This window comes from Nostoc sp., assembly GCF_036917975.1.
Taxonomy (GTDB): Bacteria; Cyanobacteriota; Cyanobacteriia; order Cyanobacteriales; family Nostocaceae; genus Nostoc.
Genome location: NZ_JBALEJ010000024.1, coordinates 634,388 through 692,058, shown reverse-complemented (window position 1 = coordinate 692,058; position 57,671 = coordinate 634,388). Strand labels below are relative to the sequence as shown.

The window sequence follows — 57,671 nt, the reverse complement described above, 5'->3', positions numbered from 1 at the left end:
AAATTGCTAATACTGAATCTAATAGTGCCTATTTACGACGCTGCAAAACAGCAGAAATTAGACCCCATCCAGCACGTTTTCCTCAAGGGTTCGCCGAGTTTTTCATCAAATTCTTAACTGATGAAGGTGATATAGTATTAGATCCATTTGCAGGTTCTAATACAACTGGCTTTGTTTGTGAGAATCTACAACGCCGCTGGATATCTTTTGAAATTAATGAAAATTACGTAATGGGAAGTCGTTATAGATTTGGCCAATGACTAAATTAAGTGAAGAGTCAAGAGTCAGAAGTTAAAATTTATAATTTATAATTCATAACTCCTAACTCATAACTACTTGTATTACTTAAATTTCTCCATTTACCTGCATTTGATGAACTTGATCTGCTAACTCTTGACGACCTTGATCATCTAGTTTGTCAATAGCTAACATTCCCATGAGAATAACTTCTTTCAGGGTCAAACGTGTAGAATGTGCCTGTTTTTGCACAATCTCTTTAATAATGGGACTAACACCAATCGCTGTACTAGCTCTAGCCACGGAAAAAAAGGGAAACACTAATGATTCAGCCTAAATCTTAGCACTTCCAATGAGGTTATTCCCTAGAGTTAAAACTTAATTTAAATGTGTTTCAACTCATACTTCAATGAGTAAACATAAATTTCAAATGAAGTATATAGGAATCCGATTTGATTACGAAATTTATTTGTGTGGTGCGCGTTCGCGTTAGCGTCTCTGAAAGAGAAGCCTCTCGTAGAGAAGCGCAGCGCAAGCGCGATAGGGAGGGAATAGACGTGTACTGAGTTTTTTCAAAAATAAAATATGAATCTTATAGTAAGTTCTCAAATTCTCAGTATGGCAAACTTAATACTTGCTTATTGACGACACACCATCGTATGATATCAATATTATCGATGGTTACACTTACACCTATTACTCTTTAGATAACTGATGCATTTGCACTGCTAAATTTCACATAACAAAGTGAAAAGTATGGTAATTTAATCAAAAGCAAAAACCTCTCTCCTGAGATGCTCACAAATCACTCACTAATCGCCGAGTTTGCCAACACTTAATTTGTGACAACTGAGTGTAAAAAGTGTAGCAGAATAAATCAGTGCTTTCACTAGAGAAATCTCCAAAATAATACTTTTATACTACTGATAAAACCCTACTTTTAAAGAGATCGTAAATTGTCAAATATAATCTCGTGAACACGCTTTACAGAACTATACAGTGTAAATAAGAATAGTAGATTAACCGAAGTAAAATTTTCCTGAATACAGACAACGAATGCTGTGATATGGAAAAGCAGTGAGTAGAGGAGAGAGAAAGCGATGAGGGACCCTTATCTGTTGGCAGCAGGCTTGTTAACAGGATTAGCAATACCAGCATCGGCTCTTCCACATCTGTCCATTGTCCTGCCAGAAAATTCTAGATTCCTGTGGGATTTAAAACAGGGTTCGCAGGCAATAGTCAGTACAAAAATTATCAAGAATGTTGATCTCTCCTTACCAGAACTGAGCGGCCAAGCGTTCCAACCCTTAAAAAGTTCGCAGCTATCAGAAGGAGAGAAAAACATCCCTAGCGTACCAGAATTCGACAGTCCGGGATTACCAACCCCAACAGAGTCATCACTTAACCCCAGCACCCAAGCAACTACCCTCTTATTGACATCTGGCAATCAACTTTACTACCAAAGATTGGCGGCTCTGAAAACAGGTCAGATTTATACACGCGTAGATAGTGATAATTTGCAATCATTGTGGGAGTCGATCAAGAAACGTCAATTAACTTATGACGACTGGAAAAGTTTACTAGCTTTAGAAGCCAGAGCGATCGCTCAAGGTCAAGGTCCAAATCATCTAAGTATCTTAGTTGGTGATTCTTTGACTATGTGGTTTCCTAAACAAAAACTACCTGCTGGTAAATTGTGGCTAAATCAAGGCATATCTGGCGATACTTCTAGTGGCGTTTTAAAAAGATTGGGGGCATTTTCAGCAACGCGACCAGATGTGATTTACATCATGACTGGAATTAACGACTTACTAAAAGGCACTAGTGATGAAGCTATTTTGCGTAATTATCGCCGGATTCTCCACCGATTACGGCAGGAACACCCACATACTGAAATCATTGTCCAATCAATTTTGCCGACTCGCCGAGCAAAACTTTCTAATAACCGCATTCGTCACATCAACATCCAACTAACCGTGATTGCCAAACAAGAAGGTGCTAATTATCTAAATATTTATAGCTTGTTTACAGATATGGAAGGCAATTTGCGCCCAGAGTTGACCACAGATGGGTTGCACTTGTCTCAAGAGGGATATGACGTGTGGCGAACGGCACTACAGCAGATAGAATACAAACTCACTCAGCGTGAGAATTGAGCGATGTCTACGACAGGCTGCGCCTACGCAATTTTTAGTCTTCATACAACCAAAATTTTATACTTTAACGCCCAAGGCTTCCCGATTTAAAACCTGATTCAACTTACCGCTACGATAACCTTCTAAATCTAAGGTTACATAGATAAACCCAAAATCTTGAAATGCTGAAACTAATGTTTGTAAATCGTTAGTTAATACAAACTCTTTAATTTGTTCTGGTGGTAATTCAATACGTGCTGTATCTCCTTCCGATCGCACGCGCAAATTTTGCCAACCTAGTTTTCGGAGATAAATTTCTCCTCTACCAACTCGTTGCAACTTAGCCACAGTAATCTCTTCACCGTAAGGAAAGCGGGAACTGAGACAAGGTTGAGCAGGTTTATCCCACCAAGGTAAACCGAGTTGTTGCGAAAGTTGGCGAACTTCTACTTTCGTGACGCCCACTTCTGCTAAAGGCGATCGCGCCCCTCTTTCCTTAGCCGCCTGAATTCCTGGGCGGTAATCATGCAAATCATCGGCATTTACTCCATCCACGACATAAGGATAACCCAACTCTAAAGCTAAAGGTTTGAGAGTGTCGTGCAACTCACTTTTGCAAAAATAACAGCGATTAACAGGGTTAGAAGTGTAATTGGGATTTTCCATCTCGTGAGTCTGGACAATTTTGTGAGGAATCCCAATTGTTGCAGCTTGAATTTTCGCGTCTTCTAACTCTTCTGGTAATAGTGAAGGAGAAACAGCCGTGACAGCCAAAGCGCGATCGCCCAAGACATCATAGGCAATTTTGGCAACCAAAGTGCTATCAACGCCCCCAGAGTAGGCAATCAACGCCTGCTCCATTTCTGTAAATAAGGCTCTTAATTGCTCAAATTTTTCTGTCAGCATCATTTCCCAATCCTGCCAAAATCCTATAGCACCCAACAATTTCTATTGTAGTCATTAGTTATGGGGCATTGGGCATGGGGCATTGGGCAGAAGGTAGAAGTTCTTTAATTTTGAATTTTGTTAGCGCAGCGTTAGCGAGTCCGCGTTCGCGCAGCGTCTCGTAGAGAGCGTCATTTTGAATTTTGAATTCTTAATCCCTACTCCCCATCAACTGAGTTTGGTGCTTTACTGTACTTGGCTACCAGACTGGCTAAAAGTGGTAAATCAATCGGTTTAGAAATATAGTCATTTACTCCAGCAGCTAGACAGGTTTCGCGATCGCCTTTCATCGCCATTGCTGTTTGAACAATTACCGGAATCGTCCGATATTGCGGATGTTCTCGCAGTTGTTGTACCAAGTTAAGACCATTTCCATCTGCTAGATAAACATCCATTAAAATCACTGCTGGCTCTAACACAGTTAGAGTTTCCCACATCTCGCCAGCATTCTGAACCCAAGTCACCTGATATCCCAATTTACGTAGGTAAATTTGCATCAAATCAGCATTTGGTAAATCATTTTCTACCAACAAAATCTCTACAGAGGAACTAGGTGTGAAATGCAGAGGAAATGAAGAAAATTTTGCTTCCTCATCCGCCTCATCTCCCTCCACTCCTATTTCTTGCTTAAAGGGAAGTACCAGGGTAAAACGGGAGCCGCGATTTACTTCAGATTCCACTTTCACAGAACCACCGTGAATTTGAGCAAGTTTCTGAGTCACTGCTAAACCCAAACCAGTACCTTCAACACCACCTGCGACAGCCTTGGCAATTTGGAAATAGGGTTCAAACAGTTGAACTTGGTCTTCTTGGGAAATACCACTGCCAGTATCCCAAACTGTAAAATGCACAAATACACCTTTAGGAGCGACCCGTAAGCCAACACTTCCTTTACTGGTAAACTTTAGAGCGTTGAAGAGTAAATTCAACAGCATTTGCTTGAGTCGTAAGGGATCGGCTACTAAGGTTGTAATATCGGGTTCAAGTTCTAAGCACAGTTTCAAACCCTTATTAGCGGCTTTCTCTTTCACTAGTGCCAAAACATTGCTACACAGCAGTGGCACATCTATTATTTCCCACTGTACTTCTAGCTGATTTGCTTCAATTTTAGAGAGATCCAAAATATCATTAATCAGAGCTAGCAAGTGCTTGCCGCTAGACTGAATGATATTTAAATACTCTTGCTGGCGTTCTCTAGTTGGTTCGTACCCTGGTGCTAAAAGCAGGTGGGTAAACCCAATAATAGAACTAAGCGGTGTGCGAATTTCGTGGCTGGTATTTGCCAAAAACTGATTTTTGAGTTGATTAGTACGCTCCAACTCTTGATTAGAGTTACTTAACTGTTGATACCGTTGCGACCAAGACAGGATATGTCTAAGCTGTACTAATGCTGTAGTACAGTATTTGGCAGACCTTGCCATCAATTGCGATCTGAGTTGAGCTTGTGATTTTATCAGCGATTCGCGATCGCAGCTTAGGGATGCTGTGGCGATAATCAGCCAGCCCATGACGTTATCAGAGTCATCAGCTAACCGCCAAGCGCTCTGTGGTTGTTGATGCTCAAGCTGTTGCAAATCTTCAAGTTTTATGACTTCTTGCAATCTCAACAGCAGCTTTTTTTCTGCTGTCAGCACTTCTACAAATAAAGGTTGTGAGTTTGGGGATGGAGAATGAGAAGCATAGCAAACTGTGGCAACGGTTTCTTGTGGTTGAAACAACGCAATGCCTACGGCACAATCTGTAAGTGCCAAATTACTGCTGTGAATAGCACTGTTAATTTCGTTAACCACAGCTTGGAAAATTTCTGCTTGTGCGGCTCCTGCCTGTGGGACAGTGTTAGAAGCAGAAAGTAGGCAATCATTAAGGCGACTTTGCAACTGGTTTAAGCTGCTCTCCAACCACAACTGTGCACGAAGTTGCTCAATTGTTGTCAAAAGTTTTGGCGTTGCATCTATTAGTGAGTTCTGGTCTGGTAAGCTTGAGTACTGCTGCATGGTCAACTAGACCGCTGAACAAATTTAGCTTTGCATAAAAATCCAAATAGGATTTTATGCATATTAGCCGAGAATTCTTTTTTATTTATAAACCATAACTTATGTTGTTATAAACCATAGCTTATGATGCCAAGTTTAGCAGCTAGACAAAAAAATTATTTTATAAGAAGAATTCAGAACTCAGGAGTCAGAATTCAGTATGAATTCTGTACGAGTGGGTGATAGCGCCGACGGCAAGCGAGTCCGCAATAGCGGAGCGTTAACGAGTATTTTCGAGTCGCGTCTGAATATTGGTTAAAACCGTACAACTCTTAGAGACGCTACCGCGTAGCAAGATCCCCGTAGGGGTACGTCCCGCTACGCGCTTTCGCCCGAAGTTAAGCGAAAAAATTAAAATATTCTAGCCTTAAAACTCTATCCCTTTATGGGTAGAGTATTCTAAATTCTGAATTCTGTATTCTGACTCCTGTTTTATGAAGCATTAAACTAAAATTTTTTAAAAGCAACTTGAGACTTATGGATACACAATTCGCCCAACTAATGGTTAATGGGATTGCGGTGGGGAGCATTATTGCGCTAGCCGCAGTCGGACTGACTCTTACTTATGGAATTTTACGACTATCAAATTTTGCTCATGGTGACTTTCTCACTTTAGGAGCCTATCTCACCTGGCTGATAAACACAATTGGAGTTAATATTTGGCTGTCGATGATTTTGGCAGCAGCAGGAACAGTTGCAGTAATGCTGTTATCGGAAAAGTTACTGTGGTCAAGGATGCGCGCTATCCGTGCTACTTCCACGACGCTGATTATTATTTCTATCGGACTTGCCTTATTTCTTCGCAATGGGATTATTTTGATTTGGGGTGGCAAGAACCAAAATTATGATTTACCTGTGACACCAGCTTTAGATATTTTGGGTTTAAAGATACCGCAAAATCAATTATTGGTATTGGGGTTAGCGGTGCTAGCAATCTTGGCGCTACATTTCCTGCTGCAAAATACCAAAATTGGTAAGGCGATGCGAGCAGTTGCCGACGATCTGGACTTAGCCAGGGTTTCAGGTATTAATGTTGACCGAGTAATTTTCTGGACTTGGGTAATTGCTGGCACGCTTACGTCATTGGGTGGCAGTATGTATGGGTTAATTACAGCCGTCCGTCCAAATATGGGATGGTTCCTAATATTACCATTGTTTGCCTCAGTAATACTTGGTGGTATTGGCAACCCTTACGGTGCGATCGCAGCAGCTTTGATCATTGGCATCGTCCAAGAAATCAGCACTCCTTGGCTGGGTTCACAGTACAAACAGGGCGTAGCCCTGTTGATCATGATTTTGGTGCTGCTCATTCGTCCCAAAGGTTTATTCAAAGGAACGATCTGAGCAGCACCATTCCACTTCTAATTACTCAATAATGTGGAAATAGTAGGCTGCTACCAGGAAATTGATAGCTAATAAGAACAGCGCCCAGCCTGTGCGAAAGGCGTAGGGAGGTTTAGCTCCACTGTCGGCAACTGGGGAAATCTTAGTTTTAGCAGTCATAATTCAATTCTCCTAATGTCAGGACTTTTTAAGAAATACCAAACTGGCGTACCAAATACTCAAATTCTTTAAGAATATTTGTGTGAAGTTTGGAATTGGGCATTGGGGATTGGGGATTGGGGATTGGGGATTGGGGATTGGGTATTGAGCATTGGGTATGGGGCATTGGTTATTTCTTCCCCTGCTCCCCCTGCCTCCCCTGCCTCCCCTGCTCCCTCATCCCCCACTCCCTCCTCTCCAGCATGATAGGAACTGCGAACCAGAGGCCCAGAACGAACATGGTTGAATCCCATTTCCCATGCTAATCTGCCAAGCTGATCGAATTCCTCTGGAGTCCAATATTTTTGCACTGGCAGATGTTCTAGGGAAGGACGCATATACTGACCGATAGTCAAGCGATCGCACCCTACAGCCCTTAAATCAGCCATTGCTTCAACGACTTCATCAAGTGTTTCTCCGTGTCCCAACATCAAACCTGATTTGGTGGGAATGGTCGAATCGATTTCTTTGACCATAGCTAGTACTAACAGGGAGCGATCGTACTTGGCTCCCCGGCGCACTGGCCCAGTTAACCGCCGCACTGTCTCAATATTGTGATTGAAACAAGCTGGTTTGGCTTTCACAATCATCTCTATGCGCTGGCTTTGACCTGATTCCCCAACACCAGCACCACCCCAAAAATCGGGGGTCAGCACTTCAATTTGAGTCTCTGGGTTGAATTGGCGGATAGTCGCGATCGTCTTCACAAAATGCCCTGCACCCTGATCGGGCAAGTCATCGCGGGCTACAGAAGTCAGCACCACATAACGCAATCCCAAAAGCTGCACCGCCTGGGCTACCTTTTCGGGTTCCTCTAAATCAAGAGGCATTGGTGCATGACCTTTATCTACTTGACAGAAAGCACAAGAGCGTGTGCAAGTAGGCCCCATTAGCAAAAAAGTTGCAGTTTTTTGGGCGTAGCACTCTCCACGGTTAGGGCAGCGTCCTTCTTCACAAATCGTGTGAATTTGGCGCTGCTTAATAATACGTTGTACGGTAGAGATTTCACTGGCTTTGCCAATCGGACGACGTAACCAGCTAGGTATTGCCGTAATTTCAGACTTTAGTTCGGCTTGTTGTGACGAAATCATAGACATCCAAGCAAGATGCGGATATAGATGTAGTGGTCTATCGGTTAAATATCACCATGACACAAATTGAAAAGAGCGCGAGCAAAAGTTTTGCAAAACACCTCTCACAATGTCATTTATACCGAAATATACTATCCCCCAATTGCTAGAAATTTTGTATATAGTGGGAGGATTCTCAAGGGCAATCGGCAAAACCGCTATTTACACTTATAGTTTCTGTTAGAGCAAACAGTCGTGGCAAGCAACAAGATTTTAGTTATCGATGACACTACAGTTGTCAGGGTGAAAGTACGAGAAATGTTGCCTCCGGGCAATTTTGAGGTACTGGAAGCAAAAGACGGTGTGGAAGGACTAAATTTCATCCTTCAGGAAAAACTCAGCCTGATTATGCTGGATTTCCTGTTGCCTAAAATGAGTGGCTGGGAGGTTTTTCAGAAAGTTCAAGCCGATCCGGAGTTAAGGAAAATTCCTTTAGTGATCATGTCTGGTCGCAAGGAAGAGGTGACTGAAAAAATCACAGAACCCTTTGAATACTTTGAATTTCTGGGTAAGCCTTTTGATCAGAAGCAACTAATTAGCGCAATTAAGTTAGCTATGACCAAGGCGAAACAGCCGCGCCCAGAACTAGTCGCAGTGGGAGCAGTAGCGGCCGTTAAAAATAGCACAGTTGCAACCTCTAATGTTGCAACTGCTACAGTAGCAACCCCTAGCGTCGCCAATGTTGCAGTCGCAACTCCTAGCGTCGCCAATACTGCGATGCCTACGGCGACAAGCAACGCAACCCCTAGTACTGGAGGAGTCTCCGATGCAGAAATTAATGCGTTGAACGATAAAATTGCCAAAATGCAGGCAGAAATTGATGGTTTGAAAAAACAGCTAACTCAGGTTGTGACTTTTATTAAACAAAAAATCAAGTAGTATTTCTACTCGTTATTATTATCGCAGCCAAAAATACACCGTCTCTAATAACAGGTGTCCGATTCAAAGCGGGTAAAAATAGTTAGTTCAAAAATACTTATGTTGATGTTGATAAGTCATAATTATCTAGTGAGATACAGTTTAACCTCACCCTGATAAAGCATAGCTTTATCCCCCCTTTGCTCACAGAGAGGGATTGGGGTGAGATTTTTATATGTATTTAACTCAATACAGTTCAGATCAGCCCAAAACACTTCTAGAGACGGCGATTTATCGCGTCTCAAAAACCCAAGCGTATTGGTATTTAACTAGACAAGGAAACGCTTTTAAGATTCAGATATTTAGTAAAAAATTATATTTCCTAATACAAATTAAACAAAAAAACCTATTTCATGATGAGGATAGTCTTCACACGGGAATAATAAGCCATAGAAACAATAATTATGAGCATAGTCTGCAATGTTAGTACTATTAGATACATTATATTCCTTTCCTGGCTATCGAATTACCGAGCAAATCTACTCAGGCAGTAAAACCCTAGTTTATCGGGGTATCAGAGAAGAAGATAAAAAATCAGTCGTTCTCAAATTGATGCGGAATGAATATCCTACCTTTGCGGAAATCGCCCAATTCCGAAATCAATATATCATCACCAAAAATCTTGATATTCCTGGCATAGTCAAAACCTATAGCTTAGAAAACTACCGTAACAGCTACGTCTTAGTGATGGAAGATTTTGGCGGCATTCCCCTCCAAGACTGGCGACTAGAGGACAAGGGGAAGAAGGAAAACTGGCTTTCTCTCAACGAGTTTTTCCCCATTGCGATTAAAATTACTTCTACCCTTGAAAGACTACATCGCGATCGCATTATTCACAAAGACATCAAGCCTGCCAACATCCTCATCAACCCTACCACGGATGAAATAAAACTCATCGACTTCAGTATTGCCACCCTCCTACCAAGAGAAGTTCAATTTCTCACCAATACCAATATCTTAGAAGGCACTCTGGCTTACATTTCCCCAGAACAAACCGGCAGGATGAACAGAGGTATCGACTACCGTACTGATTTTTATTCTCTCGGTATCACCTTCTTTCAACTCCTCACCGGACAGTTACCCTTCACCAGCAAAGATCCGACGGAGTTAGTTTACTCTCACATTGCCAAACAACCCCTAAAAGTCAGCCGGATTAACTCTAATATTCCGTCAATTTTGTCTGACATCATCAGCAAGCTGATGGCAAAAAATGCCGAAGACCGCTATCAGAGTGCTTTGGGGTTAAAGCATGACTTAGAGGTGTGCCAAAGCCAGTGGCAAGAAACCGGAAATATTGTACCCTTTGAACTAGGTGTGAGAGACATTTCAGACTGTTTCGTAATCCCCGAAAAACTCTACGGTCGCCAAAGTGAAGTTGAAACCCTACTCGCGGCTTTTAAGCGCGTAACAGCTGGGGCCACAGAAATGATATTAGTCGCGGGTTTCTCTGGCATTGGCAAAACTGCTGTGGTCAATGAAGTCCATAAACCTATTGTGCGGCAGCGTAGTTACTTCATCAAAGGAAAATTTGACCAGTTTCAACGCGATATTCCCTTATCAGGATTGGTGCAAGCTTTTCGGGACTTAATCGGGCAACTGCTCTCAGAAAGTGATGCCCAAATTCAACAATGGAAAATCAAAATACTAGGGGAATTGGGTACACAAACTCAGGTGATTATTGATGTAATTCCTGAACTTGAACAGATCATTGGCAAGCAGCCTCCAGTTAGAGAACTCTCTGGCAGTGCTAACCAAAATCGGTTCAATTTATTGTTTCAAAAATTCATCCAAATCTTTACGATGAAAGAACGCCCTCTAGTTATCTTTCTTGATGACTTGCAATGGGCAGATACAGCTTCTCTAAAATTAATCCAGTTATTAATGTGTGAAAGTACGTTGTCTTCTCTATCAGAAGAGACAGAACAATTGGATGAAAATCAGGGTGGTTTACTTTTAATTGGTTCCTATCGAGATAACGAAGTTTCCAAGGCACATCCACTTTATTTAACACTACAGGAGATTGAAAAAGCAGCAGTAAATATTAATACGATCACCCTAGCACCTTTAAATCAGGGTGATTTAAATCATCTCATTGCTGATACCCTTCATTGTCCTGAAGTCGCTGCGGTTCCTCTCACCCAGATGGTGTTTGCCAAAACGAAAGGCAACCCCTTCTTTTCCGTTCAATTTCTCAAAGCTTTACAGGATGATGGGTTAATTTTCTTAAATCTTGATGTTAGTCATTGGCAGTATGATATTTTAAAAGTCAAAGAATTAGCTCTCACAGATGATGTCGTAGAATTTATCGCTCTGCAAATAGAAAAATTGCCAATACATACCCAAAAAGTTCTAAAACTGGCTGCCTGTATTGGGAATCAATTTGACTTAAAAACTTTAGCGATCGTCAATGAAAAATCTGTAGTAGATACAGCATCAGACTTGTGGCAAGCGTTACTTGATGGGCTAGTTTTACCGCAGACTGAAAATTACAACATATTTTCAAAAGATGATGCTAATGAATTTATTACTCATGGAATAGAATCTACGCAATTTTCAACTTCTAATTTACAGCTACCTAAATATAAATTCGTACATGACCGAGTGCAGCAAGCTGCTTATTCTTTAATTCCCGAAGAACAAAAAAAGCCAATTCACTTAAAAATTGGGCTACTGTTATTGAACAATATTCCAGTTGCCGAAAAGGAAGAAAAGATTTTTGAGCTTGTCAATCAGTTTAATATTGCAGTGGAATTCATCTCCCCTCAAGCTAAACGAGATGAACTAGCCCAGATGAATCTGATTGCTGGGCGTAAAGCGTTAGCATCAACAGCTTATCCTGCTGCTGTTAAGTATTTAACTATTGGTATTCAATTGCTAGCAGATAATAGTTGGGAGATGAAATATGAGCTAATTCTAGCTTTGTATGAGACAGCGGCAGAGGCAGCATACTTGGACGGCGACTTTGAAAAAACCGATCAATTAGCAGAGATAGTGTTGCTAAGAGGGAAAACTCTTATAAATAAAGTTAAAGTTTACGAAGTAAAAATTAAAGCCTATGGGGCACAGAACCAAGCACTCAAAGGAATTAATACTGCACTAGCCTTTTTGAAGCTTTTGGGAGTAGAGTTTCCTGAACATCCAAGCCAATCTGATGTTCAGCTAGTAATGGCAGAAATAGCATCAAATCTGGCTGATAGACAAATTGAAGATTTAATTGACCTACCAGAAATGACAGAAGCTAAAACACTAGCAGTTATGAATATTTTATCGAATATTCATGGTTTGACCTATCAAGCTATTCCTGAATTATTCCCACTGATTATTGTTAAACAAATCAATTTATCTCTACAATATGGCAACGCACCATTGTCTGCCTTTGCCTATGTTAATTATGGACTAATATTGTCTGCGCTAGTGGGAGATATTGAGTCCGGCTATAAATTTGGTAAACTAGCTGTAAATCTTTTATCTAGGTTACAAATTAAAGAAATTAGCGCGAAAGTTCTTGGAGCTTTTCTTTCACTTCTTAGACCTTGTAAGGAACACGCCAAGGAAATATTAAAACCTTTGTTGCAAGCTTATTCTATCGGTCTTGAAACAGGGGATTTAGAGTATGCAGCTTATTCTCTACACATTTATTCTTACTGCTCATATTTTATCGGTAGAGAACTTTTAGAGCTAGAACAAGAAATGGCAAATTATAATAATGCCATCAGACAACTCAAGCAAAAAACAGTATTCCAATGGAGTAATATTTATCGGCAGAGCGTATTGAATCTACTAGGGTGTGTAGAAAATTCCTGTTCTTTAATTGGTGAGGTTTATAACGAAGATAAAATGCTGCCGATCCATTTGGAAACTAAAGATGGACTGGGACTTCTATATCTCTATGTCAACAAACTACATCTCTGTTATCTATTTCAAGAATTTCATCAGGCAGTTGAAAATGCCACACTAGCAAAAAAGTATTTAGATACTGCAATAGGACATCTAGTTGTTCCGGTTTTCCATTTTTATGATTCTTTGGCAGGTCTAGCTGTGTATTTTGAGGTATCCGAATCTGAGCAAAAATGTATTCTCGATCGGGTTCGAGCCAATCAAGAAAAAATGGAGCATTGGGCACATCATGCCCCAATGAATTATTTACACAAATATTATCTTGTAGAGGCTGAACAGTATCGAGTTGGTGGTCAATATCTGGAAGCAATGGAATTCTACGATCGCGCCATCTTCCTTGCCAAAGAAAATGAGTATCTTAATGAAGAAGCCCTGGCTCAAGAACTTACCGCCAAGTTCTATTTAGAATGGGGTAAACATAAGATTGCCCAAACTTACTTAATAGATGCTTACTATAGCTATGTTCGCTGGGGAGCGTTAGCCAAAGTTGACGATTTGGCAAAACGCTATCCCCAATTACTGGCTTCTATATTTCAGCAAGAAAAACTGAGTATCCATTCCAGCGAGGAAAGCACTTCTTTACATAACACATCTATATCATCTTTATCTACCCTGAGTAATCAGCAAACTGTTATTGCCTCGAAGACAAGTATTTCTGATTCTTTGGATTTAGCCGCATTCATTAAAGCATCTCAAGCACTCTCTGGCGAAATCGAGCTTGAGCGATTACTTTCTACTTTGATGGAAGTTGTGATGGAGAATGCAGGAGCTTCTAAATGCGCTTTAATTTTGAGCGAAGGTGATAACTTAGCATTAACTGTTACAGCCGTTTGTTCAAGTTCAAATTTTGACCACACCTACACAGAGTTTCCATCAATTTCTTTAGAGTCCAGCTACGATGTTCCGATCAATTTGATTAACTATGTTAAGCGCTCCAGAGAAATTTTGGTTATTGATGATGCAATGACTGTTTCCTTTTTAGCAGGTGATAGCTATATTCTGAGTGAAGAACCTAAGAGTTTGTTGGCTATACCTCTTCTAAATCAAGGTAAATTGATTGGGATTATTTATCTAGAAAATCATTTGACGACAGGAGCATTTACACGCGATCGCGTAGAAATTCTCAAACTCCTCACCACTCAAGCAGCAATATCCCTAGAGAATGCTATTTTGTACAAAAATTTGGCACAAGCTAAAGAAAGTTTGGAAGAATACAACCATACTCTAGAAGAAAAAGTCCAGGAAAGAACGCAGGAACTCAACGACAAAAATTACTCTTTACAACAAACTCTACAAGAATTACAACGTACCCAAATCCAATTGATTCAAAGTGAAAAAATGTCTTCTTTGGGACAAATGGTAGCAGGAGTTGCCCATGAAATCAATAACCCTATTAACTTTATTCATGGCAATATTAATCATGCTAGTGACTATGTCAAAGACTTGCTGGATTTGGTAGTTCTTTATCAGCAAGAATATCCTCATCCTTCGCCTTTAGTTGAGGAAAAATCTGAGGAAATTGACATAGATTTCCTCACAGAAGACTTACCAAAGATTCTAGATTCAATGAAAATTGGGAGTTCGCGTATCCGCAATATTGTTTTGGGCTTACGCAACTTTTCTCGTCTAGATGAATCTGAGATGAAGCCTGTAGATATTCATGAGGGAATAGACAGTACCTTAATGATTTTACAACACCGAATTCAAGAAAAGAACAATTTTCCTGAAATTCAAGTCATCAAAGAATACGGCAAATTACCGGAGGTTATGTGTTTCCCTGGTCAATTAAATCAGGTGTTTATGAATATCCTAAGTAATGCGATTGATGCTTTAGAAGAGTCATTTGCCATTGGCGATCCATCATTGGTAAATAATAAAGAACAAATAACAAAGGACATAGAAGCATCAGCAGTTTTTGATATGGTAGGACAAATTCACATCTTTACTGAACTAACAGATTCTAATACAGCAATAATTCGGATTGCTGATAACGGTTCTGGTATGACCAAAGCAGTGCAGCAAAAAATCTTTGACCCATTTTTTACCACCAAATCGATAGGAAGTGGCACAGGTTTGGGGTTGTCGATTAGCTATCAGATTATTGTGGACAAACACAAGGGTATTTTAACCTGTAATTCCACATTAGGAAAAGGAACTGAGTTCGTGATTGAAATACCGATGCAACAACCAGATGTCTAGACTATGGTAGGGTAATCCTATTTAATTTGCTCTCCAGCGCGAGTCTAAGATCCCCGATTTCTTCAAGAAGTCGGGGATCTTTTTGTTCGTAATTCTACACTTCTGTTAAGATACAAAGCTCAGTTAAGTAAGGTGCGTTCTACCCAATTTACAATTGTAAAAACCCAGTTTGTGTAACAAACTGGGTGATGTTCCAAGATTCATCAAAACAACTCTGACAAGCTACTAGGATATAGATGTAATTGTCATAAGCTAAAATACATCTAATTTGCATATTAAATTCTCAATATCTTGTGGCGTGGACATCTTGTCCGCCCTGATTATGTAACTTAAATGCCGATGAGTTTATTCACTAAAGACTCTTGAGCCTCACGTCGTCGTCCTGTAATTACCATCTTGACTCCACTTGCAGATGCCAGGGTAAAACCTCGACGCTGAGGTCGCTCAGGTTGCTGATTAACTAGCGCTAACTGATAGCGTGATAGGATGGTTGCTAATACTAATTTCATTTGAAACAAACCCAAAGCCTCACCAATACAACGACGGACACCACCACCAAAAGGCAGAAATTCATAAGGAGAAAATTGGCGTTCTAGAAAACGTTCTGGTCGAAACTGCTTAGGTTGGGGATATAAATCTTCACGTTGATGAGTAAGATAAATACTAGGAAGCAATACTGTTCCAGGCTCTAAAGAATGTCCCAAGAGTTTAACCGGTTCTTGTACTACCCTTGGGAAACAGAACGGTAAAACAGGGCTAACTCGCAAGATTTCATTACAGACAGCCGTAAGATATGGCAGTCGATAAATGCTCATAGGGTCTGGGGAATCACCGAGAGTACCTACTTCTTGGAGCAGTTTTTCACGGACTAGAGGCTTTTGGTGAATCCAATACAATCCCGAAGCTATTACAGATGCCGTAGTTTCATAAGCGCCAATTATTAGAGTCATTAACTGATCGCGCAATTCATGATCTGTCATAAATTGACCAGTTTCATCTTGAGCTAAGATCAGCAAGGAAAGGATATCGACACATTCTGAATTAGGTTGTTGCCGGCGTTCAGCAATTTCGGCGTAGAACAATTGATCGGTTGTCTGCCGATCGCGCAGAAATTTTCCCCAAGGACTCCAAGCTCCTAAATCCTGTTGCAAGAATGGGAGCAAGAAAAAACTAGAAGTGATAGGTGAATGAGAGAGATTTAACAGCAATGGCAGTGAATGCTTAAGTTTTTGAAATCTTTCTCCCCCATGCAACCCTAAGACAATCTGTAACATAACTTGTAGAGATATTTCTTGTGTTATGTTACGAGCCAAAAAGGGCTGATTTAGTAGTAACTGACTAAAAGCATTTTCAGTAATATTACGGATTTGTTGGCCATAGCTTTGCATTCGCTCTCCATGAAAAGAAGGCATTATCAATTGTCGTTGTTGTTTATGACGACTGCCATCAAGTATGAGAACTGAATTTTTTCCTAGCCAGGGTTCAGTAATTTTATTGAGTTCACCGGCAGCGACAAATTTCTTTCTATCATTCGTTAAAATTTCTTGGATTGCCTGAGGATGATTCACAAATACTACAGTATCGCCAAAGGCAATTATCCTACCAGTAAAAATGTCGGGATATTGTTGAGCTGCGTTTTCCATGTAGCCCACAGGGTCAGTAATCCACTGAAGCTTTTGTAGCAAAGAAGGGGTTTTGAGAGGATTAGGTAGTTGCATATTAATTTTAAGTCCAAACCAAAATTGAAAAATTGTATTAGGGAGGATAAACCCTTAACAGAATAATATGGGTTCATCTATGATGAGCTTTCAGCAAAATAGGATACCTAACAGGCATCCTATTTTCTTATAAAGATAGAGTGAGAATTTATTGATTTAACTCCAAGCTGTCTATAGTTTGATAGCGACCAGAGTGAAAATACCAATTCAGATTGGCAGATATCCAGCTATGTAGTCCTGATATATATTTGGCAAGTTCTGCATCTAATTGCTCTCCAAAAGATGGAAGAGAGAATTCAAAATCTTTCAAGCGATGTACTTCTTGATCATGCATTTCTCTAACTGTGAGAATTGCTTGTTCTAAAGAAACGTTTTGTTGATAATAAATTAACAATGCCAAATTATGAACATCGCCACTTGACATTTCTCTTTGTACGGAGAAAATATCATTACACCAAGCAAGAATATTAATTGTCATCATTTTTAACTCTTTCATCACCTCATGATTTCGGAGAAAATCAGGAATTATTAAATAATTGCAAAATTCCATCAATGCAAGAAAAACATATCCACCTAAAGTTAACCTACGTATAAGCATATAACTGTCAATATCGGGTGTAATTTCCTGTGCGCGGTTAACTGCTTCTTTAACACAGCCATCGAAATAGCCTTCATAGCGATCAACAAAGTAATGAAACCATTCTTGACTACCTCTTTGAAGTATCCGTTGTCGTAAATCACTTAAGGCATAAGCAAGTGGTATATCCTTACTCGTGAGTTCTGCACCGTTCAATATTTCCAAAAATCTCTTATGAAAATCTTTGAGAACATCAGGTTGTTTTCCTAAATTTGATAAATCACACTGGTCATCCCAAATAAACGCCCAGCTCAACCAATCATTTGCAATTTTTAATTCTTCAAGCTGGCAGTTAGGATAGGCACTCGCTGCTAAAAAGAAAAATTTTGATTTGCAAAAACGCTCATAAGATGATTCATTAGCCAAGAGGTTAAAGCGAGTTACCCATTCAAGGGCGTGGTCTTCTAGAATATCAATGTGCTTATTGATGTGGGATGGGAATGGGCAGTATAAATCAGGGTAAGTTAATTGATTCATAAAACATGAATTAGTTTAAAGTAGCAAAAAAACCATCACAGTAGAACAAAGACAATACTGTTAGGAGTCTTTGAAAAAACTTTTGCAAAAATTCACACCGATCCCATATTTTTTCAAGTGCGTAAATCATGTTTACGCCACTATATTATGTAAATCTATATGAAGTTTTAAAAGTTATCTCAATATTATTATTCAATGTTTTTCATGAAAAAATAACCGTAATTATCTGGAATTATATTTTTTTACTAAAAATAGCTATCTCTGTGTATATTCGTTCATAAGAAATGCTGTTGACTAACTGAAAAAGTTAACTTATGACATCAAAAATATTGTTCCAGTTAGCGCTCCTTTTATAAAAAGACAAGGGTAATAATGACTAATTTCAGAGCGATCGCTTTCATGAAAGAGGATCTTAAACTCTGGCGAAAATGAAGATTAGCGGTCAATATCCATGCTGTAGCGATCGCCCCAGCTATAAGCTATGGGCAATTTAGTGTGAGAATGTTGCTGTTGTAATAATTTTTGGGAACTATAGGGTTGTCAGACTAGAAAATTGTTAGTCAGTCCGCCCATAAAATAGAGGTGACTTAGCTGCGATCGCCAGATGAATAGTGAATAACTAACAAGGAGTTAAATCAATTTAAATATATGAATGAAAAGCCAAATATGAAAATACTTGATGAACCAGAAGATAATCTAATTTTAGTAGTTGATGATACTACTACAAATTTAGAAATTGTCTTTGATATATTAGCTAATTTTGGCTTCAAAGTAATTACAGAAAATGATGGCAAGATGGTAAGTCAAATTGTTGAAGATACACTCCCCGATTTGATTCTATTAGATGTAATGATGCCAGGAATAGATGGATTTGAAACCTGTAAAATCCTGAAAGAAAATCCAGCTACTTGTGATATACCCGTAATTTTCATGACGGCTAATTCTGATACTGATAGTAAGGTAAGGGGTCTAAATATCGGAGCAGTTGACTACATTACTAAACCTTTTCATGAAGAAGAATTATTAGCTAGAATTAAAACCCATCTTCAATTACGAAATCTCACAAAAACTTTAGAAAAACGAGTTATAGAAAGAACAGCAGCCTTATCCAGAGCATTAAAAGACCTACAAGAGTCTCAACTCCAGCTTGTACAGACAGAAAAAATGTCTGCTCTTGGTCAATTAGTAGCAGGAGTTGCTCATGAAATTAATAATCCAGTTGGTTTCATTCATGGCAATCTCGGACATGCTTCAGTATATTTTCAAGACATGGTTAACCTGATTGATCTCTATCAAAAGCACTATCCTAATCCGGTTCTAGAAATTCAAGAGGAAATTACAGCAATAGATTTGAAGTATATGCTTTCCGATCTACCGAATTTAATTTCTTCAATGAAAGAGGGTGTTCAGCGCATTCGCAACATTAGTACTAGTCTGAGAACCTTTTCTCGAGCAGATAGCGATCGCAAAGTTTATTGCAACATTAATGATGGCATAGACAGCACTATCATGATTCTCAAACACCGGTTAAAAGCATCCGAGGATCGTCCTGATATTCAAGTAATTAAAGATTACGATAAATTGCCAGACTTAGAATGCTTTATCGGACAACTAAATCAGGTATTTATGAATTTGTTAGCTAATGCTATTGATGCTTTAGAGGAGTCTAATATAGGACGTACTTATCTTGAAATTGAAGCAGATCCCAATCAAGTTTTGATTCAGACTCTACTCACTGAAGATAAAAATCATATCTTGATTCGGATTAAAGATAATGGCGTGGGAATGTCGGCTGATATTCAGCAAAAAATCTTTGACCATTTATTTACCACCAAGCCTGTGGGTCAAGGTACAGGATTAGGATTGTCAATTGCCCGTCAAATTGTTGTCGAAAAACATGGCGGAACTCTAGAGGTAAATTCAGTACTAGGAAAAGGTTCAGAGTTTATCATCAGGCTTCCCATTTAAAAATCAGAGCAAATCGCGTTCATCCACATAATAAGTAAATTTATGTTCAAGGCAGTAGTAGGTCATAGTAACGATCCAGATTCTCTATCAGCAGTTGAAGAAGTTATTCTGCAATGTACTAGTTCTCTTGCAGGAGATATACCAAAAGCTGGAATTATTTTTGCTGCAATTGACTTTGAACATGCTCTCATTTTGCAGCAAATTCATCAGGCTTTTCCCGGTATTGAGTTGATTGGTGGAACAACAGATGGAGAAATTTCTTCAGTCTTAGAGTTTCAGCAAGACTCAATCACCTTGATGTTGTTTTGCTCAGACGAAGTTGAAATACATGCAGGAATTGGACGCAAAGTTTCAAGCGATCCAATTACTGCAACTAAACAAGCTGTGGAGCAAGCTAAGGCAAAAAGTACCGCACCCCCAAAGCTATGTTTAACTCATCCAGAGAGCCTCACAACTAGTGGTATCTCTATATTAAATGGCTTAAAACTAGCTCTTGGTCAATATGTGCCGATATTTGGTGGTTTGGCTGGCGATCAGTCAAGATACCAAAGTACATATCAATTTTTTCAAACAGAAGTATTAAGTGATTCTGTACCAATTCTACTTTTTTCCGGCACTATATTGTTTTCCCATGCTGTTGCAAGTGGTTGGCATCCTATTGGTCAAACAAGCAAAGTTACTAAGGTAGATAAGAACATAGTCTATGAAATAGATGGCAAGCCAGCTTTAGATTTTTATCATCATTATCTAGGTTCGCTTCCTCCTTCAATGGAATATCCACTAGCAGTGTTTGATCAGAATGGAGACAATTTTTATATAAGAGCGCCTATTGCTTATAATAAAGAATCTGGTAGCATCACTTTCTTTGGAGATATTCCCGATCAAGCAGTTATTCAAATTTCAGAAGCAGACCATGAGGATATTTTGGCAGCATCGAAGGCGTCATTCATGAATCCTTTAGATAATTATCCAGGTGCAAAACCAAGTGCTATTTTGTTTTTTTCATGTGTAGCTCGTCGGCAAATACTTGGTACGAGGGCACAAGAAGAGTATCAAAACACAAAACTTTGTCTGACTGACTATTTACCTGCCTGTGGATTTTATTCTTATGGAGAGATTGCTCCTATAGATCGAATTAGTCAAACGAAATTCCATAATGAAACTTTTGTAACTTTAATTTTGGGAACTAGGTAAAAACTTATGGAAATATTGGATTATCAACAAGAAATTAGGGAACTAAAAAAAGCGAATAGAATTATCCAAAAAAAATTGGAGCGTTCCGAATCAGACCGGATAAAACTCGAAGATACAAATAAAAAAAAAGAATTTCTACTCAAAAAAGTAATTGATGAGTTAAATGAATACCAATGCAAGCTAGAAGAGAGAGGAAATGAACTAGAAAGAATGCTTTTTAATCTTCAAATAATGCAAAATAAGATGTCTACTTTGGGAAGTCTTGTCGCAGATGTAGCTCATGAGATTAATAACCCAGTTGGGTTTATAGCAGGTAATCTGACTCCAGCTAAAGAGTATATTCAGAATTTGTTACATCTCATTAACCTATATCAACAAACCTATCCTAAAGCATCTCAGGAAATTGAAGAAACAATTCAATTAATTGATCTGGAGTATATACGCGACGATCTACCTAAACTCATTTCCTCAATGACAGAAGGCACGGATCGTATTTCCAACATTAGCAATAGTCTGCGAACTTTCTCTAGAGCAGATACAGAACAAAAAGTTCTGTTTAATATTCATGAAGGTATTAATAGCACTCTGATCATTCTCAAGCATCGTTTGAAAGCTAATAAAATTCGCCCTGCTATTGAATTAGTTCAAGATTATGAAGAATTACCCCTAGTTGAATGCTTTCCAGGACAACTAAATCAGGTATTTATGAATCTATTGGCAAATGCTATTGATGCTTTAGAAGAGTCTAACTACGGACTGAGTTTTGATGAGATTAAGCTAAATCCTAATCAAATTACTATTCATACTGCCCTAACTGAAGATAACAATCATGTCTCGATTCAGATTCAAGATAACGGGGTGGGAATATCGGCTGATGTTCAACAAAAAATGTTTGACTATTTATTCACAACTAAACCTGTGGGAAAAGGAACAGGATTAGGATTATCAATTGCTTATCAAATAATTGTCCAAAAACATAAAGGAACTCTAGAAGTAAATTCTGTGTTAGGAGCAGGTTCTGAATTTATAATCACTATTCCGATTTTTTAAAGTAGCAATTAATTATTGAAATTAATTTTAGAAAAAATATATTAAATCTGACAATAGATTATGAGCAACTGAATGATTTGTAATTAATTACAGATGGATATAGCGGTTCCCATTCAGACGATCTACAACATTAGATCGCAAGGTGTAGGGGCACAGCAGTGCCCATTGGTGTCAACTTAAGCTAAAACTCCTTTAAAACCTCGTTTTCAGCCTCCGGCTAGAAATGCAACTCAAAAGCGGCTCTGCCGCCAGCAATGGAGGCGGAGCCTCTAGGACTGCATTCCCAGTCGGAGACTGGGAACGAGGCAATTGTATTGTCTTATGAACAAAAGCAAGCATCAAATTCTCTGAAGAAAGAGATTAAGCAGTTACTTTAGATGTATTTTTGGGAACTCTATAACTGTAGTTCCAAGATTATTTCGTCAAAACTTATGAGTAATGCACTTGACCACTCGATAGCTACACTTAATCTTTCTTTAGAACGCGATATATTTTTACGTACATTAATTAGAGAATTATCTGGCACTTTACAGGATGTAGTTGGCTTAGAAGAAGCTTCTGGATTTATTAGCGTAGTTGGTGAAAGAATGGGTAGGCAGATTGACCAAGATTATAAATCTGCCCTGGAAGTTTCCAGCCTTTCTCGTAAGCAAGTGGCTGATGTCTTGATTGATTTAAAAAAACGCATCCAGGGCGATTTTTATGTCATTGAGCAGAATGATGAAAAAATTGTCTTTGGCAACCGCATCTGCCCATTTGCCGAAAAAGTACTTAATCGCCCTGCTATGTGTATGATGACTTCAAACGTCTTTGGAACGATCGCAGCTAATAACCTGGGATATGCGAAAGTAGAATTGCAAGACACCATAGCCCAGGGTGCTTCTGGATGTAGAGTTATTGTTTACTTAAAACCTACAGAAGAAGCAGAAGATGCAGAAGGTCGAGAATACTTTCGGGGAGCCGAATCTGTCTAAACCCTTAAATACTAAACCAACCCCAAGATATAAACTTGAGTGCAGATATCTAAAGTAGAGCTCAACCCTGAAATTGGAAGCCTCATGACTCCTGAACAATTTCTTGAACTTGCCAGAGTTTTACCAGAACCTTTACTTCTGGTGAGTGGAGAGGGTCAGTTGTTAGCTACCAATCAACCAGTCGCAGATATGTTGGGGTTACGTCGTCAACAACTGCGGGGAAGAATGCTCTTTGAACTTGTAACTGAATCTACCAACGATGTTGTAAAGTATCTACAAGCCTGTTCAAGTAGCAGGGCAATGGTGATTGGCTCCTTGACTTTACGAAAAAATGATGGACAAACCTTAATATGTCGTAGTCAAGGAGCAGTCATTCAACCTTGGTCTGCGGAATCTTCAGCTTTAATTCTCTTACGCTTGGAAAATAGAGTTGTAGCTAGCAGTAATTTTATTCTTTTGAACGAAAAAATTGATGAGTTAGCAAAGGAAGTGCAAAGACGTAAACAAGCGGAAGAAGCACTTAAGAAAGCTAATCAAGAGCTAGAAGTTCGGGTTCAGGAACGTACAACTGATTTACAAGAAACACTAAATGAACTACAAATTACCCAAATTCAGCTTATCCAAGCTGAGAAAATGTCTAGTTTAGGTCAAATGGTTGCTGGTATTGCCCATGAAATTAATAACCCCGTGAGTTTTATTTATGGGAATCTTCACCACGCCCATAAATACACTCAGGATTTACTAATATTGGTGCAAATTTATCAACAACTTTGTCCAAATATTCCTCCAGAACTTCTAAAAAAAATAGAAGAAATAGATTTAGATTTTCTGATCCAAGATATAACTAAACTCTTCCAATCAATGCAAGTAGGAACAGAACGCATTCAAGAAATTGTTAAATCACTACGTAACTTTTCCAGACTTGATGAAGCAGAACTTAAGCGAGTTGATATCCATGAAGGAATTGATAGTACTTTAATGATTTTAGAGCATCGCCTGCAAGCTAGGCATGAGTACCCAGAAATAGAAGTTATTAAAAAATACAGTCAATTGCCCAATGTAACTTGCTACCCTGGTCAACTCAATCAAGTCTTTATAAATATTCTTGCTAATGCAATCGATGCACTGGAGGTGTCGGCTAAGAAAGGTCATTGGTCAGCCGTAAATACACAAACTACTGACAATCAACAACTCGCAGATAATAATCCTAAAATTCAAATAAAAACTGAGTTAATCGATCAAAAGTGGATAGAAGTTACTATTGCTGATAATGGTTTAGGGATAAACGAACAAGTTCGTTCAAAGCTATTTGATCCTTTTTTCACCACTAAATCTGTGGGTAAAGGTACTGGACTAGGGCTATATATAAGCTATCAGATTATAGTTGAAAAACATAACGGACAACTTAACTGTTTTTCTGTTCCAGGAAAAGGTGCAGAATTTGTAATTAAGATACCTGTTAGTTCTGTCTCATAAAAATATAAGAATTCAGCACCCAGAAGTCAGAAATTATCAGTAATTTAGAATGATTTGTATATTTATTCATCAATTCTGAATTCTAACTATTTTAACGTAAGTTCGATGAACCTCTCCCTCCCAGCCTCCCTCTCCGAAACGGAAAGGGAGGAGCAACGAAAAATTAAGCTTTTTGCTCCCCTCTCCGCGTCGGAGAGGCGTTGGGGGAGAGGTCAAATAAGACTTTGTCGAACTCACGTTATTTTAAGTGATATGAAAAACGCCTGTCTGCTAATTAGCAAACAGGCGTGTCTTTGAGTACGAAGTTTCGTTGAGACTCGGTTAAATCTTAGCAGTAGAATCAACTGAGGGTTGAGACTGACTAACCGAATCTAACTTTGGCAAAAGCACTAGATTTTGTGCTTTTACATTACTGTTGATTGTTGCTTGCAAAAATGGGGTATGGGAGATGGAATTGTTAGCCAATGTAAACAGTGGATTTGACAAAATTCCTGCGACAGTAGTGGCAATTAATGTTACCACCAAACCGACCTGCAAAGGTCTTAGCCCAGGTAAATCCCAACGCACTTGTGGATAATTCTTCACTGCCTCGGACATTTCATGGGGTTCTTTGACTACCATCATTTTAACTACGCGAATGTAGTAGTAGATGGAGACGACGCTGGTAACTAAGCCCAACAAGACTAACCAATAAAGTCCGGCTTGCCAACCTGCCCAGAATAAGTAAATCTTGCCGAAAAACCCAGCTAATGGCGGGATACCACCCAAGGAAAGCAGGGAGATACTCAAGGCGAGTGTTAGGAGTGGGTCTTTTTGATATAAGCCAGAGTATTCGGCAATCTGGTCGGTTCCCGTGCGTAGTGAGAACAGAATGATGCAGGTAAAGCCGCACAGGTTCATGAATAAGTAAACCAGTAGGTAAAATACCATACTGGCATAACCCGCCTGTGTACCAGCAATCAAGCCAATCATCACAAACCCAGCTTGGGCAATGGATGAATAAGCTAGCATCCGTTTCATGCTGGTTTGGGCTAAGGCGACTACGTTACCCAAAATCATGCTGAGAACGGCTAGAGCAGTGAAGACAAACCTCCACTCGTCAGCAACGAGAGGGAAGGCTGTTGTTAGCAAGCGGATGGCTAGGGCAAACCCAGCTGCTTTGGAACCGACAGATAAAAAGGCGATGACTGGGGTGGGTGCGCCTTCGTAAACGTCTGGTGTCCACTGGTGGAAGGGTGCAGCGGAGATTTTGAAGCCAATACCTGCGATCGCAAAAACTAAGGCAATCACTAAACCTAAAGATTGTCCCACTTTTGCTGTGGCAATGCCATTAGCGATCGCACTTAGTTCAGTTTGTCCTCCAGATAGTCCATACAGCAGGGATACACCGTACAAAAATATTGCTGTACTGGAAGCTCCAATTAACAAGTATTTCAGCGCCGCTTCATTGGAGCGGGGGTCACGCTTGGTATAACCTGTCAACAAGTAAGAGGAAATACTCAGGGTTTCTAGCGAGATGAAAATCATCACCAACTCACTAGCCCCAGATAAAAACATACCTCCCAAAGTAGCACTGAGCAAAATAGCGATGAATTCGGCTAAAGCAGTGCCACTCTGCTCAACGTAGCGAATTGACATCAGTATAGTGGCGATCGCAGACAAGGCAATAATACCGCGAAAGACGATACTCAGGTCATCACCATTAAAGCCACCGGTGAAAGAGATGGGATTAGGAGAGTCCCATTGAAAGTATAGGGCGATAATCGAAGCAAATAAACCTGCGATCGCTAGATATCCAATCCAGCGCGCGGATGTACGCCCCAAAATCAAATCAACTATCAAAACCCCCAAGAGGGTGAGAATAACAATCCCCTCTGGCAAAATCGTTCCAGCGTTTAGCTGGGATGCAATATTAGCAAAATCCATGAGATGTATAGGTTTTGGCGATTAGACATTAAGGCTAACTCTGTTCACTCTAGCAAGTTTTCTAATCCCCGGACTAGCTCTTTTAACAAGAGCTTAACAGCTTGGGTGCAGATGGCGATTGCACTAACTTCACTGGCTTACCAGCAGGTTTCTCAGTATTTAGGGATTCACCTAAAAACTTTCATCTTGCTTTTTACAGCTATTTTTAGGTAATTAGACCATGCGGTAGGGGCAATTTATGTAGACGCAAAGCGGCTTCCCGCAGGGTATTGCCCCTACTTAATCTTGATTACATAAATCATACGCAGGTGCGATCGCTATGTACAAAAAGCTCATTAAAACAAGTCGCAAGTCGCAAGTCGCAAGTCGCAAGTAAGTTTTGTGAAAGCGACGCGCAAAGCGAGTCTGCGATAGCGCCGGCGGCAAGCGAGTACTCGAGCGTCGCGTCCGGGGATTTATTTAGACCCCGACCCAAAACTTGCCGGTTATTGAACCGGGGGACTTAAACCCACGGAGTTTGTTAATAATTAGTAAGGGCATAGCAATGCTCATAGGTGTCAACTTAACGTGAAACCAAGTCTAGAACTAGCTTTTAGATTGCCTCGTTCCCAGTCTCCGACTGGGAATGCTTGTCTTTGAGGCTCCGCCTCTCTTTACTGGCGGCAGAGCCGCCAAGAGCAGCATTTCCAGCCGGAGGCTGGAAACGAGATTTTAAAAGGGTTTCAGCTTAAGTTGACACCAATAATCAATGCTGTGCCCCTACAATATTCATAACTCCTAACTTTATCAAAAACCGACTGATGGCAGCTTGCCTTGTAGCGACTGAAATTTAGACTGAACACAGTTGGCACAATTGCAACCAAGTTGATCAATAATCGGATGAGATGTTTGAATCAAGTTTGGTATTGCCAGATCGGGAATTTGTTGTGTAGATACTACCGTCATAATTTGGGTAGCGTATAAAGATTTCAGGCTGGATGCGTTTGCTGGATTGACTATCAGCAGCATGGATACCAGAAATGCGGGACAGGCAAGTAAAATCAGTTTGACTATGTTCATAATTTACACAAAGATAGCTTGGCTGATACAGCATAGCTAATAAATTGCCCAGCTTCAATTTTAATTACTAAGTATTGCTTAACTACGCCCGAATCCTTGACCCCGCAAAATCTTTGACCAAATAACTAATTCGCCCTGTTCACCGCCTGCGGCCAATAACTTACCTTGGGGATGCCAAGCGAGGCTAGAAAATCCTGCTGAGACACCTGTGATAATTTGGGATACTTCCTTGGCTTTGTTCCACAAACATAACCAGCCGTCAGCCGCCGCAGAAGCGAGAAGGAAGCTTTTCGGTGCAAAGGCGATCGCATTAATCACACCTACATGATTTGTTAATACTCGTGCTTCCCAACCTAAAGTATCATCCTCTAGCTTTTCCCACACTATAATACCTTCAACGCTAGAAGATGCCAGTATTGGCGCACCCACTTTCGTAATAGCTTCTGACCATGCCAATTGACGAATTTTACCAGGGAAACCACGCATTACCCAAGGGTCGGGGTTGTTCCATTCTAAAACGGTAACACTGCGATCCATGTTCCCAGAAGCGAGAAATTTGCCATCGGGCGACCAAGCCATTGCTAAACTGACGGTAGTCATATCTAGGTTGTATGGTTCTTCATCCCAGTTTTGACTATGCCAAATCTTGACTCCCTTATAACCACTAATGGCTAAGTATTGTCCGTCAATGCGCCAATCTATACCCAATACTGAAGAGTTATCGAAATTCAGCGTCACGACAATTTCACGAGTATCTGCATCCCAAACTTGGACGTAACGCCCCAAACTAAAAGCTAGTTGGTTACTGGTGTAATTCCAAGCTAGTTTGTCAACCCATGCAGGGGCATTTTCCAGCGTGGCGATTAATTCAGTGTCGCGCCAAATTTTCACCTGTCCATCTTGTCCGCCAACGGCTAAAAATTTGCCATCGGTCGAAAAAGCCAGACAGTCTACCGATTTACCATTACCAGTTTGTAAGGTTGTGAGTTCGCCATCATTCCACAAAACGACTTCCCCGGCGGCAGAAGTTGCTGCTAAAGTTTGACCTTGTGGCGACCAAGCGATCGCAGTTACATAATCTGAAAGTGTCCCCGAATAGTGTTGTTCAAATTCCTTAGATTTGCTGGTTGTGGTGTTCATAGTTATTGGGTACTGGGTACTGGGGACTGGGGACTAGGGATTAGGGACTGGGGACTAAGGACTAAATTCTTCCCAATACCCAATCCCCAGTCCCCAATCCCTTTTTAAGCAAGACAGGCGAGAAAATCTTGCTTGAGTTGGGCTGCATCAAGGTTGCGACCAATGAAGACTAGTTCGTTTTTGGGAGTTTCGCTGGGTTTCCAGGGGCGATCGGGTTTGCCATCAAATATCATGTGTACTCCTTGGAATACAAATCGATTGTCTTCTCCAGCAATATTTAAAATGCCTTTCATCCGAAAAATATCTGGCCCTTGGGTACGCAGTAACTCCGAAAGCCAAGTGTTTAACTTTTCTCCATCGACTGCACCCGCTTCTACTAAAGCCACTGAAAAGACAGTTTCATCGTGTACGTGGGCATCTTCACCTAAGAAATCTGGATCAATTTCTAATGCGCGATCTAAATCAAAGGCTTTGACACCTAATAAAGCATCCATTCCTAGTTCAGAATTTTGGGTGCGGTAGATTTTTGCGATCGCATTCATCGCCCGAATCCGTTTTTCTAATTCATCCAACTCTTCTGGCGCTACCAAATCTGTTTTATTAAGTAAAATTACATCGGCAAAGGCAATCTGTTCCTGTGCTTCATCGGCATCCCAGTGCTGCCAAATATGCTTGGCATCTACGACTGTCACCACCGCATCTAAAGACAGTTGGCTTTGTAAATCTTCATCTACAAAAAATGTCTGAATCACTGGTGCTGGATCGGCTAATCCAGTTGTTTCAATTACTAAATGGTCAAATTTATCGCGCCGCTTCATCAAATTGCCAATGATGCGAATTAAATCGCCGCGCACTGTACAACAGATACAGCCATTATTCATTTCAAAAATTTCTTCATCTGCATCGATAATCAATTGATTATCAATACCCACTTCCCCAAATTCATTAACAATCACAGCAACTTTTTTGCCGTGTTCGTAGGTGAGGATGTGATTGAGTAAAGTCGTTTTACCTGCTCCCAAATATCCTGTAAGAACAGTAACGGGAACTGAATTGTTGATTACGTCAGCCACCATACTCTAAATTCCCCTTATCTCACCTTATGGATAATCATTATCGCCTATGATAATTGTTTTTATTTTTTTGTGCGAACTTGCTGTTATTTTGGGTTTCAGTAAAATAATCACATAATTTAATCAGGAAACATTTTATTTTTAGGCATCTGTAATAAGTAATAAATATTCATAAGTTGGGGTAGCTGGTAGGAATATGGCATACAAGCCGACCCACACTGCGGGCAATACGGTTGGGTTAAAGTTAGCACTCTTTGTCAAAGTGATTTTTTTTACGAACCGCAGAGAGCGCAGAGAGAAAAAGTGCGAGAACTGCATTTGCTTCTCTCTGTGTCCTCTGCGCCTCTGCGGTTTAAAAGAATTTATTGACCAATATTTTTACCCATCTTGAAAGGGCTAGTTCTATAATCTTAGTCTCGCACCAAGGTGCAATGTGAAAATTTAATTTTCTGGGAAGAACAAAAAATCTTGAATTGCTTCTAAAACAACTGCTGGATATTCTTCATGTAGTCCCAGAGAACCAGGGATAACAACACTTCTCACTCCTGGTAAGGCTACCAAAGCGTTCATTTCTTCTCGTGATTTGGGGGGGCTAGATTCCCCAATTACTACCATGAGTGGTACGGTTAAAGACTGTACAAGTTCTAAAAAATCAGATTGTGCGTGTACAGCATCAAGATTACCAGTTACAAAGGCAGCAGATGCAAATCGCGCTCCTGGTTGTTGAGTTGTTTGCCACTTCTTCTCAATGAAACTGGGTGTAATTTTAGCTGCGTCAGTAAAGACATGACGACGGTACATAAAACTTAATAAAGATGGGGCAGTATTGAGTTTGTAGAGAGCTTGACCAAGTATAGGCGATCGCACCAATTCTCTCACAATTCCAGCTATTTGCTGACTTGCCCCCATTGTCGGCAAAGGCCCACGCCAAGTAGGAGCTAACAATACAATCTTTGAGAAAACAGCCGATTTCACAGCTAATTGTAAAACGTAACTAGCAGCATGGCCAGCCGCCACCACGGTAATGGGAGTATTAAAAACAGCTTTGACAAAATCTTCCAGAAAGTGCTGATATATTTCCGGTCGATAATTCAAACTAGGGCGAGAAGATTCACCAAATCCAGGCCAATCTATGGCTATAACTTGAAAATGGGGAGCTAGTAACTTGGCAAGTTCGCCCATTTCCAAGCGCGTCGAAACACTGCTGAAAGATGGTAGTAGCAATAGCGGTGAACCTTTACCAAGGGTTTCATACACAACGCGTAATTGCTGATTTTCCCAGTTCCAGAGATATTCTTGAACTACTCCACCAAAGGCAGTAGCAGCAAAGGTAGATAATACATTGGTTGACATAAGACTAAATTTTGGTAGTTGTACGTTATTTGTCAGTTGTCCTTTATCCTTTGCAAATGACCAATGACCAATGACTAATAACCAAGTTTAGTTAGGCAAATCTAACTTACATTCCAATGCTTTTTTTTGCATGGTTTTAAAAATGTTGTAAAATCCATTAGCACGGGAAGGTGTCAGACTAACGTTTAAACCTGTTTCTTGAATAAAATCTGGGGTAAGTTGGACAATCTCAGTTGGCGTTAGTCCCTGCAATCCTTCAACCAGAAGCCCTACTAATCCTTTAGTTAACTGGGAATCGGAATCGCCCTGAAATATAACCTTACCGTCATCCAAGGCTGCGGTGATATAAACTTGAGACACGCAACCAGGAACTTTATTTTCGGGTAATTTATCGGCTTCTGGGAACTCATTGAGCTTCTGAGCATACCAGATTAGCTGTTCGTAGCGCCGCTTCGGTTCAGAAGCGCGTTGAAAGCGCTGGACAATTTTAGCTAGCGCAGGTGGCAAAGAATCTAGAGTTGAGGACATAACAGAAGCAGCAAACGATCGGTACCACTTTGAGTTTAAATTATCTTTAGAGCGATGCCTACGGCGGGCTGCGCTTACGCGCTCCGGTTCACGTCGCCATATCAGCTAGCTATAACAAATATTATTGATTATAACTTGTCAAATTCAGACAATTACTGCGATCCGCATTCACATCGTTCAAATTTTTTAATGCTTCTAATGACAAAAACTTAATTTTTTTATAAGCAAGCTTACAAAAACTATAGTTGCATCAATATATACTTTTTCTATTACGTAAGTATGATAATTGAGTGAAATTTATATATCGTTTGATTTGATTGAGATTTTTAACGCTATTAACTCCTAACGGTACGCATCAGGTGACTAGCGTCAAGGCGATGTCTAGGTTGGGCTGCATCTACGCGATTATAAACCAGGAGTCAGAATACAGAATTCAGAATACTCTACCCATAAAGGAATAGAGTTTTAAGACCAAAGTATTTAATCCTAAGTTTCGCCCACTATTCAACTCGCTTTTAGCCAGTATTCAGACGCGACTCAAAAATAGTTGCTACCGCTTCGCTATTACCCACTCGTACAGAATTCATACTGAATTCTGACTCCTGAGTTCTGAATTCTTCTTACAAAATTAGCTGCAAGTAGATTTCACTAAGCAGCTAGATAACAATCGACAATTAAAAATTAAAAATCAAAAAAAATTCTGATTTTTAATTTTTAACTTCTCTCCCTGACAGATTAATTCGTAGTTTGTGCAGCTAGCATCTGCTTCAGCTTTTCTAATTCCGAAGCCCAACGAGGATCTGGACGAATAGCGTCTGAATCGGTAGTTGTGGTACTGCTTTCGCGAGAACCGCCGCCACCGCCGCCACGACGAGGCTTCTTAGAACTTTTCTCACGGCGGCTACCTTCTCTGCTGGGGCTAGGAGTCGGGGTACTACTACTAGCAAGAGTAACTGGTTTAGGAGCTTGCTCCTCGCCCTCTTCACCCTTTGTCCGAGGTAATGCCTTCTCTAGCTTAATGGGAGTGTCTTTGAACAGCTGACCATTATATTTTTCAATGATTTCGTCAGCTTGTTCGTCGTTGTTGACTGTCAGAAAACCGAAACCACGGCATTTGCCAGTTTTACGGTCTTTAATTAATTTAGTAGTTACAGCATCACCTTCTGCTGCAAAAACTGCTTGCAGATCTTGACGATCTATTTCATCTTTAGGCAGATTACCTATATATAGGCGAACGGACATGAACTATACCTCCAGAGTTAAATGAACATGGCAAGGCGAGAAAACAATCACTTGGCTTAGGCTTTTAACTTTTAAATAGATGCTATTGACCAAGGCTGCCATCAACCAATTTTTTTGCTCGAAACTGTCAACCTATACAACAATACAGTTTTTCGTCGGGATCAAGCTTGTTTAATCAAAAGGCTCACACTATGGTGAGCTAATAACACCTTAATTCTAAGAATTGTAAATTTAATAGCCTAGTGCCTGCTAAAGTACACGCTTTCTTCCATGCTCTTTTTCGCAGAATCAAATACCATTCCCTACATTACCACGGTATTTTCTACGTAGCTAGTTTAGCGCATATATTTCCGGCCTTAGTATTACTGCATCGTAACATGAAACACATTTTTTTATTCAAGAGAGCATATTTTGAGACAAAAACCAGCCAATGGCTGGTTAATTTTCTGCTGTGTTGGGAGGATAAAAGGTATGAAGCAGGGGAAAAAGCATCCGAATTAACAACTAAGCAGTAGTGCTGAGTTATATCGGCTGCTATTGTTTGTGTGAATAAATGTAACACTTGTAAAGAAAACCTGCAACTTTTGTTTACATTCCGATTTGTCATTTGTCATTCATTTGGAGTTAAATAACTCTTAACTCCTCACTCCTCACTCAGCACTCAGCACTCAGCACTATCTTTAACCAGTAAGAAAAACGTATGCGCCCCAAGCCTGTGCTGCAACTGCTAAAAAAGTAGACCAAATGGGATGAGGGCTATGAATGGTTTTGCCACTTTGAGTTTGTAGGGTTTGGATATCAATCCAAGGTGTTGCTCCTCGCCGGAACCAACCTGTGACGATAATTTGCCTACCAATTAGATCCTGGTGATTGATTGACTGTCCTAGCCAAGAAATGTGGTGTAATTTCACCAAACCCGCGCTGGATTGGAAAATTAAATCTTGCGCTAGGGAGTTGCTAGTGCCTTGACGACCTAATAATTTGCCCACCAGACGCACGCTGATGCTGTCAATGGGTAAGGCAGAAGGGTCAGATAACAGGTTGGGTAAGCTGTCATCAGTTTGGACAGTGGCAGGTTTAATATCCGGGAAGAAAGAATTAATCCGCACTAATGTACCGATGCTAAAGCCAATCAAAAGGCAGCCTGTAATGAAAGACCAATCTTCATAAATCCACTTTAGATTTAAAAACTTAAGTGCGAATGCTAATTGCCAAGTTAGCCAGACTAAAGCTGCAAACAAAACCCCTAGAGGAATTCCCAACCAAGGAGCGATTTGTAATAAGAAAGACTGACGCTTCACCTTTGATGGCTCGCTTGCAAAATGTAGTTCGGTGTCTAGATGCCAGTGACGGGCTATTTGGCAGAGGCGTTCGATGCGATCGCCCATTAAAGGGTGGCTATTATTAATCGTAAACCATCGGCGATAGGGATTGGCAGTATCCCACTTCAAAAATGATTCAAAAGATAAATTGCTGGCAATAGTGCCCAAAGATAAACTCTGCTGGTGGCTAACTGGTGTCAGGAGATTTAAGCTTTCTAGTTGCCAACTTGTCTCTTCTTCTTTTTGGATGTCAGCGGCAACGCCAATGGCAATTTTAAGTAAAGCGCGAATTAGGGCATTGGGATTACCAGTAATTTCAGCAGCAACGCGATCGCTATAATAAAGCCGCAACTGCGACAACCACAATGCAGTTCCAGTCAGCAAACACCAAACTCCATAAATTAAAGTTGCCAGAATTGTCACCGGCCAGCGCCAAATTTTTGCTGATATTCTGTCGCCCAACTCCGACACTTGCTGATATAGCTTATGAATTGGTAGTGTCACCAGCAGCAACAAAGACATTACAGCAAAATCCCAGTGAGCAATATGCCCTAGCTGCGTGGCGTAAATAATGGCGATTTCATCATCTGCTAGTTGTTCTAATAGCCCTTGACTCACAACAATCCTGGCATTACGTGGTAAACTACCATAAGTCAGAATAATTGGTGCAGCCGTTGGTAAAATCCGCAGTTTGGGTAACGGCCAGTGGCGATGTTGGCAACAGCGTTGTAGCACCCGAACGGCTTCACGGCTATGAGCATTCAATACATCTTTAGAGAATTCTCGCTGACCATACAAGTTCGCCAATAGCAGATCCAGTAACCAAGGTGATACTGCAAGTAAAATCACCAATACTATTAGCAACAACTTAGTAGGATCGCGATATAAAAGCTGCAACGGCTCCAGATAAGGAAGTTTGACTAAAGTCTGGTTGATGCATCCCATTGCTAACTTGAGCATTTCCCGCATCACCCAAAATAGGGCAATGAATGTTCCTGCTGAAAGTAACCGCAAGGGAATTAATTTTGGTTTACGTAGTGGTTGCCATGCTCTAGCGCGTTGTGCTTGTCGCCAATAAATAACGCCGAATAGTTTAGCTTGAGTGCGGGTTACAGAACCCATGAAGCCGTTTAGGGGTGTAGCCGGTGGCGGTGGGGGTGGTGGTGTCGCTACTGTCGCTTTGAGTTTAGGTAGTGGCACCATCGGTGGGGTTTCGTTGCTCTTGGTTTCGATTACTTGATCGTTTGGCTTTTCCTCTAATGTAGGAGTTTCTGGGGGAGTAACAGGGGTTGAATCTGGGATTGAATCTGGGGTTGAATCTGGATTTGAATTCTCAAAGGCAACAAATCCAGTTTCGACATTTTTTGATTCTTGCTCAGGTTTTTTACGTTTTGTCAGGTGTTCGAGAGCGCGTGTTGCCCACTCTTGAACTTGTGGGTTGTTACTCTCAATGAGGTTTTGGGAAATCGCGATCGCTTTGGGAACTTCGCCAGTGCGGGCAAAAGCCATCACTAAACCAACCTGGGCTTGTAGACTAGCAGTACCATTACTCTGGCTGCTAGCAATAGGTTCTAGTTGAGCGATCGCTGTTTGGTAATTTCCCTGCTTGAGGGCAACTAAACCAGCCTCCAAAGACGGTTTGGCATGTGAAGGCATACAAATTCTGGCACTCCAATCTCTTCTAAGTGATCCACGTTTGGGCAAAAGCGCGAACCTCGGATGCCGTGGAAATCAACCGCGCTCAAGTTTTGCTTGTCAACCAATTTTGGATTTTGGATTTTGGATTTTGGATTGACCCAATACAAGGTTACTTTCGGATTTTAAATTGAGGATTTTGGATTTGTTCTGCCCACTAGGGGTAGGGGCGAGGTATGAACCAAAAAATAATCTAAAATCTAAAATCTAAAATCTAAAATTCCTACTGAATTATTCTTCCACTGGTTGTTGACTAGAAAATACTGGAGCGATGCCTACGGCAGGCTCTGCCAACGCGCTTAATTTTAACTCTGGATGGTCGCCTAATAACTGTTGGCAATTCCATTCATTGCGGAATAGCAACACTGGGCGTCCCATACTATCTTTAACTGTAGTGGTATTGAAAATCCGTCCCACTTTTTCTAATGCTTCCCAACCACCCTCAACCCAACGGGCGACACTATAGGGTAATACCTCTAATATGGTTTCTACACCATACTCATTTTGTAAGCGAAACTGTACTACCTCGAATTGCAACTGACCCACCGCCGCCAAAATTGGATCGCGCTTGGCTTCATCAGTTGAATACATAATTTGCACAGCACCTTCTTCGCGTAATTCCGCAACGCCTTTTTGGAATTGTTTAGACTTCGAGGGGTTGGGATTCCTCAGAGAAGCGAACAGTTCTGGCGAAAAATACGGAATCCCCTCATATTCGAGTTTTTGTCCCGTGTAAATTGTATCCCCGATCGCAAAAACACCGGGATTGTTCAAACCGATCACATCGCCAGGATAAGCCACATCAATCGATTCTCGCTCTTGAGCAAAGAGTTTTTGCGGGCGAGACAGACGGATAAGTTTACCAATGCGGGCGTGATTGACCATCATATCTTTTTCAAACTTACCAGTGCAAACCCGGATAAATGCCACGCGATCGCGGTGTTTCGGGTCCATATTTGCTTGCAGCTTAAAGACAAACCCCGAAAACTCCGGGTATGTGGGGGGAACTTCGCCAAGACTGCTGTAATGAGAACCGGGTTTGAGGGCATAGTCGAGGAAATACTTAAGGAATAACTCTACCCCAAAGTTAGTCATGGCGCTACCAAAGAACACAGGCGTCATTTTGCCTTCGTGTACCAACTGTAAATCTAGCTCTGGGCCAACTCCTTCTAAAAGTTCCAGATCATTTTTCAGTTGGTGGTACAGACTTTGTTCTAGCTGTTCTTCTATTCTCGGATCGCCTAATTCCACTATGGTATCACGGGCTTCTCGGCTGCCGTGGGCGCTGCGTTCAAAGAGGTGAATTTGTTGCTTGTGCCGATCAAAAACACCTTTAAAGCGATCGCCCATACCAATCGGCCAATTTACCGCATAGGTTTGCAATCCCAATTCTTGCTCAATTTCATCCAACAATTCCAGAGGTTCTCTGCCTGGGCGATCGAGCTTGTTGATAAATGTAAAAATCGGGATACCCCGCAATTTACACACTTCAAACAATTTGCGCGTTTGGGGTTCCAAACCTTTTGCCGCATCAATCAACATCACGGCATTATCAGCGGCGGCGAGGGTACGGTAAGTATCTTCACTGAAATCTTGGTGTCCCGGCGTGTCTAATAAATTTATCTGACAATTCCGGTATTCAAATTGCAACACCGTGGAGGTAATGGAAATACCCCGTTGTTGTTCCATCGCCATCCAATCAGAAGTAGCCTTACGCTGTGCCCGTCGCGCCTTAACCGCCCCAGCTTCGTGAATTGCCCCTCCGTACAGGAGTAGCTTTTCAGTTAGTGTAGTCTTACCTGCATCGGGGTGAGATATAATCGCAAAGTTGCGGCGAAGTTCAACTGCTTGAATAAGTTCAGACTGAAGTTCAGTAGACATAAATGTATTTGTTTGTCAGCTAGCTTAATTTTTTTTGACTCTAGTAAGTCTTTTAATCTTAAGACAACGATGCTCGTGATAGGGTCGTAGTGGAATCAACAATCTGACTAAATAGGAGAAAAGAATGTACGACACAGACAAGCGAAAGCTTCTATCTGCCTTGTCTCATGGAGCGATTTTTTTCAGCACAACTTTGGTATCAGTAAGTATACCTATTGCCATATTGCTCGTATCTGACGATCCTGTTGTTAAAGAAAATGCCAGAGAATCCATCAATTTCCACTTTAATGTCTGGCTTTATGGAGGAATTCTAGGAGCGTTGTTTTTTCTATTCGGTTGGTTAGTCTTACCTCTATTATTGCTGGGGCCGCTAGCCGGTCTAGGATACCTACTGCACTGGGGATTAACAATTTGGGCGCTCATCGGAGTTTTCAGCAATCCTGATATACCCTTCCGTTATCCTTATATTTTCCGGGTTTTTTAACACAAATTATCATTGGGCATGGGGCATTGATAATTGTCAGTTATTTGCTACCAAATACAAAATTTAATTAATTCGTAGCGAATTCTCTGCGTGCCTCTGCGTTTCCCTCTGCGCCACTTTGCGTTTAAATTTCAACCCTCAATTCGCCAATATTTTGCTAACAGACAGTCTTAATCATTTTGAATTTTGAATTGCTTCGTATGTTGTTTTTTTTCCAGTCCGTCGGATAGGTGCAACCAAGCTGTAGAATACAAAATTGCCCCACAACTTGATTAAGAGTAGGGCAAAGGACAGTTAAGCACTGTTTGTAGTCTGTCTGACGGCAGGAAAATTTTAGCCTGCTTTTGTGACGCTTTGTTTTGTGTCCATTTGCGTTGTTTTTCTTCATAAAATTTTATGTTTCCTACACATCGCCCCCGTCGTCTGCGTACTCATCCCCAACTGCGCCGGATGGTTCGTGAAACTGTTTTAACAACAAACGATTTAATCTACCCATTATTTGCCGTACCAGGTGAGGGAATTGCTAATGAGGTGAAATCCATGCCCGGTGTCTACCAACTTTCGGTAGATAAAATTGTTGAAGAAGCAAAAGAAGTTTATGACTTAGGAATTCCTTCGATTATTTTATTTGGGATTCCAGCTGATAAAGATGTGGATGCTACTGGTGCTTGGCATGATTGCGGTATCGTCCAGAAAGCGGCGACGGCGGTAAAAGCAGCAGTGCCAGATTTGGTTGTAATTGCTGATACTTGTTTATGTGAGTATACCAGCCACGGTCATTGTGGTTATTTACAAGTTGGTGATTTAACAGGACGAGTTTTAAATGACCCAACTCTGGAATTGTTAAAGAAAACAGCAGTTTCTCAAGCCAAAGCTGGTGCCGATATCATCGCGCCTTCGGGAATGATGGATGGGTTTGTGCAAGCAATTCGTCAGGGTTTAGATGAAGCCGGATTTCAAGATACACCGATTTTGTCTTATGCTGCTAAGTATGCTTCGGGTTATTATGGCCCATTTCGGGATGCAGCAGACTCGACGCCGCAATTTGGGGACAGAAGAACTTACCAAATGGACCCAGGTAACTCCCGCGAAGCAATTAAAGAGATTGAATTGGATATCGCTGAAGGTGCTGATATGCTGATGGTTAAGCCAGCCTTGGCATACATGGATATTATTTGGCGGGTGAAGGAAGCGAGTAACTTACCAGTTGCAGCTTACAATGTTTCTGGTGAGTATGCGATGGTAAAAGCTGCGGCGCTTAATGGTTGGATTGATGAAGAGCGGGTGGTTATGGAAACTTTAACTGGGTTTAAACGGGCTGGCGCAGATTTGATTTTGACTTATCATGCCAAAGATGCGGCGCGATGGTTAAAGTAGTTCTCGTTTCTGTGAGTGAGTAGGGGGCACGGCATGCCGTGCCCTTATACCAAGCGATATAACGTTGTATCGCATCTGAATGGGAACCGCTATAAAGTAGGGTAAACGATTGAATAGTAAGAATTTAAGGATTCTCACGCAGAAGCATCCAGACGTAGAGTTGTGTTTTGGTGTTTGGGTGTGAGATTTTTATATTTTGGGTTTGGCTGGTGCGAAATTCAAAAAAATTAACTAATCCGCGTGATACTTGTCATACATGTATTGCAAGTACGATAAAAGTTATGCTCAGTGTCAGGCTGGACGAAGAAACAGAACGGCAGCTAGCTGATATCTTGGCTCACGAGCAAACGGAAAAGAGTGAATTGATCCGACGCTTGATTGCTGAACGCTGGCTAACCTTACAAGCGGATAAAACTTTGGTTGAGAGGCGTGGTGGACACCCTGAACATCTGCTGCAAGATGCACCAACAGATTTATCGGAACGCTCAAACCGGAAGAAAGCGATCGCTCAATATCTCAACGAGCGCCACCAATGACTTACTATCCGCTTATACTCGTGGATAGCGGGTTCCTGCGGCGGGCTACGGCTACGCTACTTTGGACAGTGATTTTAATATTTATCGGCGTTATCGGAAAAAACCTTTTGAGCGGGTGTTTTAGGGATGCGATCGCAACTTCATAATAATTTTTTCAGCGTACACCACTAGCTAATATTCCTAAAATTTTATTGACATCTTTAAGATAATATTCACTTAAGTCTATCTGGATAGATTGCCCTTCTAATTTTAAAAATTGCCAAATACTTCCAGTGGTGACGGTTCCATAAATTACCAAATTTTCATTACCTGCTCGTTCGTTAAATATTCTTGCTGCTAGCATTTCGGCTACACATTGTCCCAAACCAGCAGGAATGTTTTCTTTTTTAGCTTCCACAATAATAATGACTGGTGCAGTGATAATTAGTCTTTCTGAAGAACGGGTAATTAGAAAATCACAGATTCCATTTAAACCTTGTGCTGTGTCAACATTGAATTCAACACCAGAGAACAAATTTATTTGGTCATTTAATTGTCGTCTCAAATCTAGTAATATTGGAGAAATAATCATCTCAGAGCGAGCTTTTTCACTATTACTAGCAATAGCTATAGGTAAATTATATTGAAGAATTTCTTTTAATAACTCACTACATTCTATATCAGGTATATTAGCAAAAATATCAGTTCTCTCAATAGTATTTATTTGAAAGCTTTGTTTGACTTTCTCTAAAGTAAAATCACTATATGCCATATCAGTATATGTTAGTGGTAAGACACAAAACTAGCTGCCTCTTGTCAGAGTAGGATACTTATTCATCTACCTTGGTTACTACTTATTCTGCTGTAGTTTCATCCTCAGAAATATCAACGCCCAATGGACTGGCTTCTCTGTGTCCCTGCGGTTTAAAAGTAATTTATCTAACCACAGAGGCGCAGAGAACACAGAGAAAAGGGAAATTCTTGTCCAAAAATTTCACTATGACTTACGCACTGTACAAATTAAGCATAATGTTAATTATGGTATTTAGTCGTTTCAGACGCTTACATAACCCTGATTGACTCTCATAGAAAGCGTAGGTGTAGCCAGTCGTAGACATCGCTAGCTGCTAAAGATTGCTGAAATATCCAAATCGCTGTAGTGCTTATGTACAAGGTGTAAGTTCTATGCGCTATTACTCGTGCGTTAAACGGGCGATCGCACTAAGGAAGCTGAAACGCTTTACAATATTGCAGTTACAGAATGCGATCGAGATAATCTTAACGCTGCACTGACCTAAATAGAAGCCACAATTCAAACCGAACCACAAAAGTTTAAAATGTGCTGTGCAGTGATTTGTGGTTGTTCCAAGTGTGGGAGATGACCGCAATCTTGAATCCAGGTGAGAATACTGTGTGGAATTGCCTTTTGAAACGTTGTGGCATCCTTAGTACCCAAAATTTTATCAGAATCACCCCACAAAATTAGCGTTTGTTGCACAATTTGTGATAAGATACCAGGTCTAAAAGCACTATAACCACCACTTTTAGTGAAAGTAATCAAAGCTTGATTCCAATTCGGACTTTGTAGATGCAATGCACCACAACACAGCGCATCGACAGAGGCGAGACTTTGATTTTTATATCCAATGCGGGAAACGCGATCGCGTACTTTCAAATTACTCAAAAACTGAGTTGCAAAATAATCCAACGGGGGAAACATTAATTTGCTCAATGGTGAACCACCCGCTAACCCTGCACTATCAATTAACACTAGCTTTTTTACTACTTCCGGGTATGTCAGCGTAAAATCAATCGCTGTCGCACCCCCCATCGAAGCACCCACTAAAATTACAGGTTGATTAATTAGGCTTTTCCAGAAATAATAAAGATGGGTTTTAATTGCAGTTGGGCTATAGGCAATTCCTGAGAGTCTATCTGTAAACCCAAAACCCAACAGATCCACTGCCCACGTTTCATTATCTTCAGAAAGTAGTGGTAAAAGGCGTCGAAATTCCAATACAGAACTGTCAAAACCGTGAATTAATAAAATCGGAGTTCCACCGCACCCTTGCTTGACAAACGTTGTAGTAACTGGTTGATTAGTTAAAGGAGTAGCGATCGCAGTGGTTTGAATACTCCTAGCTAGTGCGATCGAAGTAGGCTCTGTTAGTTGCTTGACTGCTGTCGGCAGAAAATTCGGAAACATAAATTTCAGTTTATCGTATTAGCTTACTTCCAGATATAGGTAATTTTGTTCAACAACACAATTACAAAAACTAATATGCTCAAGTATTATTTGTAATATATAAAATATAAACCAGCCGCGATCAAAATATTTTAACTCCCAACTCCTGTAGAGACGTGATTAATTGCGTCTCTACCCACTCGAACGAAATTTATAGATCCAAGAAAGTTTTCCAAAATGTCAAAATTGGGACAAAAGCCACGTACAATTAAAATCGCTTATCCCTTAATTCAGGAGCTAATGCCATGCCAATGGCGGTTGGCGTAATTGAAACTTTAGGTTTTCCTAGTGTCTTAGCAGCAGCAGATGCAATGGTCAAAGCTGCCGCAGTCACAATTGTGTATTATGGTCAAGCAGAAAGCGCTCGCTTGTTAGTCGCCGTTCGGGGACACGTTTCTGAAGTAAATAGAGCTGTTGAAGCCGGAATCGTAGCGGGAGAGCAAGTCAAAGCTGGTACAGTAATTACCTACTACATTGTTCCTAATCCCCCGGAAAATGTGGAAACCATATTACCAATCCATTTCACTGAAGAATCAGAACCTTTCCGTATCTTCTAAGCAATTTTGCTATCAAAATCTGTAGCGAAGCTTCGTACAATTAACTTGTAGCCACCATATCGTTTGTTTATACAGGAGATTAATAATGTCATTACAGGCAGTTGGAGCACTTGAAACAAAAGGTTTTCCGGCGGTGCTAGCAGCAGCAGATGCTATGGTAAAAGCTGGTCGAGTCACCCTCGTTGGTTATATCCGAGTAGGTAGCGCTCGCTTTACAGTTAATATTCGTGGCGATGTTTCTGAAGTAAAAGCCGCGATGGCTGCTGGTGTTGAAGCCGCAGAAAATGTTTATGGCGGTACCCTGGAATCGTGGGTGATTATTGCTCGTCCTCATGAAAACGTTGAAGCTGTTCTGCCAATTGGTTACACAGAACAAGTCCAACAGTATCGAGAATCTGTAGAAAATCCCATTGTTAGATCAAACAATCGATAGATTTAATCCCCTGTGGGTAAATTCAAAACGAAGAATGCCCATAAATAAATTTAAAGAGAAGTTTATTGTAAGGCTTCTGACCATCAAAACTTTCGAGCGTTGCAAACTTTTCTGTTTTTAGATTTTGCATAAGTTGAATTTTTAAGCAGAGGGAAAGCAACAGTTAGAGTCAATAGTCAAAATCAATATTGACTGTTGACTATTCATTCTTAGGAATATAAAAGTTTTAAGAATAACTTGCCAATAATTAGAGGCATAGTTGTGAATGAAGCTAGTTTACAGCTATTTTCAGGTAAATAGACCAGACGGTAGGGGCACAGCAATGCTCATTAGTGTCAACTTAAGCCCAAACCCTTTTAAAATCTCGTTTCCAGCCGGAGGCTGGAAATGCAACTCAAAAGCGGCTCTGCCGCGAGTCTTGAGGCGGAGCCTCAACGACGGGCATTCCCAGTCGGAGACTGGGAACGAGACAACGAGACAATATCTAAAAGCTGCTTCCAGGCTTGCTTTCACGTTAAGTTGACACCAATGAGCAATGCTGTACCCTTACGACAGATTTGGTTCAAATACATGAAAACTGCTGCAAAAAAGATAAATTTGCCTATCAATTTCTACTATCCACAATAGCGATCGCTGCGTAGCATACTGGAAGAAAGGTTTTCTAGATATCATAAAAAGTTAGAGTTAAGGCTTGATATTACTTAAAAAGAAGGGAATAAGCCCATTTCTCAGACGGGTTGGGGGATTTACTGAGTCCATACCTCAATCAACACAAATTATACTGAGATTCAACCAAGTATTTTACTACGTAATAATTTGGATAAGGTTGAAACTTATACGGGCGAAATAACGTCTAACATTGAGTTAGATTAGATATCATTCCTTGTATCTGTTACAAAATGTCAGATTTACCTGACCCATCTCGTGCAAAGGTTATATCTTCAACACTCTAGGCAGATTTCTATTCTCAGTCAAAAAACATAACTTTACAAAAAGTTTAAATTGGCAAAATCAACCCAAATGCTTGATTTACAAGGTTCTTGGATATTGTGAATTGAAAATAAAACATCAATGTAGAAATTTCTGCATAATTTTAGTGAACTAAGACGTAATAAAAGTAGAATCACTGAGCTATTTTCATGATTTTCATGAAATCAGGGGCAGCTGCCAGTTAAATAATTAAGTGGGACGAATGGGGGTTGTGATGCAAACTTCAAAATTGAGTTTAGAGGAATGCAATCTCACTATGACAACGGATGTGGAAAAACTGGCTATAGATTGGCAAAAGCGTTTGGCTGTGGAATGTCCAGACCAAAATGAAGCTGCTAGACAAAGCATTATTCTTTGGTTATTGGGATCTGACTCAAAACGGTTTGATCTGTTTAACCCTAAAGAACTCGAAATTGCCAAGCAAGCGATGGAATATCGCTGGAGGATTTTACGTCAACGCTACTTAGGGCTGGGGCGAGAACGTGCTTATCGCAACTTGATCGTGCGATTGGGGAGTTTAGTAACATTACGGAATAAGATTCAGACTTGGGTTTCCCTCAGCCGCGATCGCCAGCGCACTGTAATCGATGTGTTACAAGAAGTAATCCAAGAATTACTCCAAAGCGATAGCCAGATGCAACAGCAAATGGCTGATATTGCCAAATATACAACCGATAGACGATTAGGTGATGCTCTGCTGTTTGCCAGTTTAGAAGAATATTCTCTGCGCCCAGTACGCAATCAACCCTTATTAGCTTACCGATTTGTGAATTACTTGCGTCGCACTCAGCGCGGTGGTTTAACCCAAGTGCCTGGTCGTGACTTGATTAGACTAGTTTCAGAAGAAGTTCTTACAGACGACAGTGATAATCGAGTTAACTTAGTCGATAGTCAAGCGATCGCAGAATATCAAGAAACACAACAACTAGAGCAACAACAGGGGCTACGCCAGTCAGTACAAAAAGAATTTGAAAATTATTTACAAGAAAATCTGGGAACAGACGCAGTGGAATGGTTACGACTCTATCTGCAAGGTAAGTCCCAAGAAGAGATCGCCCAAAAACTGAATAAGCAGACTAAAGAAGTTTACCGTCTGCGAGAAAAAATTAGTTACCACGCTGTCCGTGTTTTTGCCCTCAAAGGTAAACCAGAACTCGTAGACAGCTGGCTCTCAATTTCCTTACAAGAACATAACTTAGGATTAACGCAAAACCAATGGCAGCAACTCGATGAAAAATTGACCCCTCTAGGGCGGCAGATTCTAGATTTGCGGAAAGCGGGTAATTCAATAGAAGCAATAGCCGAACAATTAAAACTCAAAACCCATCAAGTGTTAGGCGAATGGACAAAAATCTATCTTGCAGCCCAAGGTTTAAGAACCCAAGAGTAAGCTGTAGCCGAAGATGGGGACTGGGGACTGGGGACTGGGGGAGATGAGGATAAGAACCAATGCCCAATGCCCAACCCTCAGTATTATCCCTAGTCTATAATCTAAAATTTATACTCTACTTACGTTTACTTAAGTATATATAATTGAAATTTTAACAATCCAACAAAGTATCTTTATTAACTACCTACTAAATTCAAGGCAAAATATAATTGAACACCAATGCATCAAATCTATGTTGTCTTCAGAGGGTGAACTAAATGATACCGCAGCAAATGGACGGCAAATGCTAACTGCCACTCAAATGAAGTGGGAAGAAAAAGGCGATCGCGAGCAAATATTCCAACTAATTGATAGTCTTTTGTCTTTTGAAGCTTGCCTCTACCACCAGATTTTACCCTTTGGATTAGAAGGCAAAAACTTGTTGCTCGGTATGGTTTATCCACAAGATAGCGAGGCACTAGATTACGTTGGTCGCATTTTGTCTTCTATCAATTGCACAATGGTGATTGAAGCGATCGCAGCCGCCGCTCACCGCAGAATCCTATCAGCCTACCTCAACCATAAGAATACATCTCAGCTATATGCCAAACTTGTGCATCAGTTAACAGCAGACTCTTCTCCAACACATAGCCCAGCAAGCATTGCTGACACTGACACCTCAGAATCAAATCAGCAACCAGTATTGATGGTATTTCAGACACCAAAGCGTCAACATTCTGGGCAGAGGGTAGACTTGCCTCCTATTCCAGAGCTAGAGCAATCATCTGAAACTACGACGTTCTCGACTCCTATTTCCAGAACTCAGCAGGGAGAAACTTCCGAAGCCGCACCACCAAACAATTTACCAATTTTGCCCACACAGGCTTCCGAACTACTGAGTCCGATTGAGTTGCTACCAACACTGCCACCCAAGAAATTACTAGAAGAATTACTGGGACGAATCTTGGTTGGGGGAATTGGTCGGCTGTACTTAGAAAGACAAGCGTATGAAGGTAGGATACTGTGGAGTGACAATGGAATTTTACAGTCTGTATTAGACCAACTGCCGCTCTCGGTTTTCCAAGGAGTATTGAATGAATTAAAGCGGTTTGCTTCCCTGCCTGTCACCACGGTTGCAGAACCAAAACAGGTAGAAAAGGAATATGTATATCAAAAAAACCACTTATTATTACGCTTGCGAATCATGCCGGGAATCTACGGCGAAGAGGCAACACTCCAAGTATTGCGGGGAGCAGCCTTAAAATTCTATCAACAACAACAGTTGACCCATTTGAGCTGCGATGCCTTAGGAATTTCTCAGCAACTAAGCTTCAAGTTACACGAACTACAAGAACGGCTTTTACTGAATCCCGTCCTTGATTCTCAGCAATTAGAGGCTTTACTTACCCTGAATCAATTAGTGAAAAATTTAGACCAACAGATCAAAATACTCGCACTAGATAGCAATCTACCAACAAACAGTAAATCATCGGTCTGTAAGTGAAAACGCTGATTTCGATCGCATACATAATTGTTATGTTGTAATGGAATCCTAGACCGATCGAGCTTAGAGGTTCATCTTCAATAAATACAAATTTTGCGATCGTATTCTGAGTAAGATTACGGTTTTAAAAAAACTTATAGTAGCAAAGTTAGTTTCCGGCCCTTACATTAATTTGTTGCAAATATTTCATGTTAACTGAGGTTTTTAGTGAACTTTTCCCCTTAATGAGTACAGCCAATCCACAAACTTTGGAATGGCTGCTCAACGTTGCAATTGAACATGAATACCCATCTGGGCGAGCCGTTGTGATGGAAGATGCTTGGGGTAACGCAGTTTACTTCGTGGTTTCTGGTTGGGTCAAAGTCCGGCGTACCGTCGGGGAAGATTCAGTAGCTCTGGCAATTTTTGGTCGTGGCGATTTTTTTGGAGAAATGGCAATTTTAGATGAATCTCCACGCTCAACTGATGTCATTGCCCTTTCACCCGTGAAGTTACTTAGTATCTCCAGAGAGCGTTTTATTCAAATATTGTTTAAAGACCCGCAATTACATCACCGGATGTTGCAACTGATGGTGCGGCGATTGCGACAAATTAACCTGCGCTTACAAATGCGGTCTTCACCACCAGCAGTTAAACTCGCCCATACCCTAGTGACTTTAGGCGAAAGCTATGGTCAAGAATCAGACTTAGGAAGAGAAATTTTTAACATTCCCTTTAAAGATTTAGCAGAGGTGACAGAAATTGGTGTTGAAGAAACCACCAAAATCATGGAAAAGCTGCATGAAAAAGGGTGGATAAAGATTGATAGTGCCAACAACATCAATTATCTTGTGAACTTCAAACAGTTGATAAACTTAGCTGGCAAAGTGTGATTGCTTTATCCCGTCTAGCATTTTCATATTTGTAACTTTAGGTAGAACATCTTACTCACATCTATCATGCTGTTGTCGTCCCTCCTCAATACTGACGAAGATTTCCTCAAGAGTGATATCTCCTAATATTTGATCCCTATCTCGTGTGTAATCTCCACTACCGATCTCAAATTGCTGCATAAATCGCGCCATTCCCGCAGGGCCCAGAGCCTTAGTCAGGGCTTCTATTCCCAGTCGCCTAATCTCAGCCTGAGAAAGTTTAGTCACGTCTATCATCTGTTACCTCCATTACCCAATGAAGCGGGTTTTCTAATCTTACTTGTAACAAGTTCCTGCACCTTGCTGCCAGACGCAACATCCTATCATCAGTGGTTAGCAGAATATCCGCATTTCCCACTTCTGCACAAGCGATATGCAAAGCATCATAATTCTTAAACCCTAATTCATTCAGTTCTCGTGCACGGGATTTAACCTGTTCAGTTAAACTTACTTTGATGATTACAGAAGCAGTCCAAAGCTTTATCTGTCGTTTTCTATCAATGTCTGGAGTACGTTCAAGTTCGTTATCAATGGCTTCACTTACAAGCATTTGCCATTCACCTGTTTGACAATTAGCCAAAATCAGCCGTACCGCCTCAGCTTCCAAACGAATCCGTTCTTGTGTCTGGTCATCAAAAGGGCGATTCAGACAACAAACATCTAAATAAATTAAAAACTCCATGTGTACATCTTGCTCGGTATGATATTTAATCTGCAAGCATTTACCTAGTAATAACCAGCTATGACACAGAACTACCGCATTACTTTACTCCCTGGCGATGGCATTGGCCCTGAAATTATGGCAGTGGCGGTAGATGTGCTGAAAGTCGTAGGGAAGCAATTTGATATTCAGTTTGAATTCCAAGAAGCCCTCATTGGTGGTGCAGCAATTGATGCCACGGGAGAACCCCTACCATCTGCCACTCTAGAAACTTGCCGTAATAGTGATGCTGTGTTACTCGCCGCCATTGGTGGTTATAAGTGGGATTCTCTGCCATCTAATTTACGCCCAGAAGCAGGTTTGTTAGGACTACGTGCAGGTTTGGGATTATTTGCCAATTTACGCCCAGCGAAAATTTTGCCCCAGCTAATCGATGCCTCGACTTTGAAACGCGAAATTGTCGAAGGCGTGGATATTATGGTGGTGCGTGAACTCACTGGTGGGATTTACTTTGGTAAACCTAAAGGGATTTTTGCTACGGAAACGGGTGAAAAACGCGGTGTAAATACAATGGTTTACACCGAATCGGAAATTGAACGCATTGGACGGGTGGCTTTTGAGGCGGCTAAAAAACGCGGTGGAAAACTTTGTTCGGTGGATAAGGCGAACGTATTAGAAGTATCTCAGTTGTGGCGCGATCGCATCACTCAACTTTCTCAGGAATATCCAGATATCGAACTCTCTCATTTATATGTAGATAATGCTGCGATGCAGTTGGTACGCGCTCCCAAGCAGTTTGATACCATCGTCACAGGCAATTTGTTTGGCGATATTCTCTCTGATGCTGCTGCCATGCTCACAGGTAGTATTGGGATGTTACCCTCAGCTAGTTTAGGCGCTTCTGGGCCTGGTGTATTTGAACCAGTTCATGGTTCCGCCCCAGATATTGCCGGACTTGATAAGGCAAATCCTCTCGCACAAGTGTTGAGTGCGGCGATGATGTTGCGCTACGGTTTAGACCAACCAAAAGCGGCAGATAGCATCGAACAAGCCGTATTGCAAGTTTTAGAACAAGGCGATCGCACGGGAGATATAATTTCCCCAGGAAAAAATCTTTTAGGTTGCTGCGCTATGGGCGATGCGTTGATTAAAGTACTCGACCAACCTTAAAGTTATTGGGTGAAGATGGATGCCAGGCAGTAGGCAAAAGTTTTTCACTTTTGCCAAGACTGCAACTGACTCAACGCAAAACGTCTATTGAGGTTTCCTAGACTCCGAATTTTGGGCTAAATCCCCCTTCTCACGGAATTAGGAATTACGAATTGCGAATTTTAAAGTGCAACCTGGGCAATTTGGCAACCTTTGCTAAAAGTTTCGGGTAGACTAGAGGGAAATCTAGCAATCAAATAACAGTCGATAGTGTACGCATTACGACAAGGACAAACAACTTTTACCGCCCCAAAGAACCAGTCACCTTTGATTGATCCCGCCGTAATCAGAGCCGCTGGGCAGATTTACTATACTCACTGTGAAGTACATCCCGAAATAGCTGGGCAACCTTCCGGTGTAGCAATTAATCGCATGACTCATCGAGGTAAGGTTATTTTTACTAACCAACCAGTTCTATTACCTCAAGAATGTTTTGTGCCCTTGAGTCAAATTGAATCGCACATGTATTAGTTATTGGTCATTGGTCATTGGTCATTAGTCATTAATCATTAGTTCTGGACAAAGGACGAAAGATAAACGACAAATGACACAGGACAAATGACAAAGGACAAATGACTGTATGGACATTTTGTTCGCCATTCCGGCGAGTGTAATGGTCTTTGCTTTAGGTGCATCTATTGGTAGTTTTCTCAATGTTATTGTTTATCGGCTACCTGCTGGGTTGTCAATTCTCTGGCCGCCTTCTCGTTGTCCTAAGTGCTTAAACCAGCTAAAAGCTTACGACAATGTACCAGTTTTCGGCTGGATATACTTAAAAGGGCGATGTCGATATTGCAAAAGCAAAATTTCTGTCCGTTATCCTGTGGTAGAAGGGGTAACGGGCTTAATTTTTTTACTGATTTTTTTGGTATTTAAAGTATCGACTTTCACAATAGGCTATTGGGCTTTTTGTAGTTGGTTATTGGCGCTATCGCTCATCGACCTAGATACAATGACCCTACCTAATGCACTTACTCAGTCGGGTTTGGTGGTAGGAATTTTGTTTCAAATGGTAGTTGGTTTTTTACCAGAGGCTAGTTTTGTGGCATTGGTAAATCACCTGATGATGGCGATAGTTGGTGCAGTATTGGGTTTATGGCTGTTTGATGCGATCGCCCTATTGGGTTCAATTGCCTTTGGTAAAACTGCAATGGGGGCAGGTGACGCCAAGTTAGCAGCCATGATGGGAGCCTGGTTAGGCTGGAAATATTTGCTCTTGGCTAGTTTCATTGCCTGCCTGTTGGGAGCGTTAATTGGTAGCGGTGCTATGATGCGATCGCGACAAAGGTTAGGACAAAAGATCCCTTTTGGGCCTTTTCTGGCTTTAGGATCTGTTATTACCCTATTTAGCGGCGAAGCCATTTTATCTACCTACCTGCGGTTATTCTTTCCAGCATCTTGAAGAGGATAATAGCAATGCCCAATGCCCAATTCCCAATTCCCCATTCCTATTGACTTATACCCGTGGTGAATGCGCTACTCTTGTACTATGGTTTAGAGTAGAGTTAGCAATTAAGCTAAATAAAACTGCCAATGGTGTTTAATCCTGATTTTTTGAATGACAACTCCGAGGAACACCCTAATCAACTTCTTTCCGACCACTCTGAGGAATACCCCAATCAGTTACTCAAGTATCTACAGCATCAGTCTCCTGATGTTTTAGCTAGGATTGCTCAGTCTGCCAGCCCCGAAATTAAACAAATCATCTCGCAAAATGTTCAAGGGCTAGTGGGAATGCTCCCGGCAGAAAATTTTAACGTGCAAATCACAACAGATCGGGAGAACTTAGCTGGACTTCTAGCATCGGCAATGATGACAGGGTATTTTCTGCGCCAGATGGAACAAAGAATGCAGTTAGAGCATTTGTCTAATGGTCAATAATCAATAGTCAATAGTCAAACATTCTGGGACTATTGACTATTGATTATTTCCTTTCGGGATAAGCTCCTAATTTTACTTTGAAGGTTTGAATTTTACCGCTGCGGTTGACTTCGAGTGCTATTATGTCCCCAACTTTGCTGGACTCTACTAACCTCTGAACTTGGGCTGAGGTTTTGACTGGTTTACTGTTAACTTTTTGAATCACGTCTCCAGGAAGCAATGCTCCAAGCTTGGCTGGGGAATCGTCTGTTACGCCTTTAATGACAATCCCCGCATCCTGCTGAATGTTCAGTTGATTATCTTGATTAATCTGCTGTCTTCTGATGGGAGAAAGGTCTGCCATTTCAATACCCAAAAAGGGATGTTCCACATACCCTTTGGTAAAAAGCTCATTGGCAACGCGGGCGGCGGTTTCAATAGGGATGGCGAAACCGAGTCCTTGGGCATCAGCGCGGATGGCAGTGTTAATACCAATGACTTCACCTTGAGCGTTTAACAAGGGGCCACCAGAATTACCAGGGTTAATCGCGGCATCAGTTTGGATAAAGCTAACTCGCTTATCTGGGACACCAACTTGAGTGCTGGTGCGATCGGTAGCGCTGATAATGCCCATAGTCACAGTATTATCTAAACCTAGAGGATTGCCAATTGCGATCGCCCATTCTCCTGGAATCAGGTTTTGCGAATTGCCCAGTTTCACCGTTGGCAAATCATTCGCTTGTATTTTCACCACCGCCACATCTGTCACAGAATCAACTCCCACCACCTTTCCCTCTAAACTCCGACCATCCTTGAGGGTAACTTGTACTGTATCTGTATCTGCTACCACATGAGCATTGGTGATTAATTCTCCATCTTTGCTTAAAATAAATCCCGATCCGGTACCGCGCTCAATGCGTTCTTCAGGAATTGGTTGATCATCTTCTCCAAAAAATCGTCGTAAGAGGGGATTTTTCAACGCGTCAGAGATAGGATTAGCTACTTTGCGAGTGGCATTAATTCGCACCACAGCCGGGCCAACTTTTTGCACTGCCATCGCAATAAAATTCACATTATCGCCCCCAGTAGCACCAGTTGCTCCATTTGGAGAATTCGGAATTACGGATTCTGGAGGCGAAGACATCGTTACATTTTTTAACTGTTGGAACGATTGGTTTTGTGGCAGGAGATAGTGACTGCCAAACAAGCCTGCACCACCGCCAATCACTAGTAAAAATACATAAACCGCCAGTTGCTTTAAGGATAACTTCATAATTTTTTTACTCAAGGACAGCAATGCAGTTGCTAATTTCTAAGTGTAGTCAAGCTAACGGCAAGTGGACAGATCAATTTACGAGAAATTGGGGACTGGGGACTGGGGATTGGGGACTGGGGATTGGGGACTGGGGACTGGGGACTGGGGATTGGGGACTGGGGACTGGGGACTGGGGATTGGGGACTGGGGACTGGGGATTGGGGATTGAATATTAGAAAACTCTTTTCTAAACCTCGTCCATGTTGAAACCTGGAGTTTTGAATTATTCTGTTGTGTCATTGCGACATTCGCTCTTAGCGTTCCCGCATGGTAAAAAACTACAGTTCTCAAGTTAGACGAGGTTTAGTCCCTATTTCTTAGTTCCCACTTCCGATCTCCTAGTCCCTAGTCCCCAATACCCAGTCCCCAGTCCCTAGTCCCCAATCCCCACTTTTCCCATCTAAAATCTAAAGTTAATGCGCTATTGACCTTTATACATGACTTTACTCTTTCGTCAACTGTTTCTCTGTAGCTTAGTTAGCGCCTTGGGACTAGTAAGCATACTGCCATACTCGAATAGTGCTAACGCTGCTGTCGGTGGTTGCCCAACTCCAGCTTTATCTCGCTTCCAACGCCATAAAGTTGTTCGCGGTGAAACTTTGGAGAGCATAGCGCAGCGCTACAATCTCATTCCTACAACTATTATTGGCATGAATCCAACTTTGCAGAATGGTGGGATCGCAGCCGTTGGGAGTGTGCTTCAAATTCCTCCCTACAACGGGATTGTAGTCGAAGTACCTCGTGGTGAAACTTGGCGACAAGTGGCGGCACAATACAAAGTTCGTGCTGATATCCTTTTTGAGGTGAATGGCTGCCAACCAGACCCCAGAATCGTATTTGTTCCGGGGGTAAATTGGTCGCCCAATGGTGTTGTAACTAAGTCCCCTTTACCTACTGATGCAGGTACGCTAAACCGTGCATCCCTGTCTGGATATCCCTTGGCACAAGTGGCTACTGTGGGATTAGCTTACGGCTGGCAAATTAATCCTGCGACAGGTGAAGTTTTCTTCCATAGTGGTGTTGACTTATTAGCACCAGTTGGTACAAATGTGTTAGCGATCGCACCTGGAACCGTAGCCTTTGCCAGCGATCAAGGTTCTTATGGCAAGTTGGTCATTATTAACCACAGTGGCGGACTCCAAAGCCGCTATGCCCAGCTTGACAGTATTAAAGTTACTGTCGGTCAGCAAGTGAAAAAAGGAGACTTACTAGGAACAGTAGGCACTACTGGAAAACCAAGTTCCACTCAACCGCATCTCCATTTTGAAGTGCGTTCTAGCTCATCTCTGGGTTGGGTAGCAGAAGATCCAAAGAGTTATTTGAAGAAATGAGATTTGTTTTGAAACGCAGAGGAACGCAAAGGGAAACGCAACGGAACGCGGAGGAAATCTCTGTGTTCCTCTGCGAAACCTTTGCGATCCTTTGCGTTAAAAAAATGCTATGGATTCGCTAGATTTTACGATGTGCATTCCTGCCTCTGCAAACCTTGTAAATGCGGCATCTGCCTGTTCTGTGTAGTCTACAACACCAGGAACAACAACAGGAGAAGTGCAATCTTCTAGCAGATAGATTTTTTTCGCCAGGGTAGCATCTACCTGTTTAATTTCTGTTAATAAATCGTCGATTGTCCAGGCGACGCAATGACTTTTAGCTTGACCACCAATAATTACTGCATCATATTCTAAAAGTTGTTTAATCAGGCGCGTGTTCTTTTGAGCAAGTGGACGTTGTTCAAAATCTTCTAACACCTCTGGACGTAAGATGGAATAGTTTTCTGTTAAAGGATTTTCGCCTTTGATTTCAAATTGGGTTTGACTCTCACGTGCAATGCCGTGGAAAAATATTGCTTCTTCTACCGATGAAACTAGAGCATGACCAATACCACCCAACATAGAATGATAAGGCCAAACAGTGAGGGGATATTTACCGTCTTGACTAAGTTTTTTAAGGTAATGGTAAGCGTGTTTTTCTAATAATTCATAATCCCCATTAGTAACGCTGTCGGCAACTGCTGGGTTAACTTTCCAAATACCTTGTTCAATATCTGCTGGTGTGATGCTAGTCGCTGCTGGAGTAGGATGTTCTCCCGCAGCGTTTACCCAAAAGATTGGATGGAAGATTTGCGTTGCTGTGTGAGTATCTAGAGTTGGTACAATTTTCGTGATTATTCCCAAGTTTCGATAGATAAACTCACATAATCTGACATTATCATCCACCGCCGCATTACCAGATTTTCCACCTACAAATAATTCAAAGCCGGGGATACAGAAGGTATTCTGGACATCAATTAATAGTAAGCAAATGTTGGTTTTGTCTAAAGATGCAGGTTTGATATCGTGTTGTTTTGCCCAGATTTCAGCTTCATCGGCACGTTCTTGGTAAGATACGCGCCAGACTTTGCCCACTTCTTCAGGGTTAAAGTGTGGAGGAATGGGTAGTTGGGTTATTATTTGGGTGTTCATCTAATAATAAGTCATCTCGTCGCTGTTGTTTGAGGCGCTTTTGGATAATATCTACAAGAATAGCCTGAGCTTCTGGATCTAATGCTTCTACCGCTTCTATGGCTTTCTGGAATGTAGATGTTTTTTCTAACATGGGCGTCAAAGAATTTAGTGATAAGTCTAATTTAGCTGGTGGGATGTGTAATCTGTTTATTCAATAGTATATTTGTATTATGAAAACAAAAATTTAGCGATCGCACTCTAGGTAGTTACAAAGGTGATGCCTGTGGCGGGCTGCGCCAACGCAGTTGCATCATGTATGAAAATGTGAAAGCGGTAAGGCATTTTTGCACATTTGGGATGCTCGCGATTTTTAGTTGTTCACAATCTATAAACATCACTACGATGCTTTACTTTGACCACCGTGACTAATAATAAACCATCTTGTATTTCGTAAATAATTCGATATTTTCCCAATCTTACTCTATATAAATTATCAGAACCTTCTAATTATTTCACACCATCAGGACGAGGCTCAAAAGCAAGTTCTTCCAATTTAGCAACCACTTTTTGTTGAACATCATAGGGTAATTTTTTTATCTGTCTTTTTGCAGCCGGAGCAATTTCTACTTCGTAACTCACAAACCTAATTCCCTTTTGAGTTCACCCAAGGAAATCGTACCAACCTCTTGTGCTTCTTTTAATGCAGCTTTTGCATCTTCTAAATCTTCTTTATCTTCTTTAGCTTTCAAAAAAAGTAAAAAGTCCAGAACCTCGTATATAATTTCTTCTGGTACATTTTCTATCTCTTCAATTATTTTCTGTTTGGCATTCATAAATTCCGCTTTATGCTGGTTGACTCTATTATAAGATGATGGCTATTGAAGTCTTGCTATACTAAAAACGGATGATTGCTAGACTTTTGCCCAGGCAAAAATCTTTGTATATCAATACTCTTGGCGATTTTAAAACTAAAGCTGCAACCCGTCTTTAGTATAACTCAAGTAAGAAATTGTGATGTCTGTGGCGGGCTGCGCCAACGTACTTCATCATGCAGGAAGGACATCGCACTGTGGGTAGTGAGAAAGGCTGACGCAGTTGATCGTGTATGAGAATGGGAAAGCGATCGCACACTGCATAGTCACAAAAGGAAAGCGATCGCTATCTTTCATCCACAATACGAAAGCGATCGCACTCTGAGTAGTCGCAAAGGCGATCGCTCGTAATCATTCACAACACAAGAGCGATCGCACTCTGGGTAGTCACAAAGGCGATCGCGCATTCATCCACAATCACAAAAAAGCGATTGGAATTCAAAACAGTTTATACTGACCTCTCAACTTTTTGATTTATAATTCGTGCGACTCGTTGTCTGGAAGAATTGATGAATTGAAGCTTGTCTACCGTAATGGTTTTGTTCGAGTTGGAGAAATCGACATCAATCACCCCTTCATGGTAAAAGAAACCAGGATTAGTCCAAGACTTTTGACTACCGTCTTCACCCCACTGGTCATTACTAATATCTGATGCACTAGCAAGAATGTTTACCTCTAATCCACTTAGAAGCATACCCGTAAAGGTGTCCACCACAGCATTGTGGAAAGTATATGGTATATCTGTTAAGCGACTGAGATCGTAACCACCAAAATTAACGATATAGGAACGTTCAGCAGTTCTTGCATAAGTATTGTCTCCAGCAATACCAATAGCGGCAGCACCACCAACAACACCAACAATACCAATACCACCAACACCACCAACAACAACACCACTAACAAGACCAGCAGCAATTATCTCAGCATCGGTAGCATTGATGACATTCTCTGCTACTAGGGCAATTGAGCGAGTAGCAATGCTACGAAGATCGGGTAACTCATCTTCTAACGAATCTCCATCATTATCTAAGTCATATTCTTCAGCTGCAAATGCAGGATCAAGAGATGTAAAACCCGCTATTTTACCGTATTTTTCGGCAACCTTAGTCAGCAGCAAAGAACCAAGACTATGCCCATAAAAGTAAAGGTTATTAGCATTAGTCAACCCAAGATTAC

50 protein-coding genes and 2 pseudogenes (2 of these 52 running past the window's edge) are annotated in these 57,671 nt (G+C 41.0%); 25 read left to right on the top strand and 27 right to left on the bottom strand.

Annotation, left to right across the window (positions count from 1 at the left end; genetic code table 11):
• Positions 1-260, top strand: the 3' end of a protein-coding gene (locus V7K76_RS11585; protein ID WP_334775067.1) for a DNA-methyltransferase. Its footprint begins 646 nt before the window's first position; only the last 260 of its 906 coding nucleotides appear in the window; the start codon falls outside the window, past its left edge; it ends in the stop codon at positions 258-260.
• A gap of 85 nt (positions 261-345) precedes the next feature.
• On the opposite strand, the gene V7K76_RS11580 is transcribed toward V7K76_RS11585, so the two are convergent.
• Positions 346-558, bottom strand: a complete 213-nt coding sequence (locus V7K76_RS11580; protein ID WP_334708535.1) for a hypothetical protein — start codon at positions 556-558, stop codon at positions 346-348.
• 779 nt (positions 559-1,337) lie between these two features.
• On the opposite strand from V7K76_RS11580, the gene V7K76_RS11575 reads away from it, so the two are divergent.
• The gene (locus tag V7K76_RS11575; protein WP_334775068.1) at positions 1,338-2,393 is read left to right on the top strand and encodes an SGNH/GDSL hydrolase family protein; all 1,056 of its coding nucleotides are present in this window, start codon (positions 1,338-1,340) and stop codon (positions 2,391-2,393) included.
• A gap of 57 nt (positions 2,394-2,450) precedes the next feature.
• Here the strand turns inward: V7K76_RS11575 and larE are convergent, their stop codons facing one another.
• A complete protein-coding gene (larE, locus tag V7K76_RS11570; protein ID WP_334775128.1) occupies positions 2,451-3,278 on the bottom strand; it encodes an ATP-dependent sacrificial sulfur transferase LarE in 828 nt (275 codons plus the stop codon).
• 197 nt (positions 3,279-3,475) lie between these two features.
• Positions 3,476-5,311 (bottom strand): hybrid histidine kinase/response regulator HrmK, encoded by a 1,836-nt coding sequence (gene hrmK, locus V7K76_RS11565; RefSeq protein ID WP_334775069.1) that lies wholly within the window; start codon positions 5,309-5,311, stop codon positions 3,476-3,478.
• 516 nt (positions 5,312-5,827) lie between these two features.
• On the opposite strand from hrmK, the gene V7K76_RS11560 reads away from it, so the two are divergent.
• Positions 5,828-6,694 (top strand): branched-chain amino acid ABC transporter permease, encoded by an 867-nt coding sequence (locus V7K76_RS11560; protein WP_334775070.1) that lies wholly within the window; start codon positions 5,828-5,830, stop codon positions 6,692-6,694.
• A gap of 21 nt (positions 6,695-6,715) precedes the next feature.
• Here V7K76_RS11560 and V7K76_RS11555 read toward each other — a convergent pair whose 3' ends face one another.
• Both V7K76_RS11555 and lipA read right to left on the bottom strand, forming a co-directional pair.
• Complete coding sequence (locus V7K76_RS11555; protein ID WP_334768257.1) at positions 6,716-6,853, bottom strand: photosystem I protein PsaX; 138 nt, start codon at positions 6,851-6,853, stop codon at positions 6,716-6,718.
• A gap of 230 nt (positions 6,854-7,083) precedes the next feature.
• Positions 7,084-7,983 (bottom strand): annotated as a pseudogene (gene lipA / locus V7K76_RS11550) (lipoyl synthase); the annotation flags it as partial.
• A gap of 234 nt (positions 7,984-8,217) precedes the next feature.
• Between lipA and V7K76_RS11545 the strand changes: the two are divergent.
• Both V7K76_RS11545 and V7K76_RS11540 read left to right on the top strand, forming a co-directional pair.
• On the top strand, positions 8,218-8,901 hold the full coding sequence (locus tag V7K76_RS11545) for a response regulator (RefSeq protein ID WP_334775071.1): 684 nt from the start codon (positions 8,218-8,220) through the stop codon (positions 8,899-8,901).
• Positions 8,902-9,360: 459 nt separating this feature from the next.
• A complete protein-coding gene (locus tag V7K76_RS11540) occupies positions 9,361-15,036 on the top strand; it encodes an ATP-binding sensor histidine kinase (RefSeq protein WP_334775072.1) in 5,676 nt (1,891 codons plus the stop codon).
• A gap of 329 nt (positions 15,037-15,365) precedes the next feature.
• Here the strand turns inward: V7K76_RS11540 and V7K76_RS11535 are convergent, their stop codons facing one another.
• Together V7K76_RS11535 and V7K76_RS11530 are read right to left on the bottom strand one after the other, a co-directional pair.
• The gene (locus V7K76_RS11535) at positions 15,366-16,754 is read right to left on the bottom strand and encodes a cytochrome P450 (RefSeq protein ID WP_334775074.1); all 1,389 of its coding nucleotides are present in this window, start codon (positions 16,752-16,754) and stop codon (positions 15,366-15,368) included.
• Between the two features lie 148 nt (positions 16,755-16,902).
• Complete coding sequence (locus tag V7K76_RS11530) at positions 16,903-17,868, bottom strand: terpene synthase family protein (RefSeq protein WP_334775075.1); 966 nt, start codon at positions 17,866-17,868, stop codon at positions 16,903-16,905.
• A 648-nt stretch (positions 17,869-18,516) separates the two neighbouring features.
• On the opposite strand from V7K76_RS11530, the gene V7K76_RS11525 reads away from it, so the two are divergent.
• The 5 genes from V7K76_RS11525 (at position 18,517) to V7K76_RS11505 (ending at position 24,530) form a co-directional block, all read left to right on the top strand.
• Positions 18,517-19,836 (top strand): hybrid sensor histidine kinase/response regulator, encoded by a 1,320-nt coding sequence (locus tag V7K76_RS11525; RefSeq protein WP_334775076.1) that lies wholly within the window; start codon positions 18,517-18,519, stop codon positions 19,834-19,836.
• 42 nt (positions 19,837-19,878) lie between these two features.
• A complete protein-coding gene (locus tag V7K76_RS11520; protein WP_334775077.1) occupies positions 19,879-21,030 on the top strand; it encodes an FIST signal transduction protein in 1,152 nt (383 codons plus the stop codon).
• Positions 21,031-21,036: 6 nt separating this feature from the next.
• Positions 21,037-22,080, top strand: a complete 1,044-nt coding sequence (locus V7K76_RS11515; RefSeq protein ID WP_334775078.1) for a sensor histidine kinase — start codon at positions 21,037-21,039, stop codon at positions 22,078-22,080.
• Between the two features lie 431 nt (positions 22,081-22,511).
• Positions 22,512-23,054, top strand: a complete 543-nt coding sequence (locus V7K76_RS11510; RefSeq protein WP_334775079.1) for a methanogen output domain 1-containing protein — start codon at positions 22,512-22,514, stop codon at positions 23,052-23,054.
• Positions 23,055-23,138: 84 nt separating this feature from the next.
• The gene (locus V7K76_RS11505) at positions 23,139-24,530 is read left to right on the top strand and encodes an ATP-binding protein (RefSeq protein ID WP_334775080.1); all 1,392 of its coding nucleotides are present in this window, start codon (positions 23,139-23,141) and stop codon (positions 24,528-24,530) included.
• Between the two features lie 321 nt (positions 24,531-24,851).
• Here the strand turns inward: V7K76_RS11505 and V7K76_RS11500 are convergent, their stop codons facing one another.
• The 9 genes from V7K76_RS11500 to prfC all read right to left on the bottom strand — a co-directional run bounded on the left by V7K76_RS11500 (position 24,852) and on the right by prfC (position 37,749).
• The gene (locus tag V7K76_RS11500; protein ID WP_334775081.1) at positions 24,852-26,456 is read right to left on the bottom strand and encodes an NAD(P)H-quinone oxidoreductase subunit N; all 1,605 of its coding nucleotides are present in this window, start codon (positions 26,454-26,456) and stop codon (positions 24,852-24,854) included.
• 786 nt (positions 26,457-27,242) lie between these two features.
• Positions 27,243-27,515, bottom strand: coding sequence for a hypothetical protein (locus tag V7K76_RS11495; RefSeq protein WP_334775082.1), 273 nt, complete (start codon positions 27,513-27,515; stop codon positions 27,243-27,245).
• Between the two features lie 78 nt (positions 27,516-27,593).
• On the bottom strand, positions 27,594-28,655 hold the full coding sequence (locus tag V7K76_RS11490) for a WD40 repeat domain-containing protein (protein WP_334775083.1): 1,062 nt from the start codon (positions 28,653-28,655) through the stop codon (positions 27,594-27,596).
• A 104-nt stretch (positions 28,656-28,759) separates the two neighbouring features.
• Entirely contained in the window at positions 28,760-29,731 is a 972-nt protein-coding gene (locus tag V7K76_RS11485) for a CobW family GTP-binding protein (RefSeq protein WP_094349448.1), read from the bottom strand.
• 438 nt (positions 29,732-30,169) lie between these two features.
• Positions 30,170-31,081, bottom strand: coding sequence for an alpha/beta fold hydrolase (locus V7K76_RS11480; RefSeq protein ID WP_335029778.1), 912 nt, complete (start codon positions 31,079-31,081; stop codon positions 30,170-30,172).
• A gap of 87 nt (positions 31,082-31,168) precedes the next feature.
• Positions 31,169-31,609 carry a SufE family protein gene (locus V7K76_RS11475; RefSeq protein ID WP_179065954.1) on the bottom strand — a complete coding sequence of 147 codons (441 nt, stop codon included), beginning with the start codon at positions 31,607-31,609 and terminating at the stop codon, positions 31,169-31,171.
• Positions 31,610-32,344: 735 nt separating this feature from the next.
• Entirely contained in the window at positions 32,345-32,851 is a 507-nt protein-coding gene (locus V7K76_RS11470; RefSeq protein ID WP_179065953.1) for an RNA recognition motif domain-containing protein, read from the bottom strand.
• A 680-nt stretch (positions 32,852-33,531) separates the two neighbouring features.
• Positions 33,532-35,829 (bottom strand): M48 family metalloprotease, encoded by a 2,298-nt coding sequence (locus tag V7K76_RS11465; RefSeq protein ID WP_335029777.1) that lies wholly within the window; start codon positions 35,827-35,829, stop codon positions 33,532-33,534.
• A gap of 270 nt (positions 35,830-36,099) precedes the next feature.
• Positions 36,100-37,749 (bottom strand): peptide chain release factor 3, encoded by a 1,650-nt coding sequence (gene prfC, locus V7K76_RS11460; RefSeq protein ID WP_334775086.1) that lies wholly within the window; start codon positions 37,747-37,749, stop codon positions 36,100-36,102.
• Positions 37,750-37,873: 124 nt separating this feature from the next.
• Between prfC and V7K76_RS11455 the strand changes: the two genes are divergently transcribed.
• The 3 genes from V7K76_RS11455 to V7K76_RS11445 all read left to right on the top strand — a co-directional run bounded on the left by V7K76_RS11455 (position 37,874) and on the right by V7K76_RS11445 (position 40,146).
• Positions 37,874-38,233: a DUF4870 domain-containing protein gene (locus V7K76_RS11455; protein WP_334708886.1), complete on the top strand. Its 360-nt coding sequence runs from the start codon at positions 37,874-37,876 to the stop codon at positions 38,231-38,233.
• 396 nt (positions 38,234-38,629) lie between these two features.
• On the top strand, positions 38,630-39,610 hold the full coding sequence (gene hemB / locus V7K76_RS11450) for a porphobilinogen synthase (protein WP_334775087.1): 981 nt from the start codon (positions 38,630-38,632) through the stop codon (positions 39,608-39,610).
• 281 nt (positions 39,611-39,891) lie between these two features.
• Positions 39,892-40,146, top strand: a complete 255-nt coding sequence (locus V7K76_RS11445) for a hypothetical protein (RefSeq protein WP_334775088.1) — start codon at positions 39,892-39,894, stop codon at positions 40,144-40,146.
• Positions 40,147-40,300: 154 nt separating this feature from the next.
• Here the strand turns inward: V7K76_RS11445 and V7K76_RS11440 are convergent, their stop codons facing one another.
• Complete coding sequence (locus V7K76_RS11440) at positions 40,301-40,897, bottom strand: hypothetical protein (protein WP_334775090.1); 597 nt, start codon at positions 40,895-40,897, stop codon at positions 40,301-40,303.
• Positions 40,898-41,437: 540 nt separating this feature from the next.
• On the bottom strand, positions 41,438-42,331 hold the full coding sequence (locus V7K76_RS11435; RefSeq protein WP_334775091.1) for an alpha/beta fold hydrolase: 894 nt from the start codon (positions 42,329-42,331) through the stop codon (positions 41,438-41,440).
• 284 nt (positions 42,332-42,615) lie between these two features.
• Between V7K76_RS11435 and V7K76_RS11430 the strand changes: the two genes are divergently transcribed.
• From V7K76_RS11430 to V7K76_RS11405, 6 genes are all read left to right on the top strand, one after another.
• Complete coding sequence (locus V7K76_RS11430; protein WP_334775092.1) at positions 42,616-42,927, top strand: BMC domain-containing protein; 312 nt, start codon at positions 42,616-42,618, stop codon at positions 42,925-42,927.
• An 85-nt stretch (positions 42,928-43,012) separates the two neighbouring features.
• Positions 43,013-43,360, top strand: coding sequence for a carbon dioxide-concentrating mechanism protein CcmK (locus V7K76_RS11425; protein WP_334775093.1), 348 nt, complete (start codon positions 43,013-43,015; stop codon positions 43,358-43,360).
• 387 nt (positions 43,361-43,747) lie between these two features.
• Positions 43,748-43,987, top strand: a complete 240-nt coding sequence (locus V7K76_RS11420) for a hypothetical protein (protein WP_334775094.1) — start codon at positions 43,748-43,750, stop codon at positions 43,985-43,987.
• 565 nt (positions 43,988-44,552) lie between these two features.
• Positions 44,553-45,740, top strand: a complete 1,188-nt coding sequence (locus tag V7K76_RS11415; protein WP_334952950.1) for a HetZ-related protein 2 — start codon at positions 44,553-44,555, stop codon at positions 45,738-45,740.
• A 232-nt stretch (positions 45,741-45,972) separates the two neighbouring features.
• The gene (locus V7K76_RS11410; protein ID WP_334952952.1) at positions 45,973-47,223 is read left to right on the top strand and encodes a pilus assembly protein PilB; all 1,251 of its coding nucleotides are present in this window, start codon (positions 45,973-45,975) and stop codon (positions 47,221-47,223) included.
• A gap of 188 nt (positions 47,224-47,411) precedes the next feature.
• Positions 47,412-48,095: a Crp/Fnr family transcriptional regulator gene (locus V7K76_RS11405; RefSeq protein WP_334775097.1), complete on the top strand. Its 684-nt coding sequence runs from the start codon at positions 47,412-47,414 to the stop codon at positions 48,093-48,095.
• Positions 48,096-48,146: 51 nt separating this feature from the next.
• Here V7K76_RS11405 and V7K76_RS11400 read toward each other — a convergent pair whose 3' ends face one another.
• On the bottom strand, positions 48,147-48,371 hold the full coding sequence (locus tag V7K76_RS11400; protein ID WP_334775098.1) for a hypothetical protein: 225 nt from the start codon (positions 48,369-48,371) through the stop codon (positions 48,147-48,149).
• A complete protein-coding gene (locus V7K76_RS11395) occupies positions 48,355-48,852 on the bottom strand; it encodes a PIN domain-containing protein (protein WP_334775099.1) in 498 nt (165 codons plus the stop codon). Before V7K76_RS11395 ends, V7K76_RS11400 begins: the two co-directional genes overlap by 17 nt.
• 24 nt (positions 48,853-48,876) lie before the next feature.
• Between V7K76_RS11395 and leuB the strand changes: the two genes are divergently transcribed.
• From leuB to V7K76_RS11375, 4 genes are all read left to right on the top strand, one after another.
• On the top strand, positions 48,877-49,965 hold the full coding sequence (gene leuB, locus V7K76_RS11390) for a 3-isopropylmalate dehydrogenase (RefSeq protein WP_334775100.1): 1,089 nt from the start codon (positions 48,877-48,879) through the stop codon (positions 49,963-49,965).
• Positions 49,966-50,214: 249 nt separating this feature from the next.
• The gene (locus V7K76_RS11385; RefSeq protein ID WP_334775101.1) at positions 50,215-50,475 is read left to right on the top strand and encodes a hypothetical protein; all 261 of its coding nucleotides are present in this window, start codon (positions 50,215-50,217) and stop codon (positions 50,473-50,475) included.
• Between the two features lie 109 nt (positions 50,476-50,584).
• Positions 50,585-51,406, top strand: a complete 822-nt coding sequence (locus V7K76_RS11380; protein WP_334775102.1) for a prepilin peptidase — start codon at positions 50,585-50,587, stop codon at positions 51,404-51,406.
• A 131-nt stretch (positions 51,407-51,537) separates the two neighbouring features.
• Positions 51,538-51,885, top strand: coding sequence for a DUF760 domain-containing protein (locus V7K76_RS11375; protein ID WP_104908394.1), 348 nt, complete (start codon positions 51,538-51,540; stop codon positions 51,883-51,885).
• A gap of 43 nt (positions 51,886-51,928) precedes the next feature.
• Here V7K76_RS11375 and V7K76_RS11370 read toward each other — a convergent pair whose 3' ends face one another.
• The gene (locus V7K76_RS11370; protein ID WP_334775103.1) at positions 51,929-53,137 is read right to left on the bottom strand and encodes an HhoA/HhoB/HtrA family serine endopeptidase; all 1,209 of its coding nucleotides are present in this window, start codon (positions 53,135-53,137) and stop codon (positions 51,929-51,931) included.
• 23 nt (positions 53,138-53,160) lie between these two features.
• Between V7K76_RS11370 and V7K76_RS11365 the strand changes: the two genes are divergently transcribed.
• Both V7K76_RS11365 and V7K76_RS11360 read left to right on the top strand, forming a co-directional pair.
• Positions 53,161-53,355 (top strand): hypothetical protein, encoded by a 195-nt coding sequence (locus tag V7K76_RS11365; RefSeq protein WP_334775104.1) that lies wholly within the window; start codon positions 53,161-53,163, stop codon positions 53,353-53,355.
• Positions 53,356-53,616: 261 nt separating this feature from the next.
• Positions 53,617-54,510 carry a LysM peptidoglycan-binding domain-containing M23 family metallopeptidase gene (locus V7K76_RS11360; protein WP_334775105.1) on the top strand — a complete coding sequence of 298 codons (894 nt, stop codon included), beginning with the start codon at positions 53,617-53,619 and terminating at the stop codon, positions 54,508-54,510.
• A gap of 96 nt (positions 54,511-54,606) precedes the next feature.
• Here V7K76_RS11360 and V7K76_RS11355 read toward each other — a convergent pair whose 3' ends face one another.
• From V7K76_RS11355 to V7K76_RS11330, 6 genes and pseudogenes are all read right to left on the bottom strand, one after another.
• The gene (locus tag V7K76_RS11355; RefSeq protein ID WP_334775106.1) at positions 54,607-55,641 is read right to left on the bottom strand and encodes an isochorismatase; all 1,035 of its coding nucleotides are present in this window, start codon (positions 55,639-55,641) and stop codon (positions 54,607-54,609) included.
• A complete protein-coding gene (locus V7K76_RS11350; protein ID WP_334775107.1) occupies positions 55,595-55,774 on the bottom strand; it encodes a hypothetical protein in 180 nt (59 codons plus the stop codon). Before V7K76_RS11350 ends, V7K76_RS11355 begins: the two co-directional genes overlap by 47 nt.
• A gap of 227 nt (positions 55,775-56,001) precedes the next feature.
• Positions 56,002-56,106 (bottom strand): annotated as a pseudogene (locus tag V7K76_RS11345) (type II toxin-antitoxin system RelE family toxin); the annotation flags it as partial.
• A 24-nt stretch (positions 56,107-56,130) separates the two neighbouring features.
• Positions 56,131-56,262, bottom strand: coding sequence for a type II toxin-antitoxin system RelE family toxin (locus tag V7K76_RS11340; RefSeq protein ID WP_334775108.1), 132 nt, complete (start codon positions 56,260-56,262; stop codon positions 56,131-56,133).
• Positions 56,259-56,456: a DUF2281 domain-containing protein gene (locus V7K76_RS11335; RefSeq protein WP_099066453.1), complete on the bottom strand. Its 198-nt coding sequence runs from the start codon at positions 56,454-56,456 to the stop codon at positions 56,259-56,261. The genes V7K76_RS11340 and V7K76_RS11335 overlap by 4 nt, the downstream gene beginning before the upstream one ends.
• 487 nt (positions 56,457-56,943) lie before the next feature.
• Positions 56,944-57,671, bottom strand: the end of a protein-coding gene (locus V7K76_RS11330; RefSeq protein ID WP_334775109.1) for a PA14 domain-containing protein. It continues 2,413 nt past the right edge of the window; the window shows 728 of its 3,141 coding nt (coding positions 2,414-3,141); its start codon lies off the right edge, out of view — the gene reads right to left on this strand; the stop codon is at positions 56,944-56,946.

Coding starts and splice junctions, on each gene's coding strand:
- V7K76_RS11575 (WP_334775068.1), top strand. CDS start 1,338: ATGAGGGACCCTTATCTGTTGGCAGCAGGCTTGTTAACAGGATTAGCA.
- larE (WP_334775128.1), bottom strand. CDS start 3,278: ATGCTGACAGAAAAATTTGAGCAATTAAGAGCCTTATTTACAGAAATG.
- hrmK (WP_334775069.1), bottom strand. CDS start 5,311: ATGCAGCAGTACTCAAGCTTACCAGACCAGAACTCACTAATAGATGCA.
- V7K76_RS11560 (WP_334775070.1), top strand. CDS start 5,828: ATGGATACACAATTCGCCCAACTAATGGTTAATGGGATTGCGGTGGGG.
- V7K76_RS11555 (WP_334768257.1), bottom strand. CDS start 6,853: ATGACTGCTAAAACTAAGATTTCCCCAGTTGCCGACAGTGGAGCTAAA.
- V7K76_RS11540 (WP_334775072.1), top strand. CDS start 9,361: ATGTTAGTACTATTAGATACATTATATTCCTTTCCTGGCTATCGAATT.
- V7K76_RS11535 (WP_334775074.1), bottom strand. CDS start 16,754: ATGCAACTACCTAATCCTCTCAAAACCCCTTCTTTGCTACAAAAGCTT.
- V7K76_RS11530 (WP_334775075.1), bottom strand. CDS start 17,868: ATGAATCAATTAACTTACCCTGATTTATACTGCCCATTCCCATCCCAC.
- V7K76_RS11525 (WP_334775076.1), top strand. CDS start 18,517: ATGAATGAAAAGCCAAATATGAAAATACTTGATGAACCAGAAGATAAT.
- V7K76_RS11520 (WP_334775077.1), top strand. CDS start 19,879: ATGTTCAAGGCAGTAGTAGGTCATAGTAACGATCCAGATTCTCTATCA.
- V7K76_RS11515 (WP_334775078.1), top strand. CDS start 21,037: ATGGAAATATTGGATTATCAACAAGAAATTAGGGAACTAAAAAAAGCG.
- V7K76_RS11510 (WP_334775079.1), top strand. CDS start 22,512: ATGAGTAATGCACTTGACCACTCGATAGCTACACTTAATCTTTCTTTA.
- V7K76_RS11505 (WP_334775080.1), top strand. CDS start 23,139: ATGACTCCTGAACAATTTCTTGAACTTGCCAGAGTTTTACCAGAACCT.
- V7K76_RS11500 (WP_334775081.1), bottom strand. CDS start 26,456: ATGGATTTTGCTAATATTGCATCCCAGCTAAACGCTGGAACGATTTTG.
- V7K76_RS11495 (WP_334775082.1), bottom strand. CDS start 27,515: ATGAACATAGTCAAACTGATTTTACTTGCCTGTCCCGCATTTCTGGTA.
- V7K76_RS11490 (WP_334775083.1), bottom strand. CDS start 28,655: ATGAACACCACAACCAGCAAATCTAAGGAATTTGAACAACACTATTCG.
- V7K76_RS11485 (WP_094349448.1), bottom strand. CDS start 29,731: ATGGTGGCTGACGTAATCAACAATTCAGTTCCCGTTACTGTTCTTACA.
- V7K76_RS11480 (WP_335029778.1), bottom strand. CDS start 31,081: ATGTCAACCAATGTATTATCTACCTTTGCTGCTACTGCCTTTGGTGGA.
- V7K76_RS11475 (WP_179065954.1), bottom strand. CDS start 31,609: ATGTCCTCAACTCTAGATTCTTTGCCACCTGCGCTAGCTAAAATTGTC.
- V7K76_RS11470 (WP_179065953.1), bottom strand. CDS start 32,851: ATGTCCGTTCGCCTATATATAGGTAATCTGCCTAAAGATGAAATAGAT.
- V7K76_RS11465 (WP_335029777.1), bottom strand. CDS start 35,829: ATGCCTTCACATGCCAAACCGTCTTTGGAGGCTGGTTTAGTTGCCCTC.
- prfC (WP_334775086.1), bottom strand. CDS start 37,749: ATGTCTACTGAACTTCAGTCTGAACTTATTCAAGCAGTTGAACTTCGC.
- V7K76_RS11455 (WP_334708886.1), top strand. CDS start 37,874: ATGTACGACACAGACAAGCGAAAGCTTCTATCTGCCTTGTCTCATGGA.
- hemB (WP_334775087.1), top strand. CDS start 38,630: ATGTTTCCTACACATCGCCCCCGTCGTCTGCGTACTCATCCCCAACTG.
- V7K76_RS11445 (WP_334775088.1), top strand. CDS start 39,892: ATGCTCAGTGTCAGGCTGGACGAAGAAACAGAACGGCAGCTAGCTGAT.
- V7K76_RS11440 (WP_334775090.1), bottom strand. CDS start 40,897: ATGGCATATAGTGATTTTACTTTAGAGAAAGTCAAACAAAGCTTTCAA.
- V7K76_RS11435 (WP_334775091.1), bottom strand. CDS start 42,331: ATGTTTCCGAATTTTCTGCCGACAGCAGTCAAGCAACTAACAGAGCCT.
- V7K76_RS11430 (WP_334775092.1), top strand. CDS start 42,616: ATGCCAATGGCGGTTGGCGTAATTGAAACTTTAGGTTTTCCTAGTGTC.
- V7K76_RS11425 (WP_334775093.1), top strand. CDS start 43,013: ATGTCATTACAGGCAGTTGGAGCACTTGAAACAAAAGGTTTTCCGGCG.
- V7K76_RS11420 (WP_334775094.1), top strand. CDS start 43,748: ATGCAACTCAAAAGCGGCTCTGCCGCGAGTCTTGAGGCGGAGCCTCAA.
- V7K76_RS11415 (WP_334952950.1), top strand. CDS start 44,553: ATGGGGGTTGTGATGCAAACTTCAAAATTGAGTTTAGAGGAATGCAAT.
- V7K76_RS11410 (WP_334952952.1), top strand. CDS start 45,973: ATGTTGTCTTCAGAGGGTGAACTAAATGATACCGCAGCAAATGGACGG.
- V7K76_RS11405 (WP_334775097.1), top strand. CDS start 47,412: ATGTTAACTGAGGTTTTTAGTGAACTTTTCCCCTTAATGAGTACAGCC.
- V7K76_RS11400 (WP_334775098.1), bottom strand. CDS start 48,371: ATGATAGACGTGACTAAACTTTCTCAGGCTGAGATTAGGCGACTGGGA.
- leuB (WP_334775100.1), top strand. CDS start 48,877: ATGACACAGAACTACCGCATTACTTTACTCCCTGGCGATGGCATTGGC.
- V7K76_RS11380 (WP_334775102.1), top strand. CDS start 50,585: ATGGACATTTTGTTCGCCATTCCGGCGAGTGTAATGGTCTTTGCTTTA.
- V7K76_RS11375 (WP_104908394.1), top strand. CDS start 51,538: ATGGTGTTTAATCCTGATTTTTTGAATGACAACTCCGAGGAACACCCT.
- V7K76_RS11370 (WP_334775103.1), bottom strand. CDS start 53,137: ATGAAGTTATCCTTAAAGCAACTGGCGGTTTATGTATTTTTACTAGTG.
- V7K76_RS11365 (WP_334775104.1), top strand. CDS start 53,161: ATGCAGTTGCTAATTTCTAAGTGTAGTCAAGCTAACGGCAAGTGGACA.
- V7K76_RS11360 (WP_334775105.1), top strand. CDS start 53,617: ATGACTTTACTCTTTCGTCAACTGTTTCTCTGTAGCTTAGTTAGCGCC.
- V7K76_RS11355 (WP_334775106.1), bottom strand. CDS start 55,641: ATGAACACCCAAATAATAACCCAACTACCCATTCCTCCACACTTTAAC.
- V7K76_RS11350 (WP_334775107.1), bottom strand. CDS start 55,774: ATGTTAGAAAAAACATCTACATTCCAGAAAGCCATAGAAGCGGTAGAA.
- V7K76_RS11335 (WP_099066453.1), bottom strand. CDS start 56,456: ATGAATGCCAAACAGAAAATAATTGAAGAGATAGAAAATGTACCAGAA.